The 53,523-nt window shown below is 64.3% G+C and carries 60 protein-coding genes (2 of these 60 running past the window's edge); 28 read left to right on the top strand and 32 right to left on the bottom strand.

Annotated elements, in window-relative coordinates; all coding sequences use genetic code 11:
* From XH88_RS16015 to XH88_RS16005, 3 genes are all read left to right on the top strand, one after another.
* A protein-coding gene (locus XH88_RS16015; RefSeq protein ID WP_271669262.1) for a type II toxin-antitoxin system RelE/ParE family toxin crosses the window boundary here: on the top strand, nucleotides 1–144 show its 3' portion. It extends 150 nt beyond the left edge of the window; only the last 144 of its 294 coding nucleotides appear in the window; the start codon falls outside the window, past its left edge; it ends in the stop codon at nucleotides 142–144.
* Nucleotides 145–167: 23 nt separating this feature from the next.
* Nucleotides 168–674 (top strand): mismatch-specific DNA-glycosylase, encoded by a 507-nt coding sequence (locus XH88_RS16010; RefSeq protein ID WP_271669261.1) that lies wholly within the window; start codon nucleotides 168–170, stop codon nucleotides 672–674.
* 151 nt (nucleotides 675–825) lie between these two features.
* A complete protein-coding gene (locus XH88_RS16005) occupies nucleotides 826–1,473 on the top strand; it encodes a glutathione S-transferase family protein (RefSeq protein ID WP_271669260.1) in 648 nt (215 codons plus the stop codon).
* A 101-nt stretch (nucleotides 1,474–1,574) separates the two neighbouring features.
* Here the strand turns inward: XH88_RS16005 and XH88_RS16000 are convergent, their stop codons facing one another.
* Together XH88_RS16000 and XH88_RS15995 are read right to left on the bottom strand one after the other, a co-directional pair.
* On the bottom strand, nucleotides 1,575–2,303 hold the full coding sequence (locus XH88_RS16000) for an SDR family oxidoreductase (RefSeq protein WP_271669259.1): 729 nt from the start codon (nucleotides 2,301–2,303) through the stop codon (nucleotides 1,575–1,577).
* Nucleotides 2,304–2,503: 200 nt separating this feature from the next.
* Nucleotides 2,504–2,941, bottom strand: coding sequence for a VOC family protein (locus XH88_RS15995; RefSeq protein WP_271669258.1), 438 nt, complete (start codon nucleotides 2,939–2,941; stop codon nucleotides 2,504–2,506).
* 297 nt (nucleotides 2,942–3,238) lie between these two features.
* Here XH88_RS15995 and XH88_RS15990 point away from each other — a divergent pair, with 297 nt between their 5' ends.
* Nucleotides 3,239–3,637 (top strand): hypothetical protein, encoded by a 399-nt coding sequence (locus XH88_RS15990; protein ID WP_271669257.1) that lies wholly within the window; start codon nucleotides 3,239–3,241, stop codon nucleotides 3,635–3,637.
* A gap of 136 nt (nucleotides 3,638–3,773) precedes the next feature.
* Here the strand turns inward: XH88_RS15990 and XH88_RS15985 are convergent, their stop codons facing one another.
* Nucleotides 3,774–4,208 (bottom strand): hypothetical protein, encoded by a 435-nt coding sequence (locus XH88_RS15985; protein WP_271669256.1) that lies wholly within the window; start codon nucleotides 4,206–4,208, stop codon nucleotides 3,774–3,776.
* Between the two features lie 338 nt (nucleotides 4,209–4,546).
* On the opposite strand from XH88_RS15985, the gene XH88_RS15980 reads away from it, so the two are divergent.
* From XH88_RS15980 to XH88_RS15965, 4 genes are all read left to right on the top strand, one after another.
* Nucleotides 4,547–4,930: a RidA family protein gene (locus XH88_RS15980; RefSeq protein WP_271670360.1), complete on the top strand. Its 384-nt coding sequence runs from the start codon at nucleotides 4,547–4,549 to the stop codon at nucleotides 4,928–4,930.
* A gap of 144 nt (nucleotides 4,931–5,074) precedes the next feature.
* Entirely contained in the window at nucleotides 5,075–5,335 is a 261-nt protein-coding gene (locus XH88_RS15975; protein ID WP_271669255.1) for a hypothetical protein, read from the top strand.
* A gap of 207 nt (nucleotides 5,336–5,542) precedes the next feature.
* Nucleotides 5,543–5,794, top strand: a complete 252-nt coding sequence (locus tag XH88_RS15970; protein ID WP_271669254.1) for a hypothetical protein — start codon at nucleotides 5,543–5,545, stop codon at nucleotides 5,792–5,794.
* Nucleotides 5,795–5,887: 93 nt separating this feature from the next.
* Nucleotides 5,888–6,520, top strand: a complete 633-nt coding sequence (locus XH88_RS15965) for a hypothetical protein (protein ID WP_271669253.1) — start codon at nucleotides 5,888–5,890, stop codon at nucleotides 6,518–6,520.
* Nucleotides 6,521–6,526: 6 nt separating this feature from the next.
* On the opposite strand, the gene XH88_RS15960 is transcribed toward XH88_RS15965, so the two are convergent.
* The gene (locus XH88_RS15960; protein WP_271669252.1) at nucleotides 6,527–7,012 is read right to left on the bottom strand and encodes a J domain-containing protein; all 486 of its coding nucleotides are present in this window, start codon (nucleotides 7,010–7,012) and stop codon (nucleotides 6,527–6,529) included.
* A 111-nt stretch (nucleotides 7,013–7,123) separates the two neighbouring features.
* Between XH88_RS15960 and XH88_RS15955 the strand changes: the two genes are divergently transcribed.
* Complete coding sequence (locus XH88_RS15955) at nucleotides 7,124–7,891, top strand: SDR family NAD(P)-dependent oxidoreductase (RefSeq protein ID WP_271669251.1); 768 nt, start codon at nucleotides 7,124–7,126, stop codon at nucleotides 7,889–7,891.
* Between the two features lie 196 nt (nucleotides 7,892–8,087).
* Nucleotides 8,088–8,336 carry a helix-turn-helix domain-containing protein gene (locus tag XH88_RS15950; RefSeq protein ID WP_271669250.1) on the top strand — a complete coding sequence of 83 codons (249 nt, stop codon included), beginning with the start codon at nucleotides 8,088–8,090 and terminating at the stop codon, nucleotides 8,334–8,336.
* Here XH88_RS15950 and XH88_RS15945 read toward each other — a convergent pair.
* A complete protein-coding gene (locus tag XH88_RS15945) occupies nucleotides 8,333–8,608 on the bottom strand; it encodes a hypothetical protein (protein ID WP_271669249.1) in 276 nt (91 codons plus the stop codon). The genes XH88_RS15950 and XH88_RS15945 overlap by 4 nt on opposite strands.
* Before the next feature lie 158 nt (nucleotides 8,609–8,766).
* On the opposite strand from XH88_RS15945, the gene XH88_RS15940 reads away from it, so the two are divergent.
* Nucleotides 8,767–9,303, top strand: a complete 537-nt coding sequence (locus XH88_RS15940) for a collagen-like protein (RefSeq protein WP_271669248.1) — start codon at nucleotides 8,767–8,769, stop codon at nucleotides 9,301–9,303.
* Between the two features lie 11 nt (nucleotides 9,304–9,314).
* Here the strand turns inward: XH88_RS15940 and XH88_RS15935 are convergent, their stop codons facing one another.
* The 3 genes from XH88_RS15935 to XH88_RS15925 all read right to left on the bottom strand — a co-directional run bounded on the left by XH88_RS15935 (nucleotide 9,315) and on the right by XH88_RS15925 (nucleotide 10,683).
* The gene (locus tag XH88_RS15935; RefSeq protein ID WP_271669247.1) at nucleotides 9,315–9,530 is read right to left on the bottom strand and encodes a hypothetical protein; all 216 of its coding nucleotides are present in this window, start codon (nucleotides 9,528–9,530) and stop codon (nucleotides 9,315–9,317) included.
* A gap of 96 nt (nucleotides 9,531–9,626) precedes the next feature.
* Entirely contained in the window at nucleotides 9,627–9,893 is a 267-nt protein-coding gene (locus XH88_RS15930) for a DUF2277 domain-containing protein (RefSeq protein ID WP_271669246.1), read from the bottom strand.
* A 97-nt stretch (nucleotides 9,894–9,990) separates the two neighbouring features.
* Nucleotides 9,991–10,683: an ArsR/SmtB family transcription factor gene (locus tag XH88_RS15925; protein ID WP_271669245.1), complete on the bottom strand. Its 693-nt coding sequence runs from the start codon at nucleotides 10,681–10,683 to the stop codon at nucleotides 9,991–9,993.
* A 141-nt stretch (nucleotides 10,684–10,824) separates the two neighbouring features.
* Between XH88_RS15925 and XH88_RS15920 the strand changes: the two genes are divergently transcribed.
* From XH88_RS15920 to XH88_RS15910, 3 genes are all read left to right on the top strand, one after another.
* Nucleotides 10,825–11,232: a nuclear transport factor 2 family protein gene (locus XH88_RS15920; protein WP_271669244.1), complete on the top strand. Its 408-nt coding sequence runs from the start codon at nucleotides 10,825–10,827 to the stop codon at nucleotides 11,230–11,232.
* A gap of 162 nt (nucleotides 11,233–11,394) precedes the next feature.
* Nucleotides 11,395–12,456: an alpha/beta fold hydrolase gene (locus tag XH88_RS15915; protein ID WP_271669243.1), complete on the top strand. Its 1,062-nt coding sequence runs from the start codon at nucleotides 11,395–11,397 to the stop codon at nucleotides 12,454–12,456.
* Between the two features lie 93 nt (nucleotides 12,457–12,549).
* Nucleotides 12,550–12,690: a hypothetical protein gene (locus tag XH88_RS15910; RefSeq protein WP_271669242.1), complete on the top strand. Its 141-nt coding sequence runs from the start codon at nucleotides 12,550–12,552 to the stop codon at nucleotides 12,688–12,690.
* Nucleotides 12,691–12,766: 76 nt separating this feature from the next.
* On the opposite strand, the gene bfr is transcribed toward XH88_RS15910, so the two are convergent.
* The 3 genes from bfr to XH88_RS15895 form a co-directional block, all read right to left on the bottom strand.
* Complete coding sequence (bfr, locus tag XH88_RS15905; protein ID WP_271669241.1) at nucleotides 12,767–13,255, bottom strand: bacterioferritin; 489 nt, start codon at nucleotides 13,253–13,255, stop codon at nucleotides 12,767–12,769.
* 125 nt (nucleotides 13,256–13,380) lie between these two features.
* Nucleotides 13,381–13,653, bottom strand: a complete 273-nt coding sequence (locus XH88_RS15900) for a (2Fe-2S)-binding protein (protein ID WP_271669240.1) — start codon at nucleotides 13,651–13,653, stop codon at nucleotides 13,381–13,383.
* A gap of 171 nt (nucleotides 13,654–13,824) precedes the next feature.
* Nucleotides 13,825–14,112 (bottom strand): hypothetical protein, encoded by a 288-nt coding sequence (locus XH88_RS15895; protein WP_271669239.1) that lies wholly within the window; start codon nucleotides 14,110–14,112, stop codon nucleotides 13,825–13,827.
* A 134-nt stretch (nucleotides 14,113–14,246) separates the two neighbouring features.
* Between XH88_RS15895 and XH88_RS15890 the strand changes: the two genes are divergently transcribed.
* Together XH88_RS15890 and XH88_RS15885 are read left to right on the top strand one after the other, a co-directional pair.
* On the top strand, nucleotides 14,247–14,555 hold the full coding sequence (locus XH88_RS15890; protein ID WP_271669238.1) for a hypothetical protein: 309 nt from the start codon (nucleotides 14,247–14,249) through the stop codon (nucleotides 14,553–14,555).
* 211 nt (nucleotides 14,556–14,766) lie between these two features.
* The gene (locus XH88_RS15885; RefSeq protein ID WP_271669237.1) at nucleotides 14,767–15,051 is read left to right on the top strand and encodes a hypothetical protein; all 285 of its coding nucleotides are present in this window, start codon (nucleotides 14,767–14,769) and stop codon (nucleotides 15,049–15,051) included.
* Between the two features lie 81 nt (nucleotides 15,052–15,132).
* On the opposite strand, the gene XH88_RS15880 is transcribed toward XH88_RS15885, so the two are convergent.
* A complete protein-coding gene (locus XH88_RS15880; RefSeq protein WP_271669236.1) occupies nucleotides 15,133–16,359 on the bottom strand; it encodes a lytic murein transglycosylase in 1,227 nt (408 codons plus the stop codon).
* Nucleotides 16,360–16,366: 7 nt separating this feature from the next.
* On the bottom strand, nucleotides 16,367–18,016 hold the full coding sequence (gene ettA / locus XH88_RS15875) for an energy-dependent translational throttle protein EttA (RefSeq protein ID WP_271669235.1): 1,650 nt from the start codon (nucleotides 18,014–18,016) through the stop codon (nucleotides 16,367–16,369).
* Between the two features lie 233 nt (nucleotides 18,017–18,249).
* On the opposite strand from ettA, the gene XH88_RS15870 reads away from it, so the two are divergent.
* Both XH88_RS15870 and XH88_RS15865 read left to right on the top strand, forming a co-directional pair.
* Nucleotides 18,250–18,465 carry a hypothetical protein gene (locus tag XH88_RS15870; RefSeq protein ID WP_271669234.1) on the top strand — a complete coding sequence of 72 codons (216 nt, stop codon included), beginning with the start codon at nucleotides 18,250–18,252 and terminating at the stop codon, nucleotides 18,463–18,465.
* Nucleotides 18,466–18,588: 123 nt separating this feature from the next.
* A complete protein-coding gene (locus tag XH88_RS15865) occupies nucleotides 18,589–19,551 on the top strand; it encodes a D-2-hydroxyacid dehydrogenase family protein (protein ID WP_271669233.1) in 963 nt (320 codons plus the stop codon).
* 57 nt (nucleotides 19,552–19,608) lie between these two features.
* On the opposite strand, the gene XH88_RS15860 is transcribed toward XH88_RS15865, so the two are convergent.
* Entirely contained in the window at nucleotides 19,609–20,814 is a 1,206-nt protein-coding gene (locus XH88_RS15860; RefSeq protein WP_271669232.1) for a L,D-transpeptidase family protein, read from the bottom strand.
* 369 nt (nucleotides 20,815–21,183) lie between these two features.
* Between XH88_RS15860 and XH88_RS15855 the strand changes: the two genes are divergently transcribed.
* Complete coding sequence (locus XH88_RS15855) at nucleotides 21,184–21,975, top strand: hypothetical protein (protein WP_271669231.1); 792 nt, start codon at nucleotides 21,184–21,186, stop codon at nucleotides 21,973–21,975.
* A 2-nt stretch (nucleotides 21,976–21,977) separates the two neighbouring features.
* On the opposite strand, the gene sseA is transcribed toward XH88_RS15855, so the two are convergent.
* The 3 genes from sseA to XH88_RS15840 form a co-directional block, all read right to left on the bottom strand.
* Nucleotides 21,978–22,832 (bottom strand): 3-mercaptopyruvate sulfurtransferase, encoded by an 855-nt coding sequence (gene sseA, locus XH88_RS15850; RefSeq protein WP_271669230.1) that lies wholly within the window; start codon nucleotides 22,830–22,832, stop codon nucleotides 21,978–21,980.
* A gap of 186 nt (nucleotides 22,833–23,018) precedes the next feature.
* Nucleotides 23,019–23,432 carry a rhodanese-like domain-containing protein gene (locus XH88_RS15845; RefSeq protein WP_092297737.1) on the bottom strand — a complete coding sequence of 138 codons (414 nt, stop codon included), beginning with the start codon at nucleotides 23,430–23,432 and terminating at the stop codon, nucleotides 23,019–23,021.
* 39 nt (nucleotides 23,433–23,471) lie between these two features.
* Nucleotides 23,472–24,647: a vWA domain-containing protein gene (locus tag XH88_RS15840; RefSeq protein WP_057754158.1), complete on the bottom strand. Its 1,176-nt coding sequence runs from the start codon at nucleotides 24,645–24,647 to the stop codon at nucleotides 23,472–23,474.
* Nucleotides 24,648–24,770: 123 nt separating this feature from the next.
* Here XH88_RS15840 and XH88_RS15835 point away from each other — a divergent pair, with 123 nt between their 5' ends.
* Together XH88_RS15835 and XH88_RS15830 are read left to right on the top strand one after the other, a co-directional pair.
* Nucleotides 24,771–25,016, top strand: a complete 246-nt coding sequence (locus tag XH88_RS15835) for a GlsB/YeaQ/YmgE family stress response membrane protein (RefSeq protein WP_271669229.1) — start codon at nucleotides 24,771–24,773, stop codon at nucleotides 25,014–25,016.
* Between the two features lie 93 nt (nucleotides 25,017–25,109).
* A complete protein-coding gene (locus XH88_RS15830; protein ID WP_271669228.1) occupies nucleotides 25,110–25,952 on the top strand; it encodes an AAA family ATPase in 843 nt (280 codons plus the stop codon).
* A gap of 1,125 nt (nucleotides 25,953–27,077) precedes the next feature.
* Here the strand turns inward: XH88_RS15830 and XH88_RS15825 are convergent.
* From XH88_RS15825 to XH88_RS15805, 5 genes are all read right to left on the bottom strand, one after another.
* The gene (locus XH88_RS15825; RefSeq protein WP_271669227.1) at nucleotides 27,078–28,724 is read right to left on the bottom strand and encodes a GMC family oxidoreductase; all 1,647 of its coding nucleotides are present in this window, start codon (nucleotides 28,722–28,724) and stop codon (nucleotides 27,078–27,080) included.
* A gap of 16 nt (nucleotides 28,725–28,740) precedes the next feature.
* Nucleotides 28,741–29,334 (bottom strand): GNAT family N-acetyltransferase, encoded by a 594-nt coding sequence (locus tag XH88_RS15820; RefSeq protein ID WP_271669226.1) that lies wholly within the window; start codon nucleotides 29,332–29,334, stop codon nucleotides 28,741–28,743.
* 147 nt (nucleotides 29,335–29,481) lie between these two features.
* Nucleotides 29,482–30,420, bottom strand: a complete 939-nt coding sequence (locus XH88_RS15815) for an SMP-30/gluconolactonase/LRE family protein (RefSeq protein WP_271669225.1) — start codon at nucleotides 30,418–30,420, stop codon at nucleotides 29,482–29,484.
* A 134-nt stretch (nucleotides 30,421–30,554) separates the two neighbouring features.
* Nucleotides 30,555–31,388, bottom strand: coding sequence for an AraC family transcriptional regulator (locus XH88_RS15810; protein WP_271669224.1), 834 nt, complete (start codon nucleotides 31,386–31,388; stop codon nucleotides 30,555–30,557).
* A 206-nt stretch (nucleotides 31,389–31,594) separates the two neighbouring features.
* Nucleotides 31,595–31,945, bottom strand: a complete 351-nt coding sequence (locus tag XH88_RS15805; protein ID WP_271669223.1) for a hypothetical protein — start codon at nucleotides 31,943–31,945, stop codon at nucleotides 31,595–31,597.
* 184 nt (nucleotides 31,946–32,129) lie between these two features.
* Between XH88_RS15805 and XH88_RS15800 the strand changes: the two genes are divergently transcribed.
* Nucleotides 32,130–32,354: a hypothetical protein gene (locus XH88_RS15800; RefSeq protein WP_271669222.1), complete on the top strand. Its 225-nt coding sequence runs from the start codon at nucleotides 32,130–32,132 to the stop codon at nucleotides 32,352–32,354.
* Between the two features lie 282 nt (nucleotides 32,355–32,636).
* Here the strand turns inward: XH88_RS15800 and XH88_RS15795 are convergent, their stop codons facing one another.
* Complete coding sequence (locus XH88_RS15795) at nucleotides 32,637–33,293, bottom strand: glutathione S-transferase family protein (RefSeq protein WP_271669221.1); 657 nt, start codon at nucleotides 33,291–33,293, stop codon at nucleotides 32,637–32,639.
* Nucleotides 33,294–33,415: 122 nt separating this feature from the next.
* Between XH88_RS15795 and XH88_RS15790 the strand changes: the two genes are divergently transcribed.
* The gene (locus tag XH88_RS15790) at nucleotides 33,416–34,639 is read left to right on the top strand and encodes a polyhydroxyalkanoate depolymerase (RefSeq protein ID WP_271669220.1); all 1,224 of its coding nucleotides are present in this window, start codon (nucleotides 33,416–33,418) and stop codon (nucleotides 34,637–34,639) included.
* Between the two features lie 48 nt (nucleotides 34,640–34,687).
* Here XH88_RS15790 and XH88_RS15785 read toward each other — a convergent pair whose 3' ends face one another.
* The 8 genes from XH88_RS15785 to XH88_RS15750 all read right to left on the bottom strand — a co-directional run bounded on the left by XH88_RS15785 (nucleotide 34,688) and on the right by XH88_RS15750 (nucleotide 46,895).
* Nucleotides 34,688–38,017 carry an adenylate/guanylate cyclase domain-containing protein gene (locus XH88_RS15785; RefSeq protein ID WP_271669219.1) on the bottom strand — a complete coding sequence of 1,110 codons (3,330 nt, stop codon included), beginning with the start codon at nucleotides 38,015–38,017 and terminating at the stop codon, nucleotides 34,688–34,690.
* Nucleotides 38,018–38,332: 315 nt separating this feature from the next.
* Nucleotides 38,333–38,845, bottom strand: a complete 513-nt coding sequence (locus XH88_RS15780) for a hypothetical protein (RefSeq protein WP_271669218.1) — start codon at nucleotides 38,843–38,845, stop codon at nucleotides 38,333–38,335.
* A gap of 335 nt (nucleotides 38,846–39,180) precedes the next feature.
* Entirely contained in the window at nucleotides 39,181–41,049 is a 1,869-nt protein-coding gene (locus tag XH88_RS15775; RefSeq protein WP_271669217.1) for an ABC transporter ATP-binding protein, read from the bottom strand.
* Nucleotides 41,050–41,058: 9 nt separating this feature from the next.
* On the bottom strand, nucleotides 41,059–41,985 hold the full coding sequence (locus tag XH88_RS15770; protein WP_271669216.1) for a 2-hydroxyacid dehydrogenase: 927 nt from the start codon (nucleotides 41,983–41,985) through the stop codon (nucleotides 41,059–41,061).
* Nucleotides 41,986–41,992: 7 nt separating this feature from the next.
* The gene (locus XH88_RS15765) at nucleotides 41,993–43,321 is read right to left on the bottom strand and encodes an NAD(P)/FAD-dependent oxidoreductase (protein ID WP_271669215.1); all 1,329 of its coding nucleotides are present in this window, start codon (nucleotides 43,319–43,321) and stop codon (nucleotides 41,993–41,995) included.
* Nucleotides 43,322–43,355: 34 nt separating this feature from the next.
* The gene (locus tag XH88_RS15760) at nucleotides 43,356–44,231 is read right to left on the bottom strand and encodes an ABC transporter permease (RefSeq protein WP_271669214.1); all 876 of its coding nucleotides are present in this window, start codon (nucleotides 44,229–44,231) and stop codon (nucleotides 43,356–43,358) included.
* A 3-nt stretch (nucleotides 44,232–44,234) separates the two neighbouring features.
* A complete protein-coding gene (locus tag XH88_RS15755; RefSeq protein WP_271669213.1) occupies nucleotides 44,235–45,185 on the bottom strand; it encodes an ABC transporter permease in 951 nt (316 codons plus the stop codon).
* Nucleotides 45,186–45,200: 15 nt separating this feature from the next.
* The gene (locus tag XH88_RS15750) at nucleotides 45,201–46,895 is read right to left on the bottom strand and encodes a peptide ABC transporter substrate-binding protein (protein WP_271669212.1); all 1,695 of its coding nucleotides are present in this window, start codon (nucleotides 46,893–46,895) and stop codon (nucleotides 45,201–45,203) included.
* Between the two features lie 220 nt (nucleotides 46,896–47,115).
* Between XH88_RS15750 and XH88_RS15745 the strand changes: the two genes are divergently transcribed.
* Together XH88_RS15745 and XH88_RS15740 are read left to right on the top strand one after the other, a co-directional pair.
* On the top strand, nucleotides 47,116–47,748 hold the full coding sequence (locus tag XH88_RS15745; RefSeq protein WP_271669211.1) for a cupin domain-containing protein: 633 nt from the start codon (nucleotides 47,116–47,118) through the stop codon (nucleotides 47,746–47,748).
* A 145-nt stretch (nucleotides 47,749–47,893) separates the two neighbouring features.
* Nucleotides 47,894–49,735, top strand: coding sequence for an ATP-binding protein (locus tag XH88_RS15740; RefSeq protein WP_271669210.1), 1,842 nt, complete (start codon nucleotides 47,894–47,896; stop codon nucleotides 49,733–49,735).
* A gap of 105 nt (nucleotides 49,736–49,840) precedes the next feature.
* On the opposite strand, the gene XH88_RS15735 is transcribed toward XH88_RS15740, so the two are convergent.
* Complete coding sequence (locus XH88_RS15735) at nucleotides 49,841–50,866, bottom strand: AraC family transcriptional regulator (protein ID WP_271670359.1); 1,026 nt, start codon at nucleotides 50,864–50,866, stop codon at nucleotides 49,841–49,843.
* A 184-nt stretch (nucleotides 50,867–51,050) separates the two neighbouring features.
* On the opposite strand from XH88_RS15735, the gene XH88_RS15730 reads away from it, so the two are divergent.
* From XH88_RS15730 to XH88_RS15720, 3 genes are all read left to right on the top strand, one after another.
* Nucleotides 51,051–51,500 (top strand): cupin domain-containing protein, encoded by a 450-nt coding sequence (locus XH88_RS15730; protein WP_057743125.1) that lies wholly within the window; start codon nucleotides 51,051–51,053, stop codon nucleotides 51,498–51,500.
* A 108-nt stretch (nucleotides 51,501–51,608) separates the two neighbouring features.
* Nucleotides 51,609–53,096, top strand: a complete 1,488-nt coding sequence (locus tag XH88_RS15725) for a flavin-containing monooxygenase (protein WP_271669209.1) — start codon at nucleotides 51,609–51,611, stop codon at nucleotides 53,094–53,096.
* Nucleotides 53,097–53,187: 91 nt separating this feature from the next.
* Nucleotides 53,188–53,523 carry the beginning of a hypothetical protein gene (locus XH88_RS15720; protein WP_271669208.1) on the top strand. It continues 738 nt past the right edge of the window, so the window shows 336 of its 1,074 coding nt (coding positions 1–336); it begins with the start codon at nucleotides 53,188–53,190; the stop codon falls past the right edge of the window.

The following is a 53,523-nucleotide window of genomic DNA, read 5'->3' as shown; positions in this document are numbered from 1 at the left end:
ACCGAAGATGCCGAGCTTCGCCAGATCGTGGTTCGCTTTGGCGCCTCCGGCTACATCGTGCGGTATGCCGTGTTGGCGCAAGCGCGGGACATTCTGATTACGCGGATATGGCACGGCCGCGAAGTTCGCAAGACGGACGAGTGAGCGTAGCCAGAGAGACGATTGACTTGCTTGAAACCCACCGCCTCCCCGACCAGCTCCGCGAAAACCTCCGCCTCGTCTTCGTCGGCACCGCCGCCTCGACGCGGTCGGCCGAGCTCGGGCATTACTACGCCCATCCCGGCAACCGCTTCTGGCGCGCGATCCATGAGGCCGGGATCACGCCGCGGCGCTATCAGCCTGAAGAGTTCGCGGCCCTGATGGAGCTCGGGATCGGCTTCACCGATCTCTCCAAGTCTGACGCTGGGATGGATCACCAGATCGCGGCTGCAACAATCGACGTGCCGGGCTTCAGGGCCAAGATCGAAAAATACCGGCCGCGGACGATTGCGCTCACGAGCAAGAAGGCGGCGAGCTTGTTTTATGGCCGGCCGTCAGCTGCGATTTCGCTGGGGCGGCAGGCGCGTGATGAGAGCTTGCCGGAGATTTTCGTGCTGCCATCGCCATCCGGTGCTGCGTCCGGGCATTGGACGTTAGAGCCGTGGCGGGAACTGGCGAGGTGGATGGGTTCGTAGGGTGGGTTAGCGTAGCGTGACCCACCACTTTGGCTTCCGCGGCGGGAGAAGTGGTGGGTTACGCCTTCGGCTAACCCACCCTACGGCACTGTCGGAATTCGCTCCGCTCGTTCGTCCTAGGTGCAGAGTTACTTCCACCCCGGAGCCCACCATGCCCACCATCACCGCCTTCGAAAGCTCCCCCGACCGCGGCCGGGGACAGGCGCGGGACATGCGGGTGCGCTGGGCGCTGGAGGAGGTCGGCCAACCCTACGACGTTCGCCTGCTCTCGTTCGCGGCCATGAAGCAGCCGCCGCATCTGGCGCTGCATCCGTTCGGGCAGATCCCGACCTATGAGGACGGCGATCTCGCGCTGTTCGAGACCGGCGCGATCGTGTTCCATATCGCCGAGCGCCATGACGGGCTGCTGCCGAAGGACGCGAATGCGAGGTGTCGCGCGATCGCCTGGATGTTTGCCTCACTCAACACGATCGAGCCGCCGATCGTCGAGCTCGGCATGGCGACGCTGCTCGAACGCGGCGAGAGCTGGTATGAGGCGCGGCTGCCGATCCTGAGGAATCGCCTCGGTAACAGGCTCGACGAATTGTCCCGCCACCTCGGCGGCGCCGACTGGCTCGACGGCGCCTTCAGCGCCGGCGATCTCCTGATGGTGACGGCGCTGCGCCGGCTGAATGCATCGCGTATCCTCGAGGGCTATCCGACCTTGTCGTCCTACGTCGCCCGCGGCGAAGCACGCCCGGCATTTCGCCGCGCGTTCGATGCGCAGCTCGCGGTATTCACGGCGGCATCAAGCGGCTAGGCACAGTGCCGTAGGGCGGGCAAAGGCGCGTCAGCGCCGTGCCTCCGTTATGGAAAGGGATCGTGGGCACGCTTGGCTTTGCCGACCCTACGACAGCATGCCTACAGATCGAAATTCGTCGGCATCATCACCACGTCGCGGATGGTCATGCCGCGCGGGCGGGTCAGCATGAACATCACCACTTCAGCGACTTCGCTGGCCTCCAGCAGGCTGCCCGAATCCCTCGCTTCCTGCAGCTTCTCGGGCGGCCAGTCCGCGAGCAGCGCGGTGACGACAGGGCCGGGCGAGATCGAGCCGACGCGAATGCCGTGCCTGAAGACCTGGCGCCGCACCGTCTGGACGAAGCAGTTGATCGCCCATTTCGACGACGCGTAGACCGGCTCCCATGGTGTCGGAAAATGCGCCGCCAGCGAGCTCGTGACGATGATGTCGCCGCTCCCGCGCGCGATCATGTGCGGCAGCACGTCGTGCACGTTCTTCATCACGACGTTGACGTTCAGGTTCAGCATCCGGTCGATGGCCGTCGTGTCGGCATCGACCAGGTCGCCGCCGACATAGCTGCCCGCATTCGCATGCAGGATGTCGAGCCGGCCCGCCTTGTCCAGGACGCGCGGCAGCAGCGTTGCGCAATCTTTGGGATCGAGGAGATCGACCACCAGCGGGATCACGGCGTCGCCGTGCTTGTCACGGAGCGCCGTCAGCGCGGCCTCGTCGCGGTCGACCATCACCACGCGCGCGCCCGCACCCAGCATCGCTTCACTGCTCGCCAGCCCGATGCCCGACGCGGCCCCGGTCACGGCCGCGACCTTGCCGTCCAATGCTCTTGCCATGAGATCACCATTCGCTTGAGGCTGGCAGTATAGCGACCTCACGCGAATTGGCGATGCGGAACGCTCGCCTCGTAGGGCGGCAGGCGCAAAGCGCCGTGCCCACGATCTCTCTCCGAATCCAGCATGACGTGGGCACGGTGCGCGAAGGGCGCGGCCTTTGCCCACCCTACGGCACCGTGATCCACGGGACCGTCAGCTCCTCACCCCGCATACGCCCTATCCAGATCCGCAATCACGATCTTCTTCATTCCCATCATCGCCTGCATGACGCGGTTCGCCTTCGTCCTGTCAGCATCGCCGAGATAGCGGCCGAGCGCCGTCGGCACCACCTGCCAGGACACGCCAAACTTGTCCTTGAGCCAGCCGCAGCGGGACTCTGCGCCGCCACCGGCGGTGAGCGCTCCCCAAAAATAATCGACCTCCTCCTGCGTCTCGACGCTGATGAAGAAGGACACCGCCTCGTTGAAGCGGTGTTGCGGTCCGCCGTTGAGCGCGTGGAAGCGCTGCCCTTCGAGCTCGAACACCGCCATGAAGTCGTTGACCGTCCCGACTTTCGCGTTCGGGAACACCGATTTGTAGAACGCGACGGCTTCGGGGACGTTGTTATCGAACCAGAGAAACGGCGTGATGGAGGTCATATCGGGATTTCCTTTCATCTCGGCGCGGGCGCGCGATTGCAAGGCGCAATCCCAAGGACGAGGCCGGCTACGTCATTCCGACAGCGGCACGGGATTTTTCGGGCCCGAGCCGTTCGGCAGGATGGGGTACGCCATCCTGCCGATCAGGCCGGCAGCCCTCCACCAAACGGTTGATACCGATCGACGTCGCACGCGGACTATTGCAAGGGCGTCATGGCAGCGATACGACTTTGAGTGGAACTCAAGACGTCAAGGAGCCGGACCTCAACCGGCGCACATGTCGAGGAAGCCGCTGCCATGAGCGACGATCTCTCCGGTGTCTGGGACGGCACTTACATCCAACCCGGCACCGGAATGGTCACGTTCACGGCGACGCTGATCGAGGCCGGCGGCGCGCTGAGTGGCAGCGTCACCGAGCCCTGCTCCAATCCGCGCTGCCCGGTGCGCACCCACAACGCCTCGATCACGGGCCATCGCGCCGGCAGCGTCGTGTCCTTCGTCAAGCGCTACGAGCCGCCGGGCTACGGCTTCGACGTCGTCCAGTACGACGGCATCATGAATGGAGAGGCGACCGAGATCGACGGGCGCTGGCGGCTGCCCGGCACGTCAGGATCGTTCCTGATGATCCGCTCGGGAAAACGCGCGCGGGCGAGCACGACTGACGACACGGCCAAGCAGTCTGGTAGGGTGGGTTAGTCCTGCGGATGCGCGAAGCGCAGACCGCGGGACGTAACCCACCACTTCTGGCACTGCGGAAACCAAAGAGGTGGGTTACGCATCGCGACCGCGCTTCGCACCGTCGTGACGCTAACCCATCCTACAGCAATGTGTCCTACTGCATCGTGATCGCGAGCCCGGAGAGATCGGCATTCGCCATCAGGCCGGTCTGGTAGCCCGACAGCTCCAGCACCGCGCCCTTCTGGTTGGTCAGCACGATGGCGCGGGCGCCGCGGCCGACGGCGAGGCCGGCACCGGCGGCGCCATAGACGCCGGCGACGTCGGAGGGCCTGAAGATGTTGGAGACGCGGCCGCGCAGCACGGTCTTGGAGCCGCCGAAGACGAGGCCGTAATCGAGCCCGCCGGTCGCGAGCGCATAAGAGCGGCCGCGGAAGTTCAGAACGCCCGAGCCACCCGAGCCGCCGATGATCCAGCCCGCCTTGTAGATCGTCAGCACCACGGTGCCGCTGTCGGCCTGCGCCGCGGTCGAGAGGCCGGCCAGCGCGGCAATGGCGACGAGCGCGGCGCGCAAGGTGGAAGCAATCTTCATGGGACGTCTCCGGGGCCATTTTTCAAGGGAGGGAAGGCGAATCAGACGCCGCAATCTATCCGATCGAACGCGGCGGCAACATGATCGCGGTACGAGACGTGAGGCGCCTCACCGCATTCAACTGTCATCGCCCGGCTTGATGTTCACGGGTGCACGCACCCGCACACCCCATCGTGATGCTCCCGTTTTGCCCGACGGGTCAACCCGAATTTCTGCCTTCCCGAATTCAAGTCTGCCAATGATTTCGACTGTGCATGGGGTTGTTTTCGCGATTTATGTTGGAGCGGACCTTGCGCATCGCTACGCTGCCTGCAGGCTCCATCAGCATCGAGGCTCCCATGCCGATCCAGCATTTCGCGCCGCCGCCGCACGTCAAGGCGCCGCCGCTGTCCTTTGCCACCCGCGTCGGCGACCTGCTGTTCGTCTCCGGCATTCCCGGCTTCGACGCCAACGGCATGCTGCCTGACGGCTTCGAGGCCCAGTTCGCCAATGTCCTCGCCAACATCAGGCGCGTGCTCGACGAGGCCGGCGCCACGACGCGCGACCTCGTCAAGGTCAATGTGCTCTTGACGCGCGCCAGCGATGTCGCCGCGATGAACGCGCTCTATGCCGGCGCGTTCGGCCCGCCGCCCTACCCTGCACGCACCACCTGCGTGGTGCACGCGCTGCCCGATCCGAAGATGCTGATCGAGATCGAGGCGGTTGCGTCGCTGGCGAGGTGAACGTGTGTGGCCTGGGGGGCACGCAGCCGAACCAAGTGGCCGCGTCGGCCTGACATGTCCGTGAAAGCCGGCCCCACGGCTTGCAAAGGGGCTGTTTTTACCGCACGAATTTTCGGCTCACCCTTCCCCACAAGGAGATATTTCATGCGTCGCGTTCTCGCCCTTTGTGCCGTTGCCGGCATCGCCAGTTCCGTCTTCGCCGCGCCCGCCTCCGCGAAGGTCGGCTATTACGTGATCCGCTGGGACAACACCGGTATCTGCCAGGTCTGGAACGAGGACCTGAAGTACAAGCCGTTCCAGTGGGGCGTGTCGACCTACAAGGTCGTCAGCAAGCCGCTCCCGACTTTCACGCAGGCCTCCGACCTGCAGATCAAGATGCGCGCCGAGCATCGCTGCACGCTCTGAGCTATCAGTTCGATCCAATGCCTGAGGGCGGGCCTGCGCGAGCAGCCCGCCTTTTTCTTTTGCCGCGGCCCGCAGGCACGCTTTGAACCTGATCGGCGCATGGAACTACTCATCCCTTGTCCGGGGCGCACGCCCAGAAGCGTCCCGCACCCTCCTCCCCGCATTGCCGGGAGGTGCATCACATCTTTCAATTTGAGGAGCTGATCCATGCGTCGTATTTCCATGCTCTGCGCTGCCGCCGGTCTTGCCGCTGCCGCCTTCGCCGCCGCAAGCCCGGCCGAGGCCGGCTATCACCTGATCCGCTGGCACGACAGCGGCGTGTGCCAGATCTGGGACGAGAGCATCCCGACCACGCCGTGGCCGGCCGGATACCATCGTGCCAGCGCCTCCGTGCCAACCTTCCTCGACGCGCTCGCGCTGAAGGATCACGCGCTGAAGGCCGGTCACTGCAGCTGGTAAGAATTCGATCGGCGGACGACAGGGCCGGGCAAGGATGCGGTGCTAGCATCCCTGCCCGGTCGTTTTTTTACCTCGCCGATTTGGAGCAGATCGATGCGCGTGACGACAGCCTCAGCCCTTGCCGCTTCGCTCCTGCTCGCCGCCGTGGCGCAAGCGCAGGCCCCGCAATCCTTCCGCGTGATCTCGCCGATCTTCGGCCAGCTCGTCAGCTTCGCGATGCCGTCGAATTTCGCCGTGGTGTTCGAGAACACCAAGGGCGGCCATTACATCCGCGAAGCCGCTCTGAAGGGCGAGACGCCCGAGCGCTGGACGCAGATGATTACGGTCACCGGCGAGAAGGGCATGACCTTGACACCAGGTCACTCGCCGCAGATTTCTGCAAGCACAATCGCCGGCGGATTCAGGTCGGCTTGCCCCGACAGTTTTGCCGCAAAGTCTCTCGGCGAGACGACATTCGGCCGCTTCGAGGCCTTCGTCGCGGTGATCGGTTGCGGCCGCATCGACAGCGGCCCGACGCGGCACAGCGAGACCGCGCTGCTGATCACGGTCAAGGGCGCGGCCGACTATTACACCATCCAATGGGCCGAGCGCGGCCCCGAAAGCGACGAGCCGCCCATCAACGATGAACGCTGGCAAGCGCGCCTGCGCGATCTCGGCCCGATCGATCTCTGCCCGATCGTCGCGGGCGAAGATGCGCCCTATCCGAGCTGCGTGAACAGGAGCTGAGCGCCGTCAGGCGTCCTTGTGCGCGCCGGGATGAATCAAGACGTCGCGCGCGGCGGAGAGGTCGATGAAGGCCTGCGCGCTGCCGCCCTGATCGGGATGCATGCCCTTGGCAGCGCGGCGATAGGCCTGGTTGATGTCGTCGCAGGTGAGCTGTACCGCGAGCGGCAGGCCCAGCATCTTGCGGGCGCGATCCTCGCTGGACAGCTTTTTCGGCGCCGCATTGCGGCGGCCGAAGCGCGGCGCGGTCAGATCATGAACGACATCGAGGATCACGCCGACGCGGCGGCGGGCGGCCAGCGTGATGCCGTGATCGTCGTTGTCCGCGGCTTGCCGCAGCACCGGCAGCGCCTGCTCGGCAGCCTGCCGCAACGTGGCATCCGTGCTCATTCGGACGATCTCGGCCACGAGCCGGCCTGCCTCGGCCCAATCAGCCTGGTTGGCCGACCGCAGGCGCTCGAGCGCCAGTTTCCAGGATTCAAGTCGTTCCATCATGCGCGCAACGTTTAGCAATGAAGAAGAGTATGCCAAGGCCGCCGTTTCCGACCCCTTAATTTCGAGTTAGCCTTTCATGAAACTTAGAAACGAATCCGGGAGGAAATTGCCATGGGATTGCTCGCAAACCACATCGCCGTCGTCACTGGCGCAGGCTCGGGCATCGGTCGTGCGATCGCCGCCGGCTATGCCCGCGAGGGCGCGCAAATCGTGCTGCTCGACGTCAACGCCGACACGGCCGCGGAGGCCGCCCAGGAGATCCGAAAGTCGGGCGGCAGGGCCGAGAGCTTTGCGCTCGACGTCACCAGGCGCGAGGACTGCTTCGCGCTGGCCAAGCAGGTCGCAGACAAGATCGGGCAGGTCTCGATCCTCGTCAACAACGCCGGTATCACCCGCCGCAACGCCTTCACCGCGGAGACCGAAACGGTAGCGAAGGATTGGAACGATATCATCTCGCTCAACCTCAACGGCGTCTTCAACATGACGCAGGCCTTCCTTGCGCCCTTGCGCGCCAGCAAAGGCCGCATCGTCAATATCGGCTCGATCCAGTCTTTCGTGCATCTGCGCACACCGAGCTCGGCAGCCTACACCACGTCGAAGCACGGCGTGCTCGGTTTCACCAAGGCGCTCGCGGTCGAGCTCGGAAAGGAAGGCGTGCGCGTCAACGCGATCGGGCCGGGCTTCATCGAAACCAACATCAACGCCAATGTGCGCGCCACCAATCCCGCATTGGTGCAGGCCTTCGTCGACCACACTCCGCTCGCACGCACCGGCAAGCCCGAGGACATCGTGGGCCCCGCGATTTTCCTCGCCTCGGACCTGTCATCTTACGTCACAGGAACGATCGTGATGGTGGACGGTGGATATCGCACGGTGTGAGCGAGATAGGCCCGCTTGACGAGGCATCTCGTACCAATCGCGGCAACGCGGCGGCATTCCTGAGGTGAATTCGTGCGAGCGCGCGGAATTAACCTTTCATTAACCAAACCCGCCCACCGTAAATCCACGGCTTGGGGGTGATTGTTCTCGATCCGCTTCCAACGATGGAGGCGGGCGTTGATCGGGGAGTGTGTTAATGACCACTGTTCATGTCGCGGCGTCCGGGCCGGGCGCGCAGTTCCTTGCACCGAATGAGATCGTTCCACTGCTGATCGGTGCGACCGTCGATGAGGTCGAGCGTGAGCTCGTGCTCCAGACGCTCGCACGCTGCGACGGCAACCGCACGCGTGCCTCGCGCGTGCTCGGCCTCTCGGTGCGCACGCTGCGCAACAAGATCAGGCTCTACGCGGCTTCCGGCATCGAGGTGCCGGCCTATCATGACTAGCGCATGATGGTGCGATCATTCCGGGCGCGGTCCGCACGGAAGATCATCTGATAGAGTTTGGCGCCGACGAGCACCGACAACGTGATGATCGCGACCCAGGCCGCGGTCAGCGCGATTGCGCGTAGCGCAAAAGCCGTCAGGATCGCCCATGACGCCTGCGGCTCCTCGGCGTAGCCGACCGGCACGACATCAGGCACGAGCAGATGAGCGAGGCCGATCGCCGCTGCGAGGATGATTGCCGACAGACAGAAGACTTTCCACGCCGCGCGCATCGGTCGCTCCCCGCAAGGATTGTGGCCGCGCGTCATCAATCACACGGCGCGCCTTGGCGCCGATTGATGTTGATCAAGCCCGACATGATGTTCCGGCGGAATTGCTGCTGTCGTCAAACGCCGCTATGTAGCTTTGCGTGCGCAGAAGGAGCAGCGGCGTGGCAGACGAACAAGGACGGCCGGGACCTCAAGGTCCGCGCGGACGACAGGGCGAACCGGGACGGCCGGGACCGCAGGGTCATCCTGGCAAGCGTGGCCCGGACGGCGCACGTGGCAAGCCGGGACCGCAGGGAAAACCGGGGCCGACCGGAAAGGCTGGCCCGCAGGGCAAACCAGGCCTGCCGGGCAAGCCAGGCGAAGCCGGCCCGCGGGGAGCAGCTGGACCACAGGGCCCTGCTGGTCCACAAGGATCCGTCGGTCCGCAGGGACCCGCCGGCCCCCAAGGCCCGCGCGGCGAGCCCGGTCCGCCCGGCCAATTGCCGTCGATCGAGCAGGTGCTGCCGTGGCTTGAGCAGCTGTTTGATGCTTGGGACCAACGCCGCCGCCAGCGCGAGCAGGAGGCCGCCGAACGCGCGGCCCTCGAAGCCGCCGTGCACGAGCCCGACGAATCCTCCTCCGAAGAAGGCGACGAGAGCGACGACGCCGAGGGCGACGAGCGCAAGAAAAAGAAGAAAAAGAAGAAGCACGGCCACTAGGACTAGCTGGTCTACTTGGCCCGGTCCTCACGCCGCGACAGCATGCCCATGCGCTCGAATTGCCAGCGCATGGCGCGGTACCAGAGATAGCCGACCGCTGCCCCGCAAAAGGCGAGGATCACCACATTCGCGCTCGAAAACGAGCCGCTCCACCACATCATCCACGCGGTCCATAACAGCGTGAAAACGATGGCACCTGCTTTCAGCGGAAGAAGGGGGCGGTTCATATTCCTGCTCCGGGTTGTCAAAACCCCGGCGGACGTCATCGCATGTGAAAGGCCGCCGCTTCCGTGAGGCAGATCACGGCCGAGACTTGCCGACCTCTAGCCAAAGCGCAGCCGAGAGCGTTCCTTCGCCTTCTCCGCCTCGACCTCCCGATCGCGCGCCGGCGCGTGGGTGTGCAATGAGGTCAGCAATTTTCGCGCCGCCTCCGAGACCTCGGCGACCGCGCGGTCGAATGCCGCCTCGTTGACCTGCGATGGCTTGTTGAATCCGGAAAGCTTTCGCACGAACTGAAGCGCGCTGGCGTGGATCTCATCTTCTGTCGCCGGTGGTTCGAAATTGAACAGCGTTTTGATATTGCGGCACATAAGTTCCTCCTGAAGGGGAATCCTTTTCAAGGACGATCGGCGGCCGCCGGATGCTACATGCCGGATCTGCCACTGTCATCGTCATCGGGCGCAGGCTTCAGAACGGAATCGAAGCGCCGAGCCGTTCGAAGAACGCCCGCCCCTTAGGAGTAAGACGAAGCGCGCGTGGAAGGCGGTGCGGGACCAGCGCATGCGTCGCGATCAGCCGCTTCAGGATCGCATTGGCGAACGGACCTGCCAGATGCGGAACGCGCTCGGTCCAATCGTTGCAGAGCCGCATCTGAGGATCACGGCCCGGCTTGAAGTCGATCGCCTCCGCGACACACCAGGCGAGCCCCTCGTCGGTGATGCTCGCCTCGCGACCGCGCAACGCGATCAGTTTCCTGCCTACCAAGCCGTCCCTCAGCGCCACGCCGAGCTGGCCGGCGAGATGACAATAGCAGGTCCGCGACTGACGGAGCGGCGCCGGCACGCCTCGCGCGCGTTCCGCATGCCCTGTCCTGGCCGCGACATTGACGAGGTTTTCGATCAGGCCTGCGACCTCATCGTCCGCGATCCGGTAGTAGCGGAACCGGCCCTGCTGCCACACCGAGAGCAGACGCGCCTCAGTCAACTTCTGTAGATGCGCGCTGGCGCTTTGCGGCGACACGCCGGCAAACAGTGCCAGTTCGCCTGCCGGCAGCGCCTTGCCGCCGAACAGAGCACTCACCATGGCTTCGCGCGCCGGATCGCTCAAGGCATCTGTGAGTCGCGAAAATCCCGATTGTATCGATCGTCTGGCGGCGACCATCAAAACCTTCCGCTCCGAGTGGGTCTGCCGTCACATCATCGCAGTCGTTGCAAAGCCGGTCATTTCAGAATTCGGTGAAACCTCGAGGCCGCGTTCTTTGCGATGCCCCCGAGATGCCGCCAAATCCAGAGGAGTACAGCAATGACCAACGAAGCCGACCGGAGCGAGGCAGAACGCATCTGCAGGCTGTGGGATGAAGCCCTCGGCAACAAGGACCTCGAGGCGTCCCTTGCACTCTATGCCGATGACGCATCCATCGAAAGCCCGCTGGTCCAGCATCTCATGAAGACGACCACTGGGATCGTCCAAGGCAGGGACAATCTGCGTATCTTCATTACGCGCGTGTTCCAGACCAATCCGCCGCAGCGAAAGCGCTTCAAGCAGGGCTTCTTCACCGACGGCCGGACCATCACCTGGGAATATCCGCGCGTCGCTCCCGACGGCGAGCAGATGGAGCTGGTCGAGATCATGGAGATCGACAAGGGACTGATCAAGCGTCACAGGGTCTACTGGGGCTGGTATGCGCTCAGTCTGCTCCGGGAGCATTAGGCTGCCTCGCTCGCCGGCTTCGGAATATTCCGCTTGCGCGATGCACCATCAGCGAAATGTTTTGGCGGCCGGCGCCATATCCGCTCTCGATCCCTCGGGCGCCCCTGATAAGATCGAGCGCGAAGCGGCCCGGATGCCGGCGGCCGCAGTGGGGAGGACATCATGAAAATCTCGAGCGCGCTCCTTGCCATGGTCTTGGTATCCTTCTCGATTCCGGCGATGGCGGCCGATTACCCGGCGCCGAAGCAAGGCGACTGGATCGCGAAGGATTTCAAATTCCACACCGGCGAGGTCATGCCGGACCTGAAGCTGCATTACACCACCATCGGCGACCCGACCGGACAACCTGTGCTGGTGCTGCATGGCACCGGCGGCTCGGGCGCAAGCATGCTGACGCCCGCTTTCGCCGGCGAGATGTTCGGCGCTGGACAGCCGCTCGATGCCTCCAAATACTATATCATCCTTCCCGATGCGATTGGCCACGGCAAATCGTCAAAACCATCCGATGGGATGAAGACGAGCTTTCCGAAATACAATTACGACGACATGGTTGAAGCGCAGCATCGCCTCGTGACCGAAGGCCTCGGCGTCAAGCATCTGCGGCTCGTGATCGGTAACTCCATGGGTGGCATGCAGACCTGGCTGTGGGGCGAGAAATATCCCAAGGACATGGATGCGCTGGTGCCGATGGCCTCACAGCCAACCGAGATGGCATCGCGCAACTGGATGATGCGGCGGATCATGCTCGACACCATCCGCAACGATCCCGACTACAATGGCGGCAATTACACCAGCCAGCCGCGCATGATGAAATACGCCATCACGGCCTATGGCATCGCCAGCATCGGCGGGACGCTCGCCTATCAACAACAGGCGCCGACCGCGGCCAAGGCCGACAAGATCGTCGACGAGCGGCTGGCGACGCCGATCACGGCGGACGCCAACGACTACGTCTACCAGTGGGAGTCCTCGCACGACTACAACGCGGGCGACAAGCTGGAGCAGATCGAGGCAACACTACTGCTGATCAATTCCGCCGACGACGAGCGCAATCCGCCCGAGACCGGCCTCACGGAGGCGGCAATGAAGCGGGTCAAGCACGGCAAGCTGTATCTCATTCCCGCAAGCACAGAGACGCGCGGTCACGGCACCACAGGCAACGCGAAGTTCTACAGCGAGCAGGTGCGTCAATTGCTGCAAACCGCGCCGCAGCGCACCATGTAGGCCAATCCAGATCTGCTCGCCTCGATGGTCGAGTTCGCCGCGTCTTGAGCGTCGCTATCAACGGTAATCTATTTCCACTGCTGCAAGACGCTGATGCGCTCAAGGCTATGGTCGCCGGAGAAGGTGCAGCGCTGGGTCATGCCCAGCATCAGTCACATCGTCCACGACCAGACCAGCCTCGGCGAACCGGGGAGCCAGGAGATCGCAGAAGAGCGATACAAGACGCAGCTGTAACTGGTGCCCAAACTAGAATGTCGTCCCGGAAGGCCGGGACGACATTGAGGTGTGCTGCTGAAATTGGCGGCGGAGCTCAGTGCCCCTCGCCCTCGAGCCCGCCGACGTGCCTCTGGGTGTAGAGTTCGAGGCCAATGCGGCCGATCAGGTCGAGCTGGGTTTCGAGGAAGTCGATGTGGTGCTCCTCGTCGCTCATCAGCTTCTCGAACAGGTCGCGCGTGACGTAGTCCTTGACGCCGTGGCAGTAGGTCGCTGCTTCCTGGTAGAGCGCCCGTGCGCTCATTTCGGCGGCGAGATCGCACTCGATGATCTCCTTGACGTTCTGGCCGATGCGCAGGGGATCGAGCACCTGCATGTTCGGGAAGCCGTCGAAAAACAGGATGCGCGCGGTGAGCTTGTCGGCGTGCTCCATCTCCTCGATGGACTCCTTGCGCCAGACCTTGGCCATGTCGAGGAGGCCCCAATTGTCGAGGAAGCGATAATGCAGCCAGTACTGGTTGATCGCAGTTAGCTCATGACGCAGCGCCTTGTTGAGATAGTCGATGACTTTTGCGTCGCCCTGCATGATCCACTCCAGTGTTCGCAGTTCAAATCGGTCCCACAACTTTAGAACGCTTCTAAGTCAGATCAAACGTGGGGGCAACCGGCTACGGGGACGCAGCCGGGGAAAAGCCTTTGGCGGGAACGTTTTCAGCAGGCCGCGAGGGCGAACTGCACGGGTTCGGCGATCTCATCGTTCGCCGCCACCGCGTGGCTGTGCGGGCAACCAGCGCAGCAGGATTCGGCACAAGGACCAAGCGCTTCATCGATGATCGTCTTGATGGTGCGCGCGCAGCGGCCGCATTCGGCACTGCAGCCAAGACATCCATAGACCTGCTTGGCATGACGCACGGCATCGTCGGACTCGGCGACGGCGGCGCGGATGTCGTCATCGCTCAGCACGTTACAGGAACAAACGATCATGGAAGTGGTAGGCCCTTCGGTGATGCACCATCATCGATATTTAACGGGCCAGCCGGATGCAAAAGGAAAAACCGGTATTTCAAGCTATTCCAAACTGGCCCATCGATAGCTTAGAACGGCTCTAAGCCAGGGCGTTGCGCTGGATCAAGCAAGGTCATGACCAAATCGGTCCTAGTCGCCGCCGCCTCCGCCGCTATCGCCACCGCAATCGCCGCTCCCGCCGCTATCGCTGGACGAGCAGCCGCTGCTGTCGGTAGAGCTCGCGGAACTGTCGCTCGAGAACCAGCTTCCCAGCGAGAAGCCGTCGTTCGTCGTATCCGAATAGGTGTCACTGGCTCCGCCATCGCTCCCGGCTCTGGCGCGCGGACGCGGCTCCCGGCTTTGCAAATGGGTCATCAGGGCATAGCCGATCACGCCGACCGCCCCGAAGGCGATCAGGGCATCGGTCAGGATGTTCATCGTCCTCTCCTGGGCAAAAAGCGGTGACTTCTAGCATTTGGTCGCACCCGGCAGATGAACCGTTCATTGATCGTTCAAACGAAATATGGAACTTTGGCCGTAAGAGTTCCGCGTTCGCCGTGAAAGGTCGCCCCATGAAGAAGTTGCTTATGGCACTCGCTGCCACCGCCACCCTGGTCCTGACGGCGGGAACGCCGGCCCATGCACAGCGCGGTGTCGCTGCAGGCGTCGCCGCCGGGATCATCGGTGGCGCCATTGTTGGCGGCGCGTTGGCATCTCCGTATTATTACGGACCCGGCCCGGGCTATTATGAACCCGGCTACTACGCGCCTAGCCCTGGCTACGTTGCCGACGACTATTACGGCGATGGCTGTGTCTGGCAGAAACAGCGGTTCTGGGACGGCTATGCCTGGCGCGTCCGCCGCGTCCGCGTCTGCGGCTGAGTCCGCAACGGCCGGTTCACTACGGATGGGCCGTTCATCTCAGGGCCTGAAAAAGACCGCTTTTTCTCGTCACAGCTCCGTGTGCGTTTACCGTGGATTGACCATTTGCGCGCTTCCTAGCTGCAAGGCCAATTCCATCAGAGTGTGCGTGAACCTTTGAACCCCGGACGCTCCTAACAAGGGACGTCCTTCTCCCAGGAGAGCCAAGAGCATGAAGAAGACTATTGTTGCCGCCCTCACGGTTGCGACGATCGCCGGTTCGCTGGTGACCGCCACGCCGTCCGCCAAAGCCGGTGACGGCGTCGGCGTCGGTATCGCAGCTGGCCTGCTTGGCGGTGCGATCATTGGCGGTGCGATCGCCTCGAGCCGTCCGGCCTATGGTGGCCCGGTTTACGTGGCCGAGCCTGGCCCGCCGCCCCCGCCCTGCTACTGGCAGCGCCAGCGCTATTGGGACGGCTACGGCTGGGTCATCCGCCCGGTTCGCGTTTGCTACTGATCTGATCGCACGGCGTATCTGAGCGCCCCGATCGAAGCCCGGTCGAGCACCCTCGACCGGGCTTTTTCTTTTGGTCCCGCCCTATCGCGCAGCCTGGATCGAACGCAGCACTTCTTCGCTGGGCCAGCAATCGACCTTAAGCCCTGCCGACTTCTGATAGGCACCGAGCGCCGCGCGCGTCTGCATGCCGGCCTTGCCGTCGATCTTGTCCTTGTAGAGCCCGACGCGCGTGAGCCCGCGCTGCATCGCCTCAACGTCCTTCGTTCGCAGCTGCTTCGACGCCGACCAGGGCGTCGCAAACGGCAGCGGGCTCGTCATGCGGTCGCTGAGATGACCGACGAACAGCACGTAGAGGTCGGAGAAATTGTATTCCTTGATGACGAAGTAGTTCTTCGTCGCCAGGAACGAGGGACCATAGATGCCCTCCGGCTGCAGCAACGAGGCCGGCTGCGCCTGCTCGGCGGCACTCAGCCTCGCGCCGCGCACCGGCACAAAGCCTTCTCGCAACCATTGACCGATCGGCTTGGTCACTTCGGGCACGCCCGCCGTGCAATCGACCTTCGCCGGCGCCTGCACCTCGTAAGCCCAGCGCACCCCGCTCTGCCAGCCCTTGTTGACGAGCTGCTGCGCGGCAGACGCCAGCGCATCCGGCACCGAGTGCCAGATGTCGATGCGGCCATCGCCGTCGAAATCGACGCCGTGCTTGTAGTATTCAGAAGGCAGGAATTGCGTGAGCCCGGTGGCGCCTGCCCAGGATGAGCGCATCTCCTTGCGCGTCACCACGCCCTCGCCGAGGATCTTGAGCGCGAGGATGAACTCATTGCGATAGGTGTCCTTGCGCCGGCCGACATAGGCCTGCGTCGCCAACACGCGGACCAGATCGTAAGGCAGCGTGTAGCGGCCGTAATCGGTCTCGCGCCCCCAGATCGCGAGCATCACGGTGGCAGGGACGCCGGAGCTCTTCTCGATTTTCGTCAGCGCCGCATTGTATTTCTGGAGCAGCCTTTGCCCCTCACCCGCGAGCCGCGCGATCGAAGCTTCCTTGATGTAGTCGGCCGGCACCTGCACGAACTCGGCCTGCGACGGCGCACCAGTCGCCGGCCGCCCCGGCAGGATCAAGTCAGGCAACTTGTAATCCGGCTCGAGCCCGCGCGTCTGTTCTTCGAACGTCGCGCGGGAGACGCCCGCGGCCTGCGCTTCCGGCCAGAGCGAGGCAATGAATTGGGCGAAAGCGGCGTCGGCGGCGTGGGCGGACGACCAGCCGCAGGTGACCACGATCACCGCAGCGATGAGCGTCCGCCGCATCATGCCGCTATCACCGCGTCAGCTTCTTGTACTTCACGCGATGCGGGATGATGCTGTCCTGGCCGAGCCGGCGCATCTTGTCCTTTTCGTAGTCCTGGAAGTTGCCTTCGAACCATTCGACATGGCTGTCGCCTTCGAAGGCCAGGATGTGGGTCGCGATACGGTCGAGGAACCAGCGATCGTGGCTGATGATGACGGCGCAGCCGGCAAAGTCCTCCAGCGCCTCTTCGAGCGCGCGCAGCGTGTCGACGTCGAGGTCGTTGGTCGGTTCGTCGAGCAGCAGCACGTTGGCACCGGACTTCAGCATCTTGGCAAGGTGCACGCGGTTGCGCTCACCGCCGGAGAGTGCACCGACCTTCTTCTGCTGGTCCGCGCCCTTGAAGTTGAAAGCCGAGCAATAGCCGCGCGAGTTCACTTCCTTCTTGCCGAGCAGGATCAGCTCGTTGCCGCCTGAAATTTCCTCCCACACGGTCTTCTTGCCGTCGAGCGCATCGCGCGACTGGTCGACATAGCCGAGGTGAACGGTCTCGCCGACTGTGATCGTACCCGCGTCGGGCTTTTCCTGGCCGGTGATCATCCTGAACAAGGTGGTCTTGCCGGCGCCATTGGGGCCGATCACGCCGACGATGCCACCGGGCGGCAGCTTGAAGGTGAGATTGTCGATCAGGAGACGATCGCCGAAGCCTTTGCTGAGGCCTTCGAAGTCGACGACGTTGGCGCCGAGCCGCTCGGCGACCGGGATGATGATCTGCGCGGTCTGGGTCTGCTTCTCGCTCGCCTTCTTGAGCAGCTCCTCATAGCGCTGGTAGCGCGCCTTGGATTTGGCCTGCCGTGCCTTGGGCGAGGATGCCACCCATTCCTGCTCGCGGGCCAGCGTCTTCTGGTGCGCGGCGTCCTCGCGGCCCTCCTGCTCCAGCCGTTTCTGCTTCTGCACCAGCCAGGACGAGTAGTTGCCCTCGTAGGGAATACCGCGGCCGCGATCGAGCTCGAGGATCCAGCCCGTGACGTTGTCGAGAAAGTAGCGATCGTGGGTGACGATCAGGATGGCGCCGGGATAGTTGCGCAGATGGCCTTCGAGCCACGACACGGATTCGGCGTCGAGATGGTTGGTCGGCTCGTCCAGCAGCAGAAGCTCGGGCTGGTCGAGCAGCAGCCGGCACAGCGCGACGCGGCGGCGCTCGCCGCCGGAAAGCTTCGTCACATCGGCATCGTCGGGCGGACAGCGCAACGCGTCCATGGCCTGGTCGACCTTGCTGTCGAGATCCCAGAGGCCCTGGGCCTCGATCTCGTCCTGCAGCTTGGTCATTTCATCTGCAGTCTCGTCGGAATAATTGACCGCAAGCTCGTTGTAGCGATCGAGGATCGCCTTCTGCTTGGCGACGCCCTGCATGACGTTCTCACGCACGGACAGCTTGGGATCGAGCTGCGGCTCCTGCTCGAGATATCCGACGCGGGCGCCCTCGGCGACCCAGGCCTCGCCGGTGTACTCCTTGTCGAGACCGGCCATGATCTTGAGCAGGGTCGACTTACCGGAGCCGTTGACGCCGAGCACGCCGATCTTGGCGTCCGGATAGAAGCTCAGATGGATGTTATCGAGCACCTTCCGGGTCGGGTAGCTCTTGGTCAGGCCCTGCATGAAATAGATGAACTGGCGCGCCATCGGTCCCGTGAAACCTTCGATTTGAGGAAATTTGCTTGCCGCCGATGTAGCGATCCCGCCCTGAAAGGGCAATGTTTTCCGTCCGTTCACCACGGATGAATACGGAACGGACACCATCCGGCCACCGATCCGGACAATTGAAACCATCTTTTAATAAATCAGGCCAAAGCTCGCTTTCGCGCGGAAACAGCGCCACCCGCTCAGAACGATCGGGAGCACAGCGAGGCCGCATCATGGCTCTGATCGAGACCACCTCTCATCCCGTTCCGGTAGAAGCCGGACACGTCTCCGGACTCGTCGCGGAGGCCAAGGGCTTCTGGAAGCGCTTCTTCACCACTGCCTTCAGCCCCTACCGGCCCGAACTGCACTACATGCGCGGCCCCGGCCCCGCCTGGCGCGCCAAGCACGGCATGGATGCGCCGATCCGGCTCAAGCGCCGCGACCGCTGAGCGCCTTTTGCCGGATTTTTGAAGACGCAAGCTGCTTGCGCGCAGCCGTGATGCGCGCAACCATGGCCCGGTCCAACGGTGGCGCCCACGCGCGCCTTCACCCCTCGCCATGGATGAATGCTGATGAGCCGGCTGCGCTGTGCAATTCTCGACGACTATTTCAACCTCGCCCTCGACGTCGCGGACTGGATGAGACTGTCCGACCGTATCGACGTCACCGTGTTCAGCCACCCCTTCGCCTCCGAGAAGGCCGCAGCCAGCGCGCTGGCCGATTTCGACATCATCTGCGCGATGCGTGAGCGCACCGCGTTCCCCAAAGGCCTGTTCGACAAGCTGCCGAAGCTGAAGCTGCTTCTGACGTCAGGCATGCGCAACGCCGCGATCGACATGGAGGCCGCGAAGGCAAAGGGCATCGCCATCGGCGGCACGCAATATTCGCGCGACCCGACCGCGCCGCTGACCATGGGCCTGATCCTCGAACTGACTCGCGGCATCGGCCGCGAGAATGCACGCATGCATGCGGGCGAGCCGTGGCAGACCTTTGCCGGCATCGAGATCGAGGGCCTCACGCTCGGCATCGTCGGCCTCGGCAAGCTCGGCAGCAAGATGGCCGGCATTGCCAAGGCCTTCGGCATGAACGTGATCGCCTGGAGCCCGAACCTGACACCGGAGAAGTGTGCAAGCGCGGGTGTCGGCTACGCCAGCAAGGAGGAGCTGTTCACCAAGGCCGATATCGTCACCATTCATGTCGTGCTGAGCGATCGCTCGCGCGGCCTCGTCAGCCGCGCCGATCTCGCGCGGATGAAGCCGACCGCCTTCCTCGTCAACACGGCGCGCGGGCCGATCGTGGACGAGCAGGCGCTGCTCGAGGCGTTGCAACAGAAGAAGATCGCCGGCGCCGGCCTGGACGTATTCTCAGTCGAACCCCTGCCGGTGGACCATCCCTTCCGCAAGCTGGACAATCTCGTGCTGACGCCGCATCTCGGCTACGCGACCGAGGACGGCTTGCGCATCCATTACGGCCAGATGGTCGAGGCTATCGATGCCTGGACCAAAGGCAATGAATTGCCGCGCAAGCTCGCCTGAAACGACGAAGGGCGTGCCGACGACACGCCCTTCGCAATCTCAATTGTCTCGCCGCGCTTAACGCACCGTGACCGGAGCAGGCAGCGGCGGGACCACGGTCGGCTGGGTGCCCGGGACCGGGCCGGCCTGGGCGGCCATCGGAGCCGGACCGGCAGCGCCCGGCGTCGGCGCCGCGGAGGCAGTCGCCGTTCCCGGCGCCGGACCGCCGGGCAGCACCACCACGCGGGTGCCGACCTTGACGCGATCGAACAGGTCCGAGACGTCCTCGTTCAGCATGCCGATGCAGCCCGACGACACGAACTTGCCGATGGTCGAGGGCTGGTTGGTGCCGTGGATACGGTAGACGGTCGAGCCGAGATACATGGCGCGGGCGCCGAGCGGATTGCCTTCGCCGCCGGCCATGAAGCGCGGCAGATAGGGCTGACGCTCGATCATTTCCGCCGGCGGATGCCAATCAGGCCACTCGGCCTTGCGGGTGATCTTCTGCACGCCGGTCCAGGTGAAGCCGTCGCGGCCGACACGGACGCCGTAGCGGATCGCGCGGCCATTGCCGAGGACGTAGTAGAGATAGGTGTTCGGCGTATCGACCACGATGGTGCCGGCGGGCTCCTTGGTCTGGAACGCGACTTCCTGGCGGCGCAGGTTCGGCGCCAGCTGCGCGGGCGCGGCGTCGGGCTGCTCCTCAGGCGGCAGCGAAGCAACCGACATTGGCCGGCCATCGGCGCCCTGCTGCGGCGAGACCGCGCCGGTCGCGGCCGGGCCGCCGACGGCTTCCGGCGGACGCACGCCGTCGTTGGCGGGCGCCTGGCCCGGACGGTCGGCATAGATCACCGGAGGCGGAGCCGCGGGGCGGCCGTAGCGGGGATCATCGGGCGACATCACCGGCCCCTGCGGGGGGGCGGCGGAATAAACAGGCTGAGCGCCGGCCGGACGGCCATAACGGGGATCGTCCGGCGACATCACCGGGCCCTGCGGCGGGGCAGCGGAATAGACCGGGGGAGCGCCGGCCGGGCGGCCGTAGCGCGGATCGTCCGGCGACATGATCGGGCCGTTCGGCCCCGGCGGCGGCAGCGAAGCGTGCGGCGTCGCGTCGTCATCGTCTTCCAGCGCGTCGAAATTCGGCGTGCGGTCACCGGGCCGGTATTCAGCAGGGGCGCCATAGCTCGGCGCCTGCTGGACCGGATAGCTTTGGGCCTGCACAAGCGAGGTTCCCGCCGCAGCGACCGTTGCGGCAGCGCATATCGTCAGAAAATGTTTGATCATCATCGCTCTTGTGTGGTCCCGGGCCCCGTCCAAGCCGTTACCGGCCAGATGACCGAAGATAGCGGCACATTCAAGACATAACAGGTGGATCTGTGCCGGATTTTGCGATTTGTGATGCAATCGCACACAGTTGCCCCGTTGCATCACGGGGGGGGGAAATCGCATTACGCCGTAGATTACCGGTGTCCTCCACCCCGTTTTTTACGGAACGGCGCGGAGACGTTGCGATATGTTCGAATCAGCCTGATTCGCCACCGCTTTGAGCTCGAATCCCCGCGTGGCGAACGCGGCAAGCAGTACCGTCACCGCGTTCAGATGGCTCATGGGCCCTGGCCACCCGCTGCCGGGGCGGAAATTCGTAATCCGTCAATGCTTCCCGGCTTCCGCTTCCTGCTTGCCGCGATCCTGCTGTCTACCTCCATCCTGGTATTCGGCCTGGGCGCCGCCTCGCTGCTCCGGGCAAGCCACGAGCAGTATGTCAATAACCCGGCCTGGCGGAACGGCCCGCAGGAGCAGGTGTTCGCGCAAGCGCCCGAACCGGCCCAGCCGGTGCTCGCGGCGCTGCGCGTCGAGCAGGTCGCGCCGGTCGTCGATGACGCGACGCCCGCGGTGCAGGACCAGATCCCGAGCATCGCCCTGCCCGCGGTCGAGACCGATCCCGAGCAGATGGCGGCGGTGACGCTCGAATCCCAGCCCGAATCCCAGCCCGAGGTCGACGCCAAGGTCGAGGTCGCGGCGATCGCGCCGCCTGTCGAGACCGCTCCGCCCGTCACCGAAGCCCCGGCCCCTGAACCGGCCAAGATTCAGGCTGCGGATCCCGTGCCGACCGATACCCTCACCGCGGCCGATACGACCGTTTCCATCGTCGCGCCTCCGCCGGCGCCGGCCATGTCCGCCATCAACCTGCCGCGCACGATGACACCCGCGCCGGCCTCGCGCGTGAGCGACCTTGCGGCGGCAAGGGTGGCTGCGCTGAACGAGCTTGCGCCGGCGAAGCCCAAGGCCAGCAGCGCGACGCAGGAGAGCAAGCCGCGCGCACACAAGCCGAAGAAGCGTCACCGCATCGTGCGACGTCCGCCACCGCAGCAGCTGCGGCAGGCCCTCGATCCGTTCGGCCAGCCACAGCAGACGCTGGCCACAACCGCCGCCCGCACGCGCTAGTCTTACGCCGGCCCGGTCGCGATCGCCGGGCCTCCCTCCTGGCCCCATTCCGACCATGAGCCGTCATAGAGAGCGGTGTCGGCAATCCCAAGGCGATAGAGCGCGAGCGTCAGCACGCCGGCCGAGACGCCCGAGCCGCAGCTCGTGACGATCGGCGCATCGAGCTTCACGCCCGCGCCGGTGAAGGCGGCGCGCAGCTCCTCGAGCGGCTTCATCACGCCGGTCGCAGCATCGAACAGTTGATTGTAGGGCACGTTGCGCGCGCCGGGGATGTGGCCGGAGCGGATGCCCGCGCGCGGCTCGGGCGCACGGCCCTCGAAACGGTCGGCGGCACGCGCGTCGATTACCTGCTCGGCACGGCTTTCGAGATTGGCAATCAGCTGCTGCATGCTGCGCACGCGCTTCGGATCGTAGCTTGCCTTGAAGGTCGCCGGCTTCGGCTTCACCTCGCCGCTCTCGACGGGGCGCCCCTCGGCACGCCACTTCTTCAACCCGCCATTGAGGATGCGCACATTGCTGTGGCCGAAGGCCAGGAACATCCACCAGGCGCGCGGCGCGGCGACCCAGCCGCCGGCATCGTAGAGCACGACGGTGTCGGCGTTCGAGATGCCGAGATTGCCGACATCGCGGCCGAACTGCTCGGCGCTCGGATACATGTGCGGCAGCGGGTTGGAATGATCCGACACCGCATCCACGTCGAAGAACGCGGCGCCCGGCAGGTGCGCCGCGAGATAGTCATCCTTCGGCAGCGGCAGCACGCCCGGCAGCTTGAAGCTGGCGTCGAGCACCCGAACGTTGGCATCGTTGATGTGGGCGGCGAGCCATTCGGTGGAGACGAGGGGATCGGTGGCGGTCATGCTGAGATCTTTCTTGTCATTCCGAAGTTGAAGCAGTGCGCTTCAAACTCCGCTGTCATCGCCCGGCTTGACCGGGCGATCCAGTATTCCAGAGACGATTATGATTGAGCCGAGAAGCCGCGGCGCACTGGATTCCCCGCTTTCGCGGGGAATGACAGCGGAGATTGGGCGACACCGCAGCACGTATCACCCCTTCTTCTTCGGCTCCCACTTCTCCGTGGGGCCGCCGGCATCGCGCCAGGCGGCGTAGCCGCCGGCGATGTGGGCGACGGGCTTGAGGCCCATGTCCTGCGCGGTCTTGGCCGCGAGGGCGGAGCGCAGGCCGCCGGCGCAGTGGAACACGAATTTCTTGTCCTCCTGGAAGATCGGCTTGGCATACGGGCTCTGCGGATCGATCCAGAATTCCAGCATGCCGCGCGTGCAGGAGAACGCGCCGGGAATGCGGCCATCGCGCTCGATCTCGCGGGGGTCGCGGATATCGACGATGACGACATCGCCATTCTTGGAGATCTCGATGGCGTCCTTGGCGGAGAGGGTCTCGATCTCGGCATTGGCCTCGTCGATCAGCGCCTTGATGCCGCGGGTGATGTTCTGGGGCATATGGTTCTCCCTCTTGTCGTCGTTCGGGGGCGCGTGCAACTAGTGCGTCAATTCCTTCATCGCATTCTCCAGCCCCTCGATCGTGATCGGATACATGCGGTTGGCGAAGATGCGTTTGATGATGGTGGTGGATTCCGAATAATCCCAGTGCTTTTGCGCGACCGGATTGAGCCACACCGTGTGCGGATAGGTGCGGATGATGCGGTCGAGCCAGACCGAGCCCGGCTCCTCGTTGACGTGCTCGACCGAGCCGCCGGGCACCATGATCTCGTAAGGCGACATCGAGGCGTCGCCGACGAACACGACCTTGTAGTCGTGCGGGTATTTGTGCAGCACGTCCCAGGTCGGCGTGCGGTCGGTGAAGCGGCGCTTGTTCTGCTTCCACACGCCCTCATAGAGGCAGTTGTGGAAGTAGAAATACTCCATGTGCTTGAACTCGCTCTTCGCCGCCGAGAACAGCTCCTCGACCTGCTCGATATGCGAATCCATGGAGCCGCCGATGTCGAAGAACACCAGCAGCTTCACCGCATTGCGCCGCTCGGGGCGCATGTGGACGTCGAGATAGCCGTGATTGGCGGTCTCGCGAATGGTGGTGTCGAGATCGAGTTCGTCAGGCGCGCCGGTGCGCGCGAATTTGCGCAGGCGGCGCAGCGCCACCTTGATGTTGCGAATGCCGAGTTCGACATTGCCGTCGAGGTCCTTGAACTCGCGCTTGTCCCACACCTTCACGGCGCGGTTGTTGCGGTTCTTCTCCTGGCCGATGCGAACGCCTTCGGGATTGTAGCCGTGTGCTCCGAACGGCGAGGTGCCGGCGGTGCCGATCCATTTCGAGCCGCCCTGGTGCCGGCCCTTCTGCTCCTCGAGCCGCTTCTTCAACGTCTCCATGAGCTTGTCCCAGCCCATGGCCTCGATCTGCTTCTTCTCTTCCTCGCTGAGGTATTTCTCGGCGAGCTTCTTCAGCCACTCCTCGGGGATCTCCGCCTTCTCCATGGCATCGAGCAGGCTTTCCAGCCCCTTGAACACCGTGCCGAACACGCGGTCGAACTTGTCGAGGTTGCGCTCGTCCTTCACCAGCGAGGCGCGCGACAGATAGTAGAAATTCTCGACCGAATAGTCGCTGAGGTCAGCGTCGAGCGCCTCCATCAGCGTGAGGTATTCGCGCAGCGTCACGGGGACCTGCGCATCGCGCAGAGAGGTGAAGAATTGCAGGAACATGGCTGACAGATTGCCCGTCGGGGGACGGACGTCAAGGGGCGGAGACCGGCGTGGGACGCTGGACCGGCAGGCATTTTGCTCTAGAATTGACCGCCTCAAGGGGTTGTTTGGGGAACGTTTGCAATGGGAATTGTCGCAGCGCTTATCATCGGCGCGATCGCCGGCTGGCTGGCCGGCAAGATTGTCCACGGGGCGGGATTTGGCCTGATCGGCAACATCGTGGTCGGCATCATCGGCGCGCTGGTGGCGAGCTGGGTTCTGCCCCAGCTGCACATCGAGCTCGCCACCGGCACGTTCGGCGCCATCGTCGATGCGACGATCGGCGCGGTGATTGTGCTGGTCATCCTTTCGCTGATAAGACGGGTCTGAAAGCCTGACCGAACCAGGAACGGCCGCTATGCGCGGCCGTTCCCTTGTCGCGACCGGGACAATGTCCCGGCCGACGACCAACAAGGACGCGAAATGAAATTTACGGGCACCAAGGATTATGTTGCGACCGACGATCTCAAGGTCGCCGTCAACGCCTCGATCGTGCTGGAGCGCCCGCTCCTGGTGAAGGGCGAGCCCGGCACCGGCAAGACGGTGCTGGCGGAGGAAGTGGCGAAGGCGCTGAACGCGCCGCTGCTGACCTGGCACATCAAGTCCACCACCAAGGCGCAGCAGGGCCTCTACGAATACGACGCGGTGTCGCGCCTGCGGGACAGCCAGCTCGGCGACAGCAGGGTGTCCGACATCAAGAACTACATCAAGCGCGGCAAGCTGTGGGAAGCCTTCACGAGCGACCAGCGCCCGGTGCTCCTGATCGACGAGATCGACAAGGCCGACATCGAATTCCCGAACGATTTGCTGCTCGAGCTCGACCGCATGGAATTCCATGTCTACGAGACCGGTGAGACCATCAAGGCCAAGCAGCGCCCGATCATGATGATCACCTCCAACAACGAGAAGGAGCTGCCGGACGCCTTCTTGCGCCGCTGCTTCTTCCACTACATCAAATTCCCCGACGCCGACACGATGGGCCGTATCGTCGACGTCCACTTCCCCGGCATCAAGAAGCGCCTGGTCGAGGAAGCCCTGCGCATCTTCTTCGAGGTGCGCGAGGTCCCCGGCCTGAAGAAGAAGCCGTCGACCTCGGAGCTGCTGGACTGGCTCAAGCTCCTCCTCAACGAGGATATGAGCGCCGAGCAGCTGCGCGAACGCGACCCCCGCAAGCTGATCCCGCCGCTGCACGGCGCGCTGCTCAAGAACGAGCAGGACGTGCATCTGTTCGAGCGGCTGGCGTTCCTGAGCCGACGGGAAGTGTGAGGCGTCTCGTGTCCCGGACGCGCTGCAGCGTGCCACGCTGCTGCGCAGAGCCGGGACCCCAATAGAAGGCGACACGGATTACCTGGAGACATGGGCCCCGGCTCTGCAGCGCACCGCACCGGACGATGCTTCGCATCGCCGGGGCGCTGCGCTGCGTCCGGGGCACGCGAGTGGAATGTGACGCATACGCTCTCTCCTCGTCATTGCGAGCGCAGCGAAGCAATCCAGATTCCCTCCGCCGAGACAGTCTGGATTGCTTCGTCGCAAGGGCTCCTCGCAATGACGGCGCGAGGGGCGACAACATCGTCCTCCATTTCGGATTTTGAATCGCAGACACATCTCCGCATTCTCGCGGCTGATCCCGCCCGAGCTTTGCTTCATCTGTCGCTCCCTCTTTGAACAGAGGGCGCAGGGAAGGCCGGGTGCTGACTGGCACCCGCGGTCTGCTGCGCGAGATGTAGCGCAGAAAAACCGCACAGCAGCATACAGGTGTAGCCGAACACACGGCCTTCCCTGCGCAGTGGCTTGACGGCTTATGCCGCGCTCTCCCGGGAGCCGAATTCCTTCTGGCCTCCCTCGCCCCGCAGATTGGCGATGCATTTCACCCGGTTGGGCTCCCTGCACCTCCGCGAAGGCTTGACCGTAGCGACGACGGCCGGGACCACACGGTTTTGCCGTACGCGCGTTCATCGACGCCACAGGGTCCTTCGGCTGTGTGCACACGCGCCGAAGGAATGCTGGCGAGATGAACTTGACAGCGCCGCTCGTTCGCACGCGGGTTGCGAGCTCACAGGGACTACCCGCCCTGCCCGCCCCGTCTCGTGCCGACGCTGCCGCGTCCACCGCAACCCGACCCACGTTTCGAACGACAAACGAGACGCCCCTCTTCGATGGGCCGGGCTGTTTCGACTTATGCCGCAATTCCGAATTTCGGTAAAGTGGAATATTTTTGGAGGAAGGGGTTGACGGGGTGGTTGGGTGTTTTGCCCGACGGGTCGCGCGAGCGCTTGTAGGTGGGTAGAGCGCAGCGAAACCCATCAAACGCTTTCCGCGAACGCCGCAAGATGATGGGTTTCGCTGCGCTCTACCCATCCTACGAAACTGCGTCCGGGGCACGAGACCGCCCTATGCTACCGCGGTATCCGGAATCCTTGCCGCTTCCATCGGGGCCTTGCCGCGGATCAGGTCCGAGGCGCGGTCGGCGATCATCATCGTGGACGCATTCAAATTCGCCGAGATCATGCGCGGCATGACGGAGGCGTCGATGACGCGCAGGCCCTCGAGGCCGTGAACGCGGAGCTGGTCGTCGACCACCGCCCAGGTCGAGTCCGCCGGGCCCATGCGGCAGGTGCAGCCGGGGTGGAAGGTGGTGGTGCCGCGCTCGGTGGCCGCGTGCAAAAATTCGTCGTCGGAGACGACGTTGGGACCGGGAAAATCCTCGTAGGCGTAATAGGGCGAGAGCGGCGCGGACTTCAAAAGGCGGCGTGCGAGCTTCATGCCGCCGACGATGACGCGGCGATCCAGCTCGGCATCGAGATAATTGGTCTGGATGATCGGCGGCGCGAACGGATCGGCCGAGCGGATGCGGACATAGCCGCGGCTCTCCGGGCGCTGCTGCCAGGAGGCGACGGTCATGCCGGGCTCGTCCTCGAGCTGGCCCTGCACGCCTTCCTTGTAGCTCGCCGGCGTGAAGGTGAGCTGCAAATCGGAGCTTTCGGCGCTCTCGCCGGAATGCCAGAAGCAATAGACCATGGTCGGCGACAGCGAGAGCAGACCCTTGCGCTGGGTCGCCCATTTCATCGCCTCGACCCAGAGACGCCAGCCGCGGCGGAGCTCGTTGATGGTCTTGATATCCTTGACGCGCGCAACGGTGCGCGGGGCGTAGTGATCCTGCAGGCCTTCGCCGACCGGCAGCGCGTGCCGCACCGCGATGCCGTGCTGCTGCAACAGATCAGGGGAGCCGACGCCGGAGAGCTGGAGCAGCTGCGGCGAATTATAGGTGCCGCCTGAGAGGATCACTTCCTTGTTGGCGCGCACTTCGACAGGCGTGCCGCCGCGGCCGCCCTTCATGTAGCGCACGCCGACGGCGCGCTTGCCCTCGAAGATGATCTCGGTCGCATGCGCATGGGTGTGGACATGCACGTTCGGCCGCTTCATCGCCGGCTTGAGGAACGCCGTGGCGCCGGAGACGCGCAGGCCGTTGTTGATGGTGCGTTGGCAGTAGGAGACGCCCTCTTGCGTCTTGCCGTTGTAATCGGGATTGCGCGGGATGCCGAGCGAGACCGCGCCCTCCATGAAGGCCTCGCAGAGCGGATCGCGCCAGTCCATCGTGGTGACGGTGAGGCTGCCCTCGCGGCCGCGATAGAGCGCCTCGCCCTCGCCGACCCGCTTCTCCAGGCGCCGGAAGTAGGGCAGCACGTCGGCATAGCCCCAGCCGCGATTGCCCATCTGCGCCCAGGTGTCGAAGTCCATGCGCTGGCCGCGATTGTAGATGTGGCCGTTGATCGAGGACGAGCCGCCCAGCGTCTTGCCGCGCGGCGCGTAGATGCTGCGGCCGCCGGTGTAAGGGCCCGGCTCCTGCTGGTAGGCCCAGTTGATGCTCTTCATGTGGAAGGTCTTGATGAAACCCGCCGGCAGATGGATGTAGGGGTGCCAGTCGGACGGCCCCGCCTCCAGCACGCAGACGCTGACATCAGGATCTTCGCTGAGTCGGCTGGCGAGGATGCAGCCGGCGGAGCCAGCGCCGATGATGACGTAGTCAAATCTATCCATGGTGCCTCGGCCGCCCCTAGCGCGGCTTGTCGTTGAGTTGATATTCCAGATGCGCCTTCACCGTCGGCCATTCGGCGGCGGTGATGCTGTAGACGACGGTGTCGCGCAGCGTGCCGTTCGGCGCGACCTGGTGGCTGCGCAGAATGCCGTCCTGCTTGGCGCCGAGGCGCTCGATGGCGCGGCGGCTCTGGTGGTTGAAGAAATGCGTGCGGAATTCCACCGCGATGCAGTTCAGCGTCTCGAAGGCGTGCCGCAGCAGCAGCAATTTGCACTGGGTGTTGAGCGGGCCGCGCTGGGCGCTCTTGCCATACCAGGTCGAGCCGATCTCGACGCGGCGATTGGCGGCATCGATGTTCATGTAGGTGGTCATGCCGACGATGCCGCCGCCGGCATCGAACACGGTGAACGGCAGCATCGAGCCCGCAGCCTGCAGCCCCAGGCGGCGGTCGATCTCCTTGCCCATGTTCTCCGGCAGCGGGATCGCGGTGTACCAGAGCTTTGACAGCTCGCCGTCTTTCACCGCCTCGGTCAGCCCCGGAAGATGCTGTTTCGACAGCGGCTCGAGACGGGCGTGCTGTCCGCGCAGGGTGATGGGATCAGGCCAGGGCATTGAAGTCTCTCTCCGTTGTCATTGCGAGGAGCTCGTGACAAAATTGCAAGCAATTTTGCACTGAAGCGACGAAGCAATCCAGACTGTCACCGCGGACGCATTCCCGGATTGCTTCGCTTCGCTCGCGATGACGGTAACTAGCACCGTTTATTTGTTTAGGAAATTGAGCGGCAAACCGCTGCGCGGCCAGTCCATGGCGATGAGCTCGCCCTTGCCCGACAGCGTGATGTAGGCGGTCTTCAGCTCGGGGCCGCCGAAGGCGATATTGGTGGTGACGCGGTCGCCGGTCGGGACCTGCTCGACCAGGGTGCCGTCGGGCGCGATCACCGAGATGCAGCCGGAGACGAGCGTGGCGACGCAGACATTGCCGTTCGCCTCGACCGCAAGCGAGTCGAACATCTGGTAGCCGCCGAGCCCGCAGATCGGCTTGCCCCGCTCCCCGCGATAGATCACGTCGCGCGGCTTCAGCGTGCCGGGCGCGGAAAGCTCATAGGCCCACAGTCGGCCGGTCGGCGTCTCCGCGATATAGACGGTGTTCTCGTCCGGCGACAGCCCGATGCCATTGGCCGGCAATATGCCGTGCACGACCTCGACGATCTCGGTCATGCCGGGCTTGAGATAGTACATGCCGCCGACATCCATCTCGCGCGCGCGGCGCTTGCCGAGATCGGAGAACCACAGGCCGCCCTGCTTGTCGAACACGAGATCGTTCGGCCCGCGCAGATCGTGCTCGCCGCACTTGGTCACGATCGTCTCGACCTTGCCGGATTGCAAATCGACACGCTGGATCGAGCCGCCGAGATAATCCTCGGGCTGCGGACCCGGCATGATCATGTTGCGGGTCGGGATCCAGGAGAAGCCGCCATTGTTGCAGATGTAGATCTTGCCGTCGGGACCGAGCGCTGCGCCGTTTGGTCCGCCCGGCACCTTCGCGACGATCTCCTTGCGACCGTCGGGGTAAACGCGGGTCAGGCGCTGTCCCCGGATTTCCACCAGCACCACGGAACCATCGGGCATCACGACCGGCCCTTCGGGAAACTCGAGGTCGGTCGCGAGAACGCGGACGTTGGGCGTGGCAGTGGACATTTGGGGCCCTCCCGGCTTGCTTGTTATGGCTTGCGCGGGATGTCCGGCACGGGCCCCGCTGGCAAGGTTTGCCAGCGGTTATGACAAAGTCGCTTCCGCTTGCCAAGCAAGCGGGCGCAATGCTGCGTTGCGCGCTACTCCCGCACCGGTATCCAGATTTCAAGCCCGCCATTGCCGGTGACAGGGTCGAACGTCTCGTCGTAGCGCTCGAAGTTCGGCGCGTCCGCGGCCTTCAGGCGGGAAGCCGGCAGCCATTGATTCCAGATCGCGCTGACGGTGCGACGGATCGAGGAGATATGTTCGGTGTGGGTGAACACCGCATAGCGCTGCTCGGGAATGCGGATGCGGCCGAAGCGGCGCGGCAGATCGGAGAAATCGGCGACCTCGACGCCCGCGATGTAATCGAGATTTCCGGCATCGTCGCCGTTGCAGCAGACGCCGTAGGCGAGGTTGCCGACGCGTGCGGGGATATCGGCGACCTCCTGGTGGAAGCGCTGCCACAGGCCGGGAATGGCCGCGCCGTTGTCGCAGGAGATGCGCTCGGCGGGACCGGCAACGAGAAAAGCCTTGGCGGTTTCGAAACGCGGGGCCTTGAGATTGTCTGACATGGTGGAGTCCATGAGGATCGGCTCCTGCAGCTTGAGATGGTCGGTGCATTTCGCGGCCCTGACCGCTTCGGGCGTGGTGCCGAACTGGTCGCGGAACGCGCGGGTGAATGCTTCGTGCGAGCCGTAATCCGCCTCCAGCGCGATGCTAAGGATGTCCGGCGCGCCCTTGGCAAGGCTGCGCGCAGCCTCGCTCAGCCGCCGTGCGCGCGCGTAACGCATCATCGGCAAGCCAATGGCTGCGGCAAACGCACGCACGATGTGGAACCGTGACACGCCTGAAATCGCGGCGATCTCGTCGAGCGTCATCGGCTCGGCCAGATGGCTCTCGATGTACCAGAGTGCGCGCTGGGCTGGGTTCATGATCCAAGGCTCTCGTTCGAAGCGGGGATAGTTTAAGCGAACACGAGGCACGCCGCTTGATCGCCATTGCTCTCGTGCCCCGGGCGCTGCGCAGCACGTTAGTGATGCGCTGCAGAACCGGGGCCCATCTCACTATGTCACGAGCGGCCCCTCCGGCTCTGCGTCGCGTCATTGCATGCCGCGCCGCGTCCGGGACACGGCGCCGCCTACTTCGCCGCATCCTTTGGCGGCGGCGCATCCTGTTTCTTCTTCAGATCGTCGGCCTGCTTCGCTTGCGCCGCCTGGAGATCGCCGATGGTCTTCTGCAGGCCTGCGAGCGTCACCTTCAGGGCGTCGATCTGCCTGGCTGCGGCATCCAGCTTCTGCTGGTGATCGAGATTGAGCTTGGTGATGGTCTTCTGGAGAAACTCGACATTGCTCTGCAGGCAACTGGTGCGCCGCTCCATCGTCTTCTCGACCGTGCAGATCTCGATGCCGGGGACGTCCTGCGCCAGTACCGGCGCGTGCACGACGAACGGTAGCACAACGAAACAAACGGCAACGATCCGGCGCGGCATTAAAGGTTCCTCATCAAATCGATCACGGCAATGTGCGCCGATTGCGCACAGCCGCCAAGGGCTACCACACTCGTACCGCATTCTCGCGTTGAGCTTGGCGTGTTCCCTGGGACAGGGAGCGGTAAACCGCGCGCGGAAGAAGTGGGCGTTCTTTCCGCGGCTTTGATTAGGGGAGATTTTTGGAATGGCAACGCGCGAAAGACGTCTGGCGGAATTCGATGGCGCCGGAGAACCACCGCCCGGGCTGCCGCTGGAAGTACTGTGCGAGGACCATAGCGGGACGTACCAATTGCCGTTCGCCTGCCGCTATGTCGAGGGACGCTGGCAGAACCACGAGGCCGGCATCGCGGTGGAGGCCACCGTCATCGGCTGGCGCGTGCCGCGCGTGAAGCATTCAGGGGCGGCCTGACGGCGTGCGTCTGTGCCAAAATGCAACGGGGCCGCGTCTCCAGCTTAACGAACGGAACGCGGCCTGAACGAATCACGTCCGAATCAGCCTGAGGGCGTCGTACGCGGCTGTTCACGGCTAGATGTCGGCAAGCCGCCGCCGTCACGCACAAGATCTGCGCAACGCGACTGCTGCCCAACCCCGAGAGCTGGCCTCAAAAGTTAACGATGGCAATGGTGTAGCGGCCGGCCAGGACCGTCGCTGGCCCCGCTCTGGAAACAGGCAGCTACCTGCGGGCCCTGCCTAATATTCGACCTCGAGCTCCTCGATCTCGGCCGGCTCCTCCCTCGCCGCCGCGATCCACTCCTTCATCTCCGGCATGTCCATGATGGTGTCGGCATAGGCGTTCAGCCGCGGCTCGAGCTTGACGTCATAGGTGACGAAGCGCGTCACCACGGGGGCGTACATCGCGTCCGCCATGGTGCGCTTGTCGCCGAACAGGAACGGGCCGCCTGACTTCTCCAGGCAGTCGCGCCAGATGAACCAGACGCGGTCGATATCGGCTTGCGCACGCGACCAGATCTTGAAGCCGGGAAAATGCCCCTTCAGATTGACCGGCAGCGAGGCGCGCAGCGTGGTGAAGCCCGAATGGATTTCGCCTGAGATCGAGCGGCAATGCGCACGCTGGACGCGGTCGTCGGGCAGCAGGCCGGCCGAGGGCATCACCTCGTTGAGATATTCGGCGATGGCGAGCGTATCCCAGACGGTGGCGCCCTCGTGCCGCAGGCAGGGCACCAGGATCGACGACGACAGCAGCAGGATCTCGGCGCGCGCGGAAGGATCGTCCGGCGCGGTGACGATCTCCTCGAAATCGAGCCCGGAAAATTTCGTCAGCAGCCAGCCACGCAGCGACCAGGACGAGTAGTTCTTGCTGCTGATGGTCAGTGTCGCCTTCGCCATCGGGCTCTTCCCTCACGTTTTCCGGCCCAACGAGCAGCAAGCGACGTGCCAATTCGAGGACGCTCCATCTCCCGTCTGGCTCCGATATTGCATGACGGCAGGGGACAGGTGGGCGCTTCCGTATGATGTCGATGTATTATCAGGCTTTTCAGAACCAGATGGACCTGACCGCGCCATTTCGGGCGGGCGCCTCGTCCGCGCTGAAATTCCTCAATCTGGTCCCACAGGGCATGTCGGACCAGGTCGTCGGTCGGCTCTCGGCGGCACTGGAGCTGATCTCGCGCTCCACCCTCACCTATGACCGTCCGGCCTATGGCATCGAGAGCGTGATGGTGGGCAATCGCGAGGTCGGCGTCAGCGAGGAGATCGCCTACGCGACGCCGTTCGGCTCGCTGCTGCACTTCAGGAAACACGGCGTGACCGAGCAGCCGCGCATGCTGCTGGTGGCCCCGATGTCCGGCCATTTCGCAACGCTGTTGCGCGGCACCGTGAAGACGCTGCTGCAGGACCACGACGTCTACATCACCGACTGGCACAATCCGCGCGACATTCCGCGCAGCGAAGGCCGCTTCGGGCTCGACGACTACACCGAGCATCTGATCGACTTCCTCGGCCAGCTCGGCCCTCGCCCGCACATGGTCGCGATCTGCCAGCCGTCGGTCTCGGCGCTCGCAGCCGCCGCGATCATGTGCGAGGGCAACCATCCCTCGCGGCCGGCGACGCTGACGTTGATGGCGGGGCCGATCGACACGCGGATCCAGCCGACCAAGGTCAATGAATTCGCCAAGAGCAAGCCGATCGAATGGTTCGAGCGCAACCTGATCAATTACGTGCCGGTGCAGTGCCGCGGCGCGTTCCGGAAAGTCTATCCCGGCTTCGTGCAGCTCACCGCCTTCGTCTCGATGAATCTCGAGCGCCACATCAAGCAGCACATGGATCTCGCCAACCACATCGCCAAGGGCGAGACGGAGAAGGCCGCGACCATCAAGACCTTCTACGACGAATATTTCGCCGTGATGGATCTGCCGGCCGAGTTCTACATCGAGACCGTGCGCGACGTGTTTCAGGAGCACCTCTTGCCGCTCGGCAAGCTGATGCATCGCGGCCGCCCGGTGGACACCAAGGCCGTCAGCCGCATGGGGTTGATGACCGTCGAGGGCGAGAAGGACGACATCTGCTCGATCGGGCAGACGCTGGCCGCGCAAGACCTCTGCACCGGCGTGCGCGCCTATCGCCGCGTCCATCACATGCAGGCCGGCGTCGGCCACTACGGCGTGTTCTCGGGAAAACGCTGGAACAACGAGATCTACCCGCTGCTGCGGGATTTCGTGCACGTGAATTCGTGACCATCATTCCCAGCCGCCAAGACGGCCTGCCAGGGAAACGACGCGTGCCTAATGCTCTTGCGTGAGCAGCTCTTTCGCTTCCACGAGCTCAGGAAGGCCGTGCTCTGCTTCGAATTGAGCGAGCACGGGCGCGAGCACTTCGGATGCCTCACCTGCCCGGCCATTTGCCTTGTGCAGGCGGGCAAGTCCAATCGCACTGCGCAGCTCGAAGGTCTTCGTCTGCTGGTGTCGCGCGATCTCGATCGATCGCTTGAGGTCGTCTTCGGCGCTGGATTCGTTTGAAGAACCATAGCGCAACAAAAGTCTTCCGCGGACACGATGCAGCTCGGCATCAAGCCAATGCTGGCCGGACTGTGCGGTCCGGTCGATCACGTCGTTCAGGATTTCCAGCGCCGCTCCGACCCCGCCCACCTCTGCATTCGCCACGGCGACGTGCATCCCCCAAAATGGTTCGCAGAGGTAACAATCGTTCTCGTGCAGCAAAGTCCAGCCGTGACGCATGTCCGCCAGTCCGGCCATTCGGTCGCCGGCACGCCACCTGGCGAGGCCATTCAGGTAGGTGCCCGCGGCCACATACAGCGGCATCGTGTGGTCGCGCGCGAGACCGAGCGCCAGGATCGTCTCTGTTTGCTGCAACATGCCGCCGCAGACCCCATCGAACACGGCGCGATGAACCAGCGCGTTGGCCCGGGAAAGCGCCCGGGTCTCCCCCGGGGCACCCACCGCTTCGGCGGCGAGCTTGCGTGCGCGAGCCGTAATTCCGAGCGGCCACAGCACCAGGGCAAGGAATCTCATGATCACAAACGGAAGATCCAACGCCGAGGCTCGGAATGTCGCGGGATCCGGTTCGGCACCATAGATGGCCAGCGCCTGCTCAAGATGCGTTCGCGCATTCACGTATTTGCCGCCGAACCAGCAGGTGACGCCGTCCGTCCAATGGGCAACTACAGCCGCCACCGACGAGTCCGGTCGTCGGTCAGCGGCGCTCCTGATGGTATCCACCAGCTCCCGCATCGGAGCGAATTCGCCATGCGTCAGGCAGGCATTGAAGAGGCCCGAATGAACCGGCGCAAGTTCAACGGGATCATCAATGTCGGCGGCGAACTGGCGCGCACGCGTCCATGCCGAGATCGTTTCGGGAGCGCTGTGCCCGAGGCTCCCCCTGAGTGCACGGCCATATGAGATTTGAAGATGTAGCCTGGTCATCATCCGGCGGGGCTCGTCAGGCAGCTCGTCAGCGATCGCAACGGCCTTGCCTAGATGAGCGACCGCCTCGGAATAGGCAGAGCGTTTCAGCGCCTGCTGGCCCGCCTTGCGCCACCATTCGAGGGCGACCTCGCTCACCCCCGCCTCACTGAAGTGACGCGCCAGAACTTCCGGCTCGGTCTCTGCCACAACGGGAAACTTCTCACGCAGGACCTCGCCAATTCTCGTGTGAAGCAGCTGCCGTTTGCTCTTGAGCAGACTCTCATAGGCCGCTTCCTGAACAAGGGCATGCTTGAAACTATAGTTTGCATCGGGCGGAGATCCACGGCGCAGCAGCAGTTCGGCCTCTTCAAGTTGTTCCAGCGCAGCACTCAGCGTCAGATCATCGCGTCCCGCCACGTATTTCAACAGCGCGTATGAAAAGTCGCGGCCGATGGCGGCGCCGATCTGCGCCACCTCCTTGACTGGAGCGAGCCGGTCGAGTCGCGCCATCAGCGAGTCTTGTAGCGTGGCGGGAATAGCGAGCGGCGGGAGCGGACTATTCAGGCGATAGCGCCCGGCATCTTCAACCAGCAGGCCGGACTCCAGCACCATCTTGGTCAGCTCCTCGACGAATAGCGGGACGCCATCCGTCCTGTCGATGATCTGCTTCATCATCTCGCGCGGCAGCTGGCGGCCGACAACCACCTGTTCCACCAGCGCGCGAGTGTCCTGCCGATCGAGCCGGTCGAGCCGCAGCAGGCTGACGTTGGCAAGGCCCGACCAGGAAGGCTCGAATTCCGGCCGGGATGTCATGAGCACGAGGATCGGCAGCGCCCTGATCCGATCGACCGCGAGATCAAACAGCTCGAGAGTCGTGGCATCGGCCCAATGCAAATCCTCGCAGATGATAAGTAGAGGCTGACCTCGCGCCAACCCTTCAAGCTGATCGAGAAGGGCGGCAAATGTCTGTCGCCGCTGCTGCGCCGGACTTAAGCCAAGCGGCGGGCAACGGTCGCCGGTCGGAATCGAAAGCAGAGCCGCAATGAGCGGTGTCGCCCGAGCGACCTGCCGCGTTCCAAGCGCCAGCATGGCCTCGAGCTTGTCGAGCCTTTGTTCCGGCGTGTCGTGCGAGCGGATTCCGGCGGCGCGTTCGAGCTGCGCGACGAACGGGTGAAGCGCGCTGTTTGTATGGTAAGGCGAACACTGATACCGAACCCGACGATGCTTCCCCAACGAGGGACTTTCGGACAGCGTTGCGACGATGCGAGACTTGCCGATGCCCGCTTCGCCGGAAATCAGTACGATCTGGCCCTGGCCCTGCCATGCCTCCCGCTGGCGCGAGAGGATGAATTCGATCTCATCCTTGCGGCCGACAAAGCCGATCGAGCGCGCGGCACGGACCGCTTCGAAGCGGCTCTCGGATGCGGTCGCTCCCTCCACCGCCCACACCGCGATGGGCTCGCCTATCCCCTTGACTTCACGGCGGCCTAGATTGCGAAAAGTGAAGAGATCCCCAAGCAGCCGGCGAGTGGATGACGCAACGACGACCACCCCCGGCTCGGCAAGGCTCTGAAGCCGCGCAGCGAGGTTCGGCGTGTCGCCGATGGTCGCGTTCTCCTCTGACGCATCTCCGCTGATGAGATCGCCCACCACCACAAGCCCGGTCGCAATTGCGATCCGCAGCTCGACCCGTTCGCCGGCGCCTGTCTTGAGCTGACGAATTGCGGAGATTATGTCGAGACCGGTGCGCACTGCGCGCTCCGCATCGTCTTCGTGGGCTCGCGGATAGCCGAAATAGACCAGTATTCCGTCACCGACGAACCTGACTATCCTTCCGTCATAAGCGGCAACGACGCGCGCGCACGCCGCGCGGTAGGTCCGGATCACTTCCCACATATCCTCGGGATCGAGACGCGCCGAGAGCGCAGTCGAGCCGACCAGATCGCAGAACATGATGGTGAGGTGGCGCCGCTCGGCGTCGTGAGCGGGAGCCGGCGATGCGATCAATGCGGCCGGATCGAGATCGGCGATGGCACGCAGCATTTTGCGGCGATGACCGAGCAGGACCCCAAGCTTGTCAAAATCCTCGTCCATCAGCTCGGGGAGGACGTCCACATCGATCCCATTCTGGGCAAAACGCTCCGCGTATTGCCCAAGCCCCAGCTTCCCGAGCCACTCCGCAATCTGCATGGCTCACCCATCTCATGGCTGGCGATTAGCAGACACTTGGACCACGGCCGCGCCGAGACAATATGCCAACGGCACTATGATGGCACGCCTTGTTTTGTTTTGCGAAAATTAGGTTACTCGTTACCGATGACGCTTCCGTCGAGACGCGGCTCGATGCGAACGGCTGCGCGACCAACATTGCTGGCGCGCAGCGTTTGACGGCAGGGGTTGCGGCAATTCGTCACGACTCACTCCAGATCCGAAGCCAATCAGCACTGCTGGTTTGTGGTCGCGTACAACGCCACGCGACCATCTTTCGTGAGCGCAATACCTTAATCACTCGTTCGTCGGCGCTTCATGGCTGCGAGCCATAGTCCCCGCCGCAACCTGAAGCGAAGAGCCGACTGCCCAGCAGCCCGCAACAAAGCCTGTCAGAGCGTTCGATAGATCCTGATCAAGGACAAGAATGCTGACGGACAGAGTCGCGGCAATCGCCGCGCCGAACGTTCCGGCCGCACTCATAATTTCAGCCGGCTCGGAACCGTTCCATTCTTCCGAGATACCCGAGTTTGGCCGCCGTGCGACGCTGCCGGACAGGTCTATCCCGACATAATAGCTCAGAGCGCCGAACAGCATTGTTATCAGCACGATCCAGCCGCTTTCAAACAGTCCGTCCTTCTGACGCAACAGGGTCGCACCCACATAGAGGCCGCAGGACGCTCCTACGGCCGCCAGCCCGATTCTTTCAAGGATATGGGCCGACTTGATCAGACTGGAGCGGGCGATCCGAAGACCGCCCACGTAACGTGTGAGGGAAAATGCGCCGAAAATTGTGCTGCTTACCTTCATGAGGGGGCTCCTTCTGAGTAATTGGCAGCCTACTGGCCGACCCCGAATAGAATCTGCCGGGACGCGGTTCTCGATGCCCTTCCAGTTCAGAAAGATCTTTGCTGAGTGATGGGACTGACTTGCTCGCGAAGGCGAGAGCCAATCCAAAGCTGCGAGCACGCGGCTGCGCAGACATTGCAACTCACCCGTGTCTGTCAGCTAGCGCCGGGTGCGGCAATTTCTTGCGGGAGTGGTAGTTCAAAACGTCACGGAAGGACTATGAAGCGGTTCACAGATTGCTGTTCTCTGCCGCTTCATCCGGTCACAATCTCCGGAGGACGTGCGAAGCTACGCAGTCAGGCCGACCACTCCTCGCCCCAGACCTGCACGACATGCCCCGGCGAGACTTCGCGATATTGTCGCACCGGCGGCCGGTAACCCGGCGCGCGCACCGGGCTTCTGATCTCCTCGTTCGAAGCTTCGCGCCTGGTACCGCGGCGTGCAGGATCGGGCAGCGGCACGGCGGCCATCAGCTTCTTCGTGTAGGGATGCTGCGGATTGCCGAACACATCCGCGCGCGGGCCGATCTCGACGATCTCGCCGAGATACATCACCGCGACGCGATGGCTCATGCGCTCGACGACCGCGATGTCGTGGGAGATGAAGAGATAGGCAAGGCCCATGCTCGCCTGAAGGTCGAGCATCAGATTGACGACCTGTGCCTTGACCGAGACGTCGAGGGCGGAGACGGCTTCGTCGGCGACGATCAGTTTCGGTCCAAGCGCGAGCGCGCGCGCAATGCAGATGCGCTGGCGCTGGCCGCCGGAGAATTCGTGCGGAAAGCGCGCCGCCATGTCGGCGGAAAGACCAACGCGCTCGAGCAGGCCAGCAACCTTGTCGCGCGCTTGCGCGGCCGTGGCGAGCCCATTGGCGAGCAGCGGGGCTGCGATCGCCGTGCCCACCGACATGCGCGGATTGAGGCTCGCGAAGGGATCCTGAAACACGATCTGCATGTGCTTGCGGAAGTCGCGCAAGGCGCGGCCGTTCATGGCGAGCACATCGTGGCCGTCGATCAGCACGGTGCCGCTGTCAGGTTCGGTCAACTTGAGAATCGAGCGGCCGGTGGTCGACTTGCCGCAGCCGGACTCGCCGACCAGCGCCAGCGTCTCGCCGGCGCGGAGTGTGAAGGAGACGTTCTCGACCGCATGAACGCGGCCCGAGACCTTCCCGAACAGGCCCGAGCGGATCGGAAAGCGCGTGGTAAGATTAGAGACCTCCAAGAGAGGCCGCTCGGCGGCCGAGACCGTATCGGGCGTCTCCGCCGGCTCATCCGACGTGCCCGTCACCTTGTCGACGATCGGGAAACGCATTGGCCGCACGCGTCCATCCATCGAGCCGAGCCGCGGCACGGCCGCGAGCAGCGCGCGGGTGTAGGGGTGCGCGGGTGAAGCGAAGATGCGCGCGGTCGCGTCGGTCTCCACTGCCTGCCCGCCATACATCACGACCGTGCGGTCCGCGATCTCGGCGACCACGCCCATGTCGTGGGTGATGAAAAGAATTGCCATCCCCTCCTCCTGCTGAAGCTCCTTCAGCAGTTCCAGGATCTGCGCCTGGATGGTGACATCGAGCGCCGTGGTCGGCTCGTCCGCGATCAGGAGCTTGGGCTTGCAGGCCAGCGCCATCGCGATCATCACGCGCTGGCGCATGCCGCCGGAGAAGCGATGCGGATGCTCGTGGAAGCGCGACTTTGCCGCGGGAATGCGAACCCGATCGAGCAGACGGACGGTCTCGGCCTCCGCCGCCGCGCGCGACAGGCCGCGATGCTGGATCAGCGCTTCCGCAATCTGGAAACCGATCGTGAGCACCGGATTGAGGCTCGTCATCGGCTCCTGGAAGATCATCGCGACGTCGTTGCCGCGGATGTCCTTCATATCAGTCTCGGGCAGCGCCAGCAGATTGCGGCCGGCGAGCATGATGCGCCCCTCGACGCGGCCGATCTCCTTGGGAATGAGCCGCATGATCGAGAGCGCGGTGACGCTCTTGCCCGAGCCGGACTCGCCCACGATCGCCACGGTTTCGCGGGGCGCGATGTCGAACGAGATGTTGCGGACGACGGGAACCCATCGGCGCTCGAGCATGAACGACGTGGTGAGGCCCGAGACGGACAGCACGGGAGACTGCGCTTCGGCGATCACCCGGTTCGCTCCGCTTACGCCCATGCTCATGCGAATGTCCTAATAGCCACGACTACGGTCGACCAAGCCCGGCAGCTCCTCGCCGCGGCGGTGACGCGCGATGACGTCGAGCACGAAATCGACGGCCGTATCCGGCGTCGTCATGCTAGCATTGTGCGGCGTCAGCAGGATGCGTGGATGGGTCCAGAACGGATGACCCGCAGGTAGCGGCTCGGGATCGGTGACGTCAAGAACGGCCCCGGACAGCGCGCCGCTGTCGAGCGCCGCAAGGAAGTCGGCTTCGATAAGATGAGGGCCGCGCCCGACATTGACCAGCCCTGCCCCGCGCGGCAATCGCGCGAACAGATCGGCGTTGAGGATGCCGCGGGTCTCCTCAGTCAGCGGCAGCAAGCAGACGAGAATGTCAGTCTGCGCGAGAAACTCCGGCAAGGTCTCCACACCGGTGTAACAGCTCACGCCCTCGATCATTCGGGGCGAGCGGTTCCAACCGAGCAGCGGAAAGCCTAACAGCTTAAGACGCTCGAGCACGGCCTGCCCGAGCTGGCCCAGCCCCATCACGCCGACGCGCCGCCGCCTGGCAGGCTTAATCCGGATTTCGCGCCAAACCTGCTGCTTCTGCTGGTTGATGAAATGCAGGAGATCGCGATGCAAGCCCAGCACGGCCATGGTGACGTACTCGACCATGGTCTCGGCAATGCCGGGCTCCATCATGCGGACCAGCGGAATATGCGGAGGCACTTTCGTGGCGTCGAACTGATCGACGCCCGCGCCGACCGAGAAGACGAGCTCGAGGTTGGGAAAGGTCGTCGCGATCTCGTCCGGCGGGACCCAGGCCACGAGATAACGAATTTCGGCAGCATTGCCGATGTCAGGCCACAGCCGGAACGGCACATCGGGCGCGCGCTCTGCAAAGAAGCGCGCCCACTGGGCGCCGCGCACCATGTTGGCCTTGTAGAGGACCGTCATGCAATCCTCAGAACGGGCTGACCGGCGCGAGCCGACGGCCGTCGATCATGCGCTTGTGGCTGTAGGCGGCGGGATCGACCAGCGGCGTCGCACCCGTGACAATGTCGGCAGCAAGCTTACCGGCTGCGGGACCGATGCCGAAGCCATGGCCGGAGAAGCCGGTGGCGAGGAAGAAGCCCGGCAGCGCATCGACCGGCGAGATCACGGGAATTGTATCAGGCGTGCAGTCGATGGTGCCGCCCCAGGCTTCCGCGATTTCGATGTCCTTCAGCTCCGGGTTCGCCTTGATCAGCGAGGCCAGCGCCGCGTTGACCAGGGACATGTCGGGCGCGGGATCACGCACGCGCTCGGCCTCGAACGGCGACGGCGTGTCAAAGCTCCAGCTGGTGCCGCGCATGAGCTGGTCGAAGAACGACTTGCCGAACGACATCTTCAATCCGTTCCTGCGATGCTGGTAGGTCGGCCAGAAGGTGCGTGCGTAGCGGAATAGGTCGGGTGACAGCTCCACCGTGCCGCGGTTGCGCAGCGCCAGCGTAAAGCCGCCATCGAGGCGACGACGAATGCAATAGAAATCGGTGCCGAGCGCCCCCGATGTGATCTCCGGCCCAGGCGTGGTCCGGCATGCGGTCGCGTTGACGAGGCCGATCGGCAGCTCGATGCCGTGGCGGCGGCAGAACAGCGAAGACCATGCGCCGCCGGACAGCAGCACCGCCTGCGTGCAGATGGTGCCCTTTTCGGTGACGACGGCACTGACCTTTCCACCTGACGTCTCCAGCCCGCGCGCGGCGCAGCCCTGGTGGATGGTGACGCCATGTTTCCGCGCGGCAGTCGCGAGCGCGGGCACGGCCATCGATGGCTCGGCGCGGCCATCGCTCGGGGTGTGCAGGCCACCGACCCATTGATCGGTATTGCCGGGCATGCGCTCGGCAACCTCAGCCGGCGTCAGCACGGTCGAGTGCACCTGCATCTCGCGCGCGACCGCCGCCCAGCGCTCCCAGCTTGCGAGCTCGTCCTTGCTCTTGGTCAGGAACAGCACGCCGGTGCGGCGGAAGCCGGCATCGACGCCGGCGTCGTTCTGCATGTCTTCCCACAAACGCAAGGCTTCGCGCGCGAGCGGAATCTCTTCACGCGCGCGGCCCTGCTGGCGGCACCAGCCCCAATTGCGGCTGGACTGTTCGCCGCCGACATGGCCCTTCTCGACCAACGCGACGGAGAGCCCCTTCTTGGCGAGGTGATAGGCGGCGGAGACGCCGATGACGCCGCCACCGATGACCACGACGTCCGCCCGTGCCGGCAGGCGTTCGTCGCTGTTTATACGGTTGAGCGGCGGGGACATGATGCACTCCTGGAGATCGGTTCAAGTCTTTTTGTCATGGGATGTTCATTCGCGGATCCAGCGCATCGCGCAGGCCGTCACCGAGGAAGTTGAAGCTCGTGACCGCGAGCGTGATGGCGACGCCCGGCGCGATCGCGAGCCACGGCGCGCTGGTCAGATAGATCTGCGCGTTGTTGAGCATGTTGCCCAGGCTCGCGGCCGGCGGCTGGATGCCGTAGCCGAGATAGCTGAGATAGGATTCCAGCAGGATGGCCTTGGCGACGTTCAGCGTCGCCGCCACCACGATCGGCGCGATCGCATTGGGGACGAGCTCGCGGAACATGATGCGCAGATTGGACGAGCCGAAGGCGAGCGCGGCCACCGCAAACTCGCGTTCCCGCAGCGAACGCACCTGGGCCTCGACGACGCGGGCCACCCACATCCAGGCGGTCGCCGCAATCAGCACGGTGGTGGTGGCGAAGCCGGGCTCGGTGAGCGCGGCCAGTGCCAGCAGCAGAAAGATGGTCGGAAAGCACAGCACCGCGTCGACCAGCCGCATCAGGACGGCACCGACCACTCCGCCATAAAATCCGGCAAAGGCGCCGACGACGATGCCGACCGCCATCGCGATCACCATCGCGACGAAGCCGATGGAGAGCGAGATGCGCGCACCCATCATCAGGCGTGCCAGCACGTCGCGGCCGAGTTCGTCGGTGCCGAGAATATGCGCGCCGGAGAGGGGCGGCGCGAATCGCTTCATGATGTCGATATAGGTGTCGTCGAACGGCAGCAGATAGGGACCGAAGGCCGAGCCGAGCACCAGCACCAGAATGATGATGGCACCGGCGAGCGCCAGCCGATGCCGGCGGAACCGCCGCCATGCGGCCTGGCCGGGCGCGAGTTGAACGGTGGAGAGTGTCGCGGCCGTCATCGCCTAGCCCACCCGGATGCGCGGATCGACGACGGCGTAGAGGATATCGGCAAGCAGCGAGCCGATCAGCACCATCATTGCCGAGAACATCAGGATCCCCATGACCACGGGATAGTCGCGATAGCCGATCGAATCGAGGAACAGCCGCCCCATGCCGGGCCAGGTGAACACGGTCTCGGCCACCAGCGCGCCGCCGAGCAGCGTCGGGAATTGAAGACCGGCAACCGTGATCATCGGCAGCAGCGCATTGCGAAGCGCGTGTACGGTGAGGATGCGCCATTCCGGCATGCCCTTGGCGCGCGCGGTGCGGATGTAATCCTGGTTGATGACCTCGAGCATGGAGGAGCGCATGAAACGCCCCCACATCGCGGTCTCGACCAGCGCCAGCACCATGGCCGGCGCAATCAGATGATGCAGCAGGTCAAGGAAGGAGCCGTCGCCGACGGTCTCGCGGTTGCCGGCCGGCAGCCAGCCGAGCTTCACGGAGAACACGTAGATGGCGACGAGGCCGAACCAGAAGGTCGGGATCGAGAGCGCGATCATGGCGCCGACGGTCGCGAGCGAGTCAAACAACGAGTATCGTCGCAGCGCGCCCGATATGCCGATCCAGCAGCCGAGCAGCACCGCAATGATGGTCGCTGTCGTCATCAATTCCAGGGTTGCGCCGAGATGCGAGGAGATCACCGACAGCACCGCCTCGCCGTCGCGATAGGACCTGCCCCAGTCGCCTTTCAACATGCGGCCGAACCAGTCGAGATACTGGATCGGCAGCGGGCGATCGAGGCCGAGTTGCTTGGTGACGCGGTCAAGGTCCTCCTGCGTCATTTGCGCCGACGCCGCGAATTGCGAGAGCGGACCGCCGGGCGCCAGATGCAGGATGGCAAAGCCGATCGCCGAGACGATCACCAGCAGCATGACCGCCTGCGCCAGGCGATTGAGGACGTAGCGGGCCACCTCAGGCGATCCTGATCAGGCCCAGTACCATTCGCGCATGTTCCAGCTGTTGATCGAGGTGTTGATGTTGGGGCGGAAGCCCTGCAGCCCCTCCTTCACGCCTTCGGCAATGAAGCCCTGAAACAGCGGCAGGATCGCAAGGTCATTGCGGATGAGCTTCTGCAGCTCGCCGTAAGTGGTCTTGCGCTGAGCGAGATCGAATTGCTTGGCGCCTTGCGCGAGCAGCCGATCGGCCTCCGCGCTCTGGTATTGATAGGTGTTGTAGCCGCGGCCGCCCTTGGCGGGAATGGCGCCGGAGCCGAAGCGCGGCGTCACGTCGGGATCGCTGCCCAGCATGAAGTTCACGCCGACGATGACCGAATTGAACTTCGATTGCTGCCAGAAGTCGCCCCAGATCACCGCCGCGGGCATGTTGTTGACGCGCATCGCAGCGCCAATGGCCCGCCAGTCCTGGATCAGGAGTTGCTGGCACTGCTCACGCACGGCACTGCCCGCTGTCGTCGAATTGGTGAATTCGAGCTTGATGCCACCCTTCTCGCGCACGCCACCGGAGCCGCGCACCCAGCCAGCCGCGTCGAGCAGCGCATTGGCTTTCGCCGGATCGTATTTGTGCTGCGGCAGCCCCTGCTGGAACGACCAGGCCTGCTGCGGCACGAAGCTCTCGGTCTGCGTCGGCAGGCCGTAATAGAGCGCGTCGATGATCGCCTGCTTGTTGATGGCGAAGTAAAGCGCCTCGCGCACCGCGCGGTCGGCGAAGGGACCGAATTCGAGGTTGGGCGCAATGTGCTCCACCGAGGAGGTCGAGGAGACGACGATCTTGCGGCCCTCCAGCGTCTTCGCCTCCTGCACGAAGTTCGGCAGGATGCCCTGCAAACCGGTGTAGTCGACTTGGCCAGTACGGAACTGGGTGTAGAGCACGGTGAGGTCGGGAATGTATTTGAACACCACGCGTTCGACGTAGGGTCCCTTGCCGTGATAGCCCGTATGCGCATTCAGCAGGATGTGGTCGCCGGGCACGCGCTCGCCCCAGCGGAACGGGCCGGTACCGACAGGCGCGTTGTGGAACGGCGAGGCGTTCGGATCGGAGACCTTCTCCAGGATGTGCTTCGGCACGATGAAGGTCAGCGACCCCAGGATCGACATGTAGGGCGAATAGGGCGCCTCCATGCGCCAGTGGATCTCGTCCGGCGCGACGACCTTGATGTCCTTGACGAGGCTGTGGCCGACACGGCTGCGGGCGCGGAAATTGGGATCGTTGATCAGCTCGAGCGAGAACTTCACGTCCTCCGCCGTGAAGGGCGTGCCGTCGTGCCACTTCACGTCGCTGCGCAGCTTGATCTTCCAGGTCAGACCGTCGGCCGACAGTCCGCCATTCTCGATGGTCGGGACCTCACGCGCCAGATCCGGAACGAAATTGCCTTCGGGATCGATGAACCAGAGCAGCGAGAACACCTGCCACCAGACGCCCTGATCGACCTCGATGCCGGGCATCAGCGGATGAAACAGCGTCGGCTCCTGCGACAGCGCCGCGATCACCTGGCCCCGCGGCTTGTCCGGCGGACTGGTCGGGCGCTCGGTCTGCGCAAAGGCGTTGCCTGGAAGCGTCAATCCCGCCGCCGCGCCTGCGCCAAGCTGGAAGAATTGACGGCGCGTAGGAATGCCAAAGTGATGCAGTCCCCCAACGCCGAGCTTGCCGGTGCTGTCTGCCATGACCAGTCTCCGTTCCCGCACGCGGCACCGTCTCCCGCGCCCCCGAAACCCCGGCAAGGGGACAGGAGTGGGCTTTAGTGCTTCTAAATTTTTCAGCCAAAATTTCATCATGACTAAATACAGCTGTCAATCGCATTGCTAATATGCGCGACCTTTTCACTCCGGCTGAAAGCCACGGACCGATGCGTTCCGGGTTTCGGACGATGCATGGGAGAGCGACATGGACGGTCGCGGCGACACGAACGCTCCGAAGGACGTCTCGACAACGGAGACCGACGATACCGTGGACCAGCGCCTCGGCGAAACCGTGCGCTTGCTGCGTCAGCGCGCCGGTCTGTCGATCCAGGACGTCGCCAACAAGACCGGCCTCTCCACCGGCATGATCAGCCAGCTCGAACGCGCGCGCGCCATGCCGTCGATTCGCACGCTGCGGCTGCTCAGCATCGCGCTCGACGTGCCGATCTCCTACTTCTTCGAGAGCAGCGATTCCGGCGACGTGCAGCGCTATATCGTGCGCAAGAACGCCAGGCGCCTGCTGCGCCTCACCGCCAGCGGTGTCGTCAAGGAAGCATTGACGCCGGAGGGCAAGGGCCAGCTCGAACTCTACGAGCTCACGCTCAATCCCGGTGCTTCCTCCGGCACCGATTTCCTGCAACACACCGGCGAGAAGGCCGGCTATATCCTCTCCGGCAGCCTGCGACTGTGGCTCGACAACCAGGCCCATATGCTCGAAGCGGGCGACAGCTTCCGCTTCCCGAGCATCGTGCCGCACATGTTCGACAACCCGACCCAGCAGACCGCGCGCGTGATCTGGGTCACGACGCTGCGCCAGACCGATTCGCCTGCTGGTTGATCGACCCGCGCCCCGCTAAAAATTGCCTCGACGCCGCCGCAGCGAGCCTGTAGCTCACTGGGGCCGGACTCATTTGACCGGGCGGACTTGGAAGTCCCTTTGAAGGTCCCTTGGGGTCCGCGGCTAACGTCCTCGGTGCGAGACCATGAAACTCAGGGGGCTTCTGACACGCGCGATGACGGTGCAGACCGTCGTGACCGCTGCGGCTCTCCTCGTCTGCTATGCCGTAGCCGGACCCGGGTTCGGCATTGCCCAGATCATCGCCCTGCTCGCAAGCGCCGCCGTTGCGGTGCTGCTCGCGCGATTCTGCGCAGACAGGATCGCAAGATCTCAGGACAAGCCCGCCGCACAACTGGCCGGGCAGGCGCGTGCGGATGGCGCCCAGATGACCCAAGCCATCATCAAGAGCGCGCTCGACGCCTTCATTCAAACCGACGATGCCGGCATCGTGCTGGAGTGGAGCCTGCAGGCCGAGGCGCTGACCGGATGGTCACGGCCGGAGGCGATCGGCGCCGACGTCGTCGATCTGCTGGTCGCCGAACAACTGCGATCGCGCTTCAGGCAACGCATGATGCGGATGTTGCCGGAACTGTCCGATACGCCGATCGGCATCCGTTTCGAGGTGAGCCTCGTGCACCGGAACGGCGATGCGATGCTGGTCGAGGCGTCGAGCACGGCGCTTCGCCTCGGCGGTCGCACCATCGTCAACGTCTTCGTCAAGGATCTGACGCAGAAGCGCGCGGCCGAGGAACAGTTGATCCAGGCCCAGAAGATGGAAGCAATCGGCCAGCTCACCGGCGGCATCGCGCATGAATTCAACAACATGCTCACGGTGATCACGGGCACGATCGAGATCCTCGCCGAGGCCGTGAAGGACAATCCGCCCCTCGCCACCATCACCAAGCTGATCAGCGAGGCCGCGGATCGCGGCGCGGCGCTGACTTCGAGCCTGCTGTCCTTTGCGCGCAAGCAGGCGCTTCAGCCGGCCGAGATCGACGTCAACGACCTGCTCGAAGAGCTCGCGAAGCTGCTGCTCGCGACCTTCGACAAGATCGAGATCGTCAGGAAGTTCGACCGCAGCGTCCGGCTGGCGTTCGCCGACCGCGGACAGCTCTCCTCAGCGCTGCTCAACCTCGCGATCAACGCCCGCGACGCGATGCCGGACGGCGGGCGCCTGACGCTGACGACACGCAACGTGGTGTTCGGCGTGCGCGAGGCCCTCGCCGTCGGCGCCGGCTACGCTGGCGACTATGTCGAGATCGAGATCGCCGACACCGGCACCGGCATTCCGCAGGCGATCCTTGAACGCATCTTCGATCCATTCTTCTCGACCAAGGAGGTCGGCAAGGGCACTGGTCTCGGACTCAGCATGGTGTTCGGTTTCGTCAAGCAATCCGGCGGCGGCATCAAGGTGAAATCCGAAGAAGGCCACGGCACGGTCTTCACGATCTATCTGCCGAAGGCCGAGACCAGCGCGCTTCGCCCCGCAAGCTATGATGCGCGCAAGGTCGTGGGCGGGACGGAGACCATCCTATGCGTCGAGGACGACCCCGACGTCCGCCAATACGTCACGGTCCAGCTGCAGAGCCTCGGCTACAAGGTCCTCCCCGCCGCCAACGCGGCCGAAGCGCTGGCGATTGCAGCCGACGGCACGCCGTTCGACCTGCTCTTCACCGACATCGTGATGGCCGGAAGCGCCAACGGGCGCGAGCTCGCCGACCGGATGGTGGCCGCACGTCCTTCGCTTCGCGTGCTGTTCACGTCGGGCTACGCTCACGACTCCCAGCACGCGCAGGGAGGCGTCACCATGGGCGCGCCGCTTCTGACGAAGCCGTACCGCAAGGCCGAGCTGGCTCGCCTGCTGCGCCGCTCGCTCGACACCGCCGTCGACGCCGTGGGCGATGCGATCCCGACGCCCTATTCGGTCCAGGCAGACCTCGAGGGTTTTCTGCGCAGACAGGCCGCCGAAGACCGCGGCTCGAAGTAGCGCCCGCCTCTCGGTGGAACCAGTGCCAGCCGAGGGTTCACCTCTCCCCGTCGGGGAGAGGTGGACACGACGGGCAGAGGTGAAGACGACCGCTCGCGCCCGACTTCAGCTCATCCGCCGCCGCAGCGTCGCCGACGGCGTCTCGCCGAATTTTTCGCGATAGGCCCCGGCCATGCGGCCGAGATGGGTAAAGCCGAGGTCGAAGGCGATGTCGGTGATCGAGACGTCGGGTGAGGCCTGCGCGAGCCGCGTGTGCAGACCGGCGAGGCGCATGTCGAGCAGCATCTCCGAAATCGATAGCCCGAAGTGACGGCGGAAGCCGAGCTGGAGCGCACGGATGCCGATCCCCGCCGCGCCGGCAAGTTGCGCGAGGTCGAGCGGCTCGCCGGCATTTTCGGCAAGATGGTCGCGCGCGGCACGGAGCGCGCGCGGCAAACGCTCGGCTCGCCCCGAGAACGTCCTGATCGCATCCGACCGGCCATGCCGCAGGCCGTTGAGAAGACGATCGAGCAGCATCTCGCGCCAATCGGCCATGGCGATCGGCGACGTCAGGCCGGATGGTCCGAGCCGTTCGGCAAGCGTCGTCAATTCGGCAAGACTGGTTCGCAAGGCCTGGCCGGAGGGCGTGTTCAGGTCGACCGCGGGATCGAACTCGACCGGGCCGGCCGCCGAGCCGGACAGCGCCGCAGCACGTTGTTCGACCATGCGACGATCGAGCAGCAGGATCGCCTGCGCACAGTCGCTCCAAATCATCCGGGTCGGGATGGTTGGCGATAGCAGCGAGGCGGTCCGGCCAGGGGCAGCATCGAATTCGCCGGCGCCGACACGAATGCGAGCTGCTCCCGAGAGCGGGATCTGGACCAGGAAGAAGCGGTCGAGGCAGCCGGGATCGATGCTGACCGATCCGCCATAGGCAACGTAGTTGATGGAAAAGCCGTCGAAATTAGCGCAATTGTGCCGCGCGGAGAAGCCGGCTGCACGCGCACCTGCCGGCTTGAGATCGTGCGGACAGAAGATGCGCCCGATCTGTTCGGCCGCTTCATCGACATCATCGGTGGTGACGCGCGCGAAGGCCGCAAGCCGTTCCGCTTGGGACACCCTTGCGCTCATTTCCTGCACGGCTGCGGACATTTCGACCACGCTTGGCGTCCCGGAATTGCTTTAAGCCTATAATAATTGCCCGAAAGCGAAAAGGGCCGTGTCGCGAAATCGTCGTGCTGCATGGCAATAGGCTCGCCGGATTCGTTTAGCGGATAGACAGGGGGCCATAGCTGTCCGAAGCTCTGTCCCCGCCGGAATCCATGAGGAGCAAGCCATGACTGCACTCGAAAAGGGCATTACCGCAAACGGCACGGGCTATGGCGGCAAGAGCTGGAACATCCTTGGCCAGGTCTATTTCCCCAAGGCCGTCACCGATTCCACCTTTGCGTTCGAGACCAACAGCGATCCCGGCCAGTTCGTGCCGGTGCATATCCATCCGACCCAGGACGAGTTCATCCTGGTGCAGGAAGGCACGCTCGACCTCAAGCTCGACGGCGTCTGGGTCAAGGCCCATGCCGGCGATCTCGTGCGCATGCCGCGTGGCATTCCGCACGGCTATTTCAACAAGTCCGACAAACCGTGCCGCGCGCTGTTCTGGGTCTCGCCGATGCAGAAGCTGGAGGCGCTGTTCAATCAGCTCCACAATCTGACCGACCCCGCCGAGGTCGTGCGCATCTCGGCGCTGCATGAGGTCGACTTCCTGCCGCCCGAGGCCAACGACTAGGCATCCCGCCTCCTCGTTCACCCTTCATCAGCTTGCAGCTCCGCCGGCCGCGCCTTGCGGCCGCACGAGGCCGCTTGCGCGCAAACCACATCGATTGCGAGCCCTCCCATGGTCAGCCCCAAGCATGTCTGCGTGATCGGCGCCGGCGTCTCCGGCCTCGCCACCGCAAAGGCGTTCTCCGCCCACGGCCACCGCGTCACCATCGTCGAGCGCAGCGGCGATCTCGGCGGCGTCTGGGAGCCGGCACGCTCCTACCCCGACGTGCAGACCCAGAGCCCGAAGGAGCTCTACCGCTACACCGATCTCGCCATGCCTGAAACCTATCCGGAATGGCCGACGGGACCGCAGGTCCATGCCTATCTCGCAGACTACGCCAGGAGGTTCGGGCTCGACCACATGCTGCGCCTCAACACCGAAGTCGCCGGCATGGCGCGGCGCGCCGACGGCAAGCCAGGCTGGACGCTGACGACCAAGAACGGCGCGAGCACCAACGAGGATTTCGATTTCGTCGCGGTCTGCATCGGGCAGTTCAACGAGCCCCGCGAACTGCATTGCCCCGGCGAAGACGGTTTCCTGGCGCAGGGCGGGCAGATCCTGCATTCATCGAAATACGGCGACCCGGCACTGGCGAAGGGACGCCGCGTCGTCGTGCTCGGTGGCTCGAAATCGGCGACCGACATCGCCGTGAACGCGGTGAAGTCGGGCGCGCGCGAGGTCACCATCGTGATGCGCGAGCCGGTGTGGCGTATCCCCTATTTCATCGGCGGGCTCGTCAACTTCAAGCGCATCCTCTACATCCGCGCGCAGGAGGAGATGTTTCAGGGCTGGGATGCGAGCACGATGGCGCGGCTCGCGCACCGCATCTCCGCACCGCTGGCCTGGGCGAACTGGCGCGGGCTGGAGAGCCTGCTGAAGGCGCAGCTCAAGCTCAACAAGTGCAAGATGGTGCCGAAGGAGCGGATCGAGGACGGCGTCAACTGCTCTGTGCCGATCGCAACGCCGGGCTTCTATCCAATGGTCGCCGACGGCCGGATCAAGGCGGTGTTCGGCACGTTCGATCATTATGAAGGCGACACGATCGTGATGAGCGGCGGCGAGCGTGTCGGCACCGAGGTCGCCGTGCTCGCGATCGGCTACAAGCTCGGCGTGCCCTTCCTTCCCGAGGCCTATCAGCAAAAGCTGGTCGATGCCGACGGGCAGTACCGGCTCTACCGTCTGATCGCCAACCCTGACCTGCCTGACCTCGGCTTCGTCGGCTTCAACTCTTCGTTCTGCACCGTGCTCTGCGCCGACCTCGCCGCGAACTGGCTGGTGCGCTATGCCGACGGACAACTCGCACGGCAGCCGACCGCGCAGCAGATGCGCGACAACATCGAGATGATGCTGCACTTCAAGCGGGTCGAGCGGCCGGCCGCCGGCGTCTATGGCGGCCTCTGCGTTGCGCCATATCACTACCGCCATTTCGACGAGCTGATGGCGGATATCGGTGCGAAGCAGCAAAAGCGCGTCGGGCTCGCCGGGCGTTTCCAACCGCCCGACGCGGACGCCTATGCCAGCTTCCTGGCTTCGGCGCCGGAGTACCGGGCGGCAATATGAGATCGGACAACCCGATTTGAAACTCGCCAGGTCGCAGGTTTGATGCTTACGATCCCATGATCGACGAATCTCCGGGACATGGGAACTCGTCATGGGACGACGATGTCACGCCGCCGCGGCCGTGGCGGCGCTTGCGCTCCTCCTCACGGCGCCCGCCGCAAGCCGGGCGCAGGCCCCGACGCCGGCGCAATCGGAAGCGCAAGCCGCCTACGATCGCGCGCTCGCCGATTTCAAAGCGATCCTGGCGGAGCGGCGCCGCCAGATCGAAACGAAGCAAAAGCTGCCGAACCTGCCGGGCCAGGCGCTTTATCTCGCCCGTGTCGCAGTTATCAGCACCTACAAGGATCTCACCGATGCCATGCCGTCGCGGATCGGCAAGCCGAACAAGTTCGGGATTCCGCCGGCCTATTTCGATGCCGCGATCGAG

It is taken from the genome of Bradyrhizobium sp. CCBAU 51627 (genome assembly GCF_028128765.1).
Taxonomy (GTDB): domain Bacteria; phylum Pseudomonadota; class Alphaproteobacteria; order Rhizobiales; family Xanthobacteraceae; genus Bradyrhizobium.
The sequence above is the reverse complement of the archived record's forward strand: the minus strand, read 5'-3'. Positions and strand labels throughout refer to the sequence as shown.

Excerpts from the sequence above, each read along its gene's own strand:
- XH88_RS16005 (WP_271669260.1), top strand. The coding sequence starts at position 826 with ATGCCCACCATCACCGCCTTCGAAAGCTCCCCCGACCGCGGCCGGGGA.
- XH88_RS16000 (WP_271669259.1), bottom strand. The coding sequence starts at position 2,303 with ATGGCAAGAGCATTGGACGGCAAGGTCGCGGCCGTGACCGGGGCCGCG.
- XH88_RS15995 (WP_271669258.1), bottom strand. The coding sequence starts at position 2,941 with ATGACCTCCATCACGCCGTTTCTCTGGTTCGATAACAACGTCCCCGAA.
- XH88_RS15990 (WP_271669257.1), top strand. The coding sequence starts at position 3,239 with ATGAGCGACGATCTCTCCGGTGTCTGGGACGGCACTTACATCCAACCC.
- XH88_RS15985 (WP_271669256.1), bottom strand. The coding sequence starts at position 4,208 with ATGAAGATTGCTTCCACCTTGCGCGCCGCGCTCGTCGCCATTGCCGCG.
- XH88_RS15980 (WP_271670360.1), top strand. The coding sequence starts at position 4,547 with ATGCCGATCCAGCATTTCGCGCCGCCGCCGCACGTCAAGGCGCCGCCG.
- XH88_RS15975 (WP_271669255.1), top strand. The coding sequence starts at position 5,075 with ATGCGTCGCGTTCTCGCCCTTTGTGCCGTTGCCGGCATCGCCAGTTCC.
- XH88_RS15970 (WP_271669254.1), top strand. The coding sequence starts at position 5,543 with ATGCGTCGTATTTCCATGCTCTGCGCTGCCGCCGGTCTTGCCGCTGCC.
- XH88_RS15965 (WP_271669253.1), top strand. The coding sequence starts at position 5,888 with ATGCGCGTGACGACAGCCTCAGCCCTTGCCGCTTCGCTCCTGCTCGCC.
- XH88_RS15960 (WP_271669252.1), bottom strand. The coding sequence starts at position 7,012 with ATGATGGAACGACTTGAATCCTGGAAACTGGCGCTCGAGCGCCTGCGG.
- XH88_RS15955 (WP_271669251.1), top strand. The coding sequence starts at position 7,124 with ATGGGATTGCTCGCAAACCACATCGCCGTCGTCACTGGCGCAGGCTCG.
- XH88_RS15950 (WP_271669250.1), top strand. The coding sequence starts at position 8,088 with ATGACCACTGTTCATGTCGCGGCGTCCGGGCCGGGCGCGCAGTTCCTT.
- XH88_RS15945 (WP_271669249.1), bottom strand. The coding sequence starts at position 8,608 with ATGCGCGCGGCGTGGAAAGTCTTCTGTCTGTCGGCAATCATCCTCGCA.
- XH88_RS15935 (WP_271669247.1), bottom strand. The coding sequence starts at position 9,530 with ATGAACCGCCCCCTTCTTCCGCTGAAAGCAGGTGCCATCGTTTTCACG.
- XH88_RS15930 (WP_271669246.1), bottom strand. The coding sequence starts at position 9,893 with ATGTGCCGCAATATCAAAACGCTGTTCAATTTCGAACCACCGGCGACA.
- XH88_RS15925 (WP_271669245.1), bottom strand. The coding sequence starts at position 10,683 with ATGGTCGCCGCCAGACGATCGATACAATCGGGATTTTCGCGACTCACA.
- XH88_RS15920 (WP_271669244.1), top strand. The coding sequence starts at position 10,825 with ATGACCAACGAAGCCGACCGGAGCGAGGCAGAACGCATCTGCAGGCTG.
- XH88_RS15915 (WP_271669243.1), top strand. The coding sequence starts at position 11,395 with ATGAAAATCTCGAGCGCGCTCCTTGCCATGGTCTTGGTATCCTTCTCG.
- XH88_RS15910 (WP_271669242.1), top strand. The coding sequence starts at position 12,550 with ATGCGCTCAAGGCTATGGTCGCCGGAGAAGGTGCAGCGCTGGGTCATG.
- bfr (WP_271669241.1), bottom strand. The coding sequence starts at position 13,255 with ATGCAGGGCGACGCAAAAGTCATCGACTATCTCAACAAGGCGCTGCGT.
- XH88_RS15900 (WP_271669240.1), bottom strand. The coding sequence starts at position 13,653 with ATGATCGTTTGTTCCTGTAACGTGCTGAGCGATGACGACATCCGCGCC.
- XH88_RS15895 (WP_271669239.1), bottom strand. The coding sequence starts at position 14,112 with ATGAACATCCTGACCGATGCCCTGATCGCCTTCGGGGCGGTCGGCGTG.
- XH88_RS15890 (WP_271669238.1), top strand. The coding sequence starts at position 14,247 with ATGAAGAAGTTGCTTATGGCACTCGCTGCCACCGCCACCCTGGTCCTG.
- XH88_RS15885 (WP_271669237.1), top strand. The coding sequence starts at position 14,767 with ATGAAGAAGACTATTGTTGCCGCCCTCACGGTTGCGACGATCGCCGGT.
- XH88_RS15880 (WP_271669236.1), bottom strand. The coding sequence starts at position 16,359 with ATGATGCGGCGGACGCTCATCGCTGCGGTGATCGTGGTCACCTGCGGC.
- ettA (WP_271669235.1), bottom strand. The coding sequence starts at position 18,016 with ATGGCGCGCCAGTTCATCTATTTCATGCAGGGCCTGACCAAGAGCTAC.
- XH88_RS15870 (WP_271669234.1), top strand. The coding sequence starts at position 18,250 with ATGGCTCTGATCGAGACCACCTCTCATCCCGTTCCGGTAGAAGCCGGA.
- XH88_RS15865 (WP_271669233.1), top strand. The coding sequence starts at position 18,589 with ATGAGCCGGCTGCGCTGTGCAATTCTCGACGACTATTTCAACCTCGCC.
- XH88_RS15860 (WP_271669232.1), bottom strand. The coding sequence starts at position 20,814 with ATGATCAAACATTTTCTGACGATATGCGCTGCCGCAACGGTCGCTGCG.
- XH88_RS15855 (WP_271669231.1), top strand. The coding sequence starts at position 21,184 with ATGCTTCCCGGCTTCCGCTTCCTGCTTGCCGCGATCCTGCTGTCTACC.
- sseA (WP_271669230.1), bottom strand. The coding sequence starts at position 22,832 with ATGACCGCCACCGATCCCCTCGTCTCCACCGAATGGCTCGCCGCCCAC.
- XH88_RS15845 (WP_092297737.1), bottom strand. The coding sequence starts at position 23,432 with ATGCCCCAGAACATCACCCGCGGCATCAAGGCGCTGATCGACGAGGCC.
- XH88_RS15840 (WP_057754158.1), bottom strand. The coding sequence starts at position 24,647 with ATGTTCCTGCAATTCTTCACCTCTCTGCGCGATGCGCAGGTCCCCGTG.
- XH88_RS15835 (WP_271669229.1), top strand. The coding sequence starts at position 24,771 with ATGGGAATTGTCGCAGCGCTTATCATCGGCGCGATCGCCGGCTGGCTG.
- XH88_RS15830 (WP_271669228.1), top strand. The coding sequence starts at position 25,110 with ATGAAATTTACGGGCACCAAGGATTATGTTGCGACCGACGATCTCAAG.
- XH88_RS15825 (WP_271669227.1), bottom strand. The coding sequence starts at position 28,724 with ATGGATAGATTTGACTACGTCATCATCGGCGCTGGCTCCGCCGGCTGC.
- XH88_RS15820 (WP_271669226.1), bottom strand. The coding sequence starts at position 29,334 with ATGCCCTGGCCTGATCCCATCACCCTGCGCGGACAGCACGCCCGTCTC.
- XH88_RS15815 (WP_271669225.1), bottom strand. The coding sequence starts at position 30,420 with ATGTCCACTGCCACGCCCAACGTCCGCGTTCTCGCGACCGACCTCGAG.
- XH88_RS15810 (WP_271669224.1), bottom strand. The coding sequence starts at position 31,388 with ATGAACCCAGCCCAGCGCGCACTCTGGTACATCGAGAGCCATCTGGCC.
- XH88_RS15805 (WP_271669223.1), bottom strand. The coding sequence starts at position 31,945 with ATGCCGCGCCGGATCGTTGCCGTTTGTTTCGTTGTGCTACCGTTCGTC.
- XH88_RS15800 (WP_271669222.1), top strand. The coding sequence starts at position 32,130 with ATGGCAACGCGCGAAAGACGTCTGGCGGAATTCGATGGCGCCGGAGAA.
- XH88_RS15795 (WP_271669221.1), bottom strand. The coding sequence starts at position 33,293 with ATGGCGAAGGCGACACTGACCATCAGCAGCAAGAACTACTCGTCCTGG.
- XH88_RS15790 (WP_271669220.1), top strand. The coding sequence starts at position 33,416 with ATGATGTCGATGTATTATCAGGCTTTTCAGAACCAGATGGACCTGACC.
- XH88_RS15785 (WP_271669219.1), bottom strand. The coding sequence starts at position 38,017 with ATGCAGATTGCGGAGTGGCTCGGGAAGCTGGGGCTTGGGCAATACGCG.
- XH88_RS15780 (WP_271669218.1), bottom strand. The coding sequence starts at position 38,845 with ATGAAGGTAAGCAGCACAATTTTCGGCGCATTTTCCCTCACACGTTAC.
- XH88_RS15775 (WP_271669217.1), bottom strand. The coding sequence starts at position 41,049 with ATGAGCATGGGCGTAAGCGGAGCGAACCGGGTGATCGCCGAAGCGCAG.
- XH88_RS15770 (WP_271669216.1), bottom strand. The coding sequence starts at position 41,985 with ATGACGGTCCTCTACAAGGCCAACATGGTGCGCGGCGCCCAGTGGGCG.
- XH88_RS15765 (WP_271669215.1), bottom strand. The coding sequence starts at position 43,321 with ATGTCCCCGCCGCTCAACCGTATAAACAGCGACGAACGCCTGCCGGCA.
- XH88_RS15760 (WP_271669214.1), bottom strand. The coding sequence starts at position 44,231 with ATGACGGCCGCGACACTCTCCACCGTTCAACTCGCGCCCGGCCAGGCC.
- XH88_RS15750 (WP_271669212.1), bottom strand. The coding sequence starts at position 46,895 with ATGGCAGACAGCACCGGCAAGCTCGGCGTTGGGGGACTGCATCACTTT.
- XH88_RS15745 (WP_271669211.1), top strand. The coding sequence starts at position 47,116 with ATGGACGGTCGCGGCGACACGAACGCTCCGAAGGACGTCTCGACAACG.
- XH88_RS15740 (WP_271669210.1), top strand. The coding sequence starts at position 47,894 with ATGAAACTCAGGGGGCTTCTGACACGCGCGATGACGGTGCAGACCGTC.
- XH88_RS15735 (WP_271670359.1), bottom strand. The coding sequence starts at position 50,866 with ATGTCCGCAGCCGTGCAGGAAATGAGCGCAAGGGTGTCCCAAGCGGAA.
- XH88_RS15730 (WP_057743125.1), top strand. The coding sequence starts at position 51,051 with ATGACTGCACTCGAAAAGGGCATTACCGCAAACGGCACGGGCTATGGC.
- XH88_RS15725 (WP_271669209.1), top strand. The coding sequence starts at position 51,609 with ATGGTCAGCCCCAAGCATGTCTGCGTGATCGGCGCCGGCGTCTCCGGC.